General features: G+C 31.7%; 53 protein-coding genes and 1 pseudogene (2 of these 54 running past the window's edge). 12 read left to right on the top strand and 42 right to left on the bottom strand.

The annotated features are described in order from the left end of the window. The 25 genes and pseudogenes from LW133_RS04085 to tig form a co-directional block, all read right to left on the bottom strand. On the bottom strand, positions 1–162 hold the start of the coding sequence (locus LW133_RS04085) for a bactofilin family protein (protein WP_233076909.1). 237 nt of this gene lie to the left of the window's left edge; 162 of the gene's 399 nt are visible here — the first part of the coding sequence; it begins with the start codon at positions 160–162; its stop codon lies beyond the left edge, outside the window. Beyond that, positions 96–1016, bottom strand: coding sequence for a M23 family metallopeptidase (locus LW133_RS04080; protein ID WP_233076908.1), 921 nt, complete (start codon positions 1014–1016; stop codon positions 96–98). The genes LW133_RS04085 and LW133_RS04080 overlap by 67 nt, the downstream gene beginning before the upstream one ends. Next, positions 1006–1917, bottom strand: coding sequence for a M23 family metallopeptidase (locus tag LW133_RS04075; RefSeq protein WP_233076906.1), 912 nt, complete (start codon positions 1915–1917; stop codon positions 1006–1008). The genes LW133_RS04080 and LW133_RS04075 overlap by 11 nt, the downstream gene beginning before the upstream one ends. After that, positions 1910–3040 (bottom strand): Mur ligase family protein, encoded by a 1131-nt coding sequence (locus LW133_RS04070; RefSeq protein WP_233076899.1) that lies wholly within the window; start codon positions 3038–3040, stop codon positions 1910–1912. Before LW133_RS04070 ends, LW133_RS04075 begins: the two co-directional genes overlap by 8 nt. Then, positions 3031–4404, bottom strand: coding sequence for a GGDEF domain-containing protein (locus LW133_RS04065; protein WP_233076890.1), 1374 nt, complete (start codon positions 4402–4404; stop codon positions 3031–3033). Before LW133_RS04065 ends, LW133_RS04070 begins: the two co-directional genes overlap by 10 nt. Beyond that, a complete protein-coding gene (gene lptE, locus LW133_RS04060) occupies positions 4405–4899 on the bottom strand; it encodes an LPS assembly lipoprotein LptE (protein WP_233076888.1) in 495 nt (164 codons plus the stop codon). Continuing rightward, positions 4896–7316: a leucine--tRNA ligase gene (gene leuS / locus LW133_RS04055; RefSeq protein ID WP_233076886.1), complete on the bottom strand. Its 2421-nt coding sequence runs from the start codon at positions 7314–7316 to the stop codon at positions 4896–4898. The genes lptE and leuS overlap by 4 nt, the downstream gene beginning before the upstream one ends. A 9-nt stretch (positions 7317–7325) precedes the next feature. Further along, positions 7326–8297 (bottom strand): protein translocase subunit SecF, encoded by a 972-nt coding sequence (gene secF / locus LW133_RS04050; protein WP_233076876.1) that lies wholly within the window; start codon positions 8295–8297, stop codon positions 7326–7328. Then, positions 8297–9877 (bottom strand): protein translocase subunit SecD, encoded by a 1581-nt coding sequence (secD, locus tag LW133_RS04045; RefSeq protein ID WP_233076868.1) that lies wholly within the window; start codon positions 9875–9877, stop codon positions 8297–8299. The genes secF and secD overlap by 1 nt, the downstream gene beginning before the upstream one ends. A gap of 14 nt (positions 9878–9891) precedes the next feature. Next, positions 9892–10161: pseudogene (gene yajC / locus LW133_RS04040) on the bottom strand (preprotein translocase subunit YajC); the annotation flags it as partial. Positions 10162–10205: 44 nt separating this feature from the next. Then, positions 10206–11495 carry a sodium/proton antiporter NhaA gene (gene nhaA / locus LW133_RS04035; protein WP_233076866.1) on the bottom strand — a complete coding sequence of 430 codons (1290 nt, stop codon included), beginning with the start codon at positions 11493–11495 and terminating at the stop codon, positions 10206–10208. Further along, positions 11473–12948, bottom strand: coding sequence for a Na+/H+ antiporter NhaA (gene nhaA / locus LW133_RS04030; RefSeq protein WP_233076864.1), 1476 nt, complete (start codon positions 12946–12948; stop codon positions 11473–11475). The genes nhaA (LW133_RS04035) and nhaA (LW133_RS04030) overlap by 23 nt, the downstream gene beginning before the upstream one ends. 57 nt (positions 12949–13005) lie before the next feature. After that, positions 13006–13569, bottom strand: coding sequence for an elongation factor P (gene efp, locus LW133_RS04025; protein WP_233076862.1), 564 nt, complete (start codon positions 13567–13569; stop codon positions 13006–13008). 13 nt (positions 13570–13582) lie between these two features. Continuing rightward, a complete protein-coding gene (locus LW133_RS04020; protein ID WP_233076853.1) occupies positions 13583–14506 on the bottom strand; it encodes a class II fructose-bisphosphate aldolase in 924 nt (307 codons plus the stop codon). A gap of 11 nt (positions 14507–14517) precedes the next feature. Further along, positions 14518–15387, bottom strand: coding sequence for a peptidylprolyl isomerase (locus tag LW133_RS04015; protein WP_233076851.1), 870 nt, complete (start codon positions 15385–15387; stop codon positions 14518–14520). A gap of 57 nt (positions 15388–15444) precedes the next feature. Then, positions 15445–15816, bottom strand: coding sequence for a fluoride efflux transporter CrcB (crcB, locus tag LW133_RS04010; protein ID WP_233076849.1), 372 nt, complete (start codon positions 15814–15816; stop codon positions 15445–15447). Between the two features lie 12 nt (positions 15817–15828). Continuing rightward, positions 15829–16506, bottom strand: coding sequence for a uroporphyrinogen-III synthase (locus LW133_RS04005; RefSeq protein ID WP_233076843.1), 678 nt, complete (start codon positions 16504–16506; stop codon positions 15829–15831). After that, complete coding sequence (locus tag LW133_RS04000) at positions 16499–17281, bottom strand: undecaprenyl-diphosphate phosphatase (RefSeq protein ID WP_233076841.1); 783 nt, start codon at positions 17279–17281, stop codon at positions 16499–16501. The genes LW133_RS04005 and LW133_RS04000 overlap by 8 nt, the downstream gene beginning before the upstream one ends. A gap of 180 nt (positions 17282–17461) precedes the next feature. Then, positions 17462–18427, bottom strand: coding sequence for a catalase family peroxidase (locus tag LW133_RS03995; protein WP_233076839.1), 966 nt, complete (start codon positions 18425–18427; stop codon positions 17462–17464). Positions 18428–18487: 60 nt separating this feature from the next. Then, positions 18488–20506 (bottom strand): heavy metal translocating P-type ATPase, encoded by a 2019-nt coding sequence (locus tag LW133_RS03990; protein WP_233076830.1) that lies wholly within the window; start codon positions 20504–20506, stop codon positions 18488–18490. Between the two features lie 41 nt (positions 20507–20547). After that, a complete protein-coding gene (locus tag LW133_RS03985; protein ID WP_233076828.1) occupies positions 20548–22059 on the bottom strand; it encodes a YifB family Mg chelatase-like AAA ATPase in 1512 nt (503 codons plus the stop codon). Positions 22060–22068: 9 nt separating this feature from the next. After that, positions 22069–22584 (bottom strand): peptide deformylase, encoded by a 516-nt coding sequence (gene def / locus LW133_RS03980; protein WP_233076825.1) that lies wholly within the window; start codon positions 22582–22584, stop codon positions 22069–22071. Between the two features lie 6 nt (positions 22585–22590). After that, positions 22591–23664 carry a diguanylate cyclase gene (locus tag LW133_RS03975; protein ID WP_233076823.1) on the bottom strand — a complete coding sequence of 358 codons (1074 nt, stop codon included), beginning with the start codon at positions 23662–23664 and terminating at the stop codon, positions 22591–22593. Between the two features lie 13 nt (positions 23665–23677). Further along, complete coding sequence (clpP, locus tag LW133_RS03970) at positions 23678–24265, bottom strand: ATP-dependent Clp endopeptidase proteolytic subunit ClpP (protein WP_233036540.1); 588 nt, start codon at positions 24263–24265, stop codon at positions 23678–23680. After that, positions 24265–25635 carry a trigger factor gene (tig, locus tag LW133_RS03965; protein ID WP_233076809.1) on the bottom strand — a complete coding sequence of 457 codons (1371 nt, stop codon included), beginning with the start codon at positions 25633–25635 and terminating at the stop codon, positions 24265–24267. Before tig ends, clpP begins: the two co-directional genes overlap by 1 nt. Positions 25636–25720: 85 nt before the next feature. Between tig and fliI the strand changes: the two genes are divergently transcribed. Next, positions 25721–27028, top strand: coding sequence for a flagellar protein export ATPase FliI (fliI, locus tag LW133_RS03960; RefSeq protein WP_233076806.1), 1308 nt, complete (start codon positions 25721–25723; stop codon positions 27026–27028). 3 nt (positions 27029–27031) lie between these two features. Here the strand turns inward: fliI and LW133_RS03955 are convergent, their stop codons facing one another. The 4 genes from LW133_RS03955 to LW133_RS03940 are packed head-to-tail and all read right to left on the bottom strand — an operon-like array spanning position 27032 to position 32835. After that, the gene (locus tag LW133_RS03955; protein WP_233076803.1) at positions 27032–27577 is read right to left on the bottom strand and encodes an outer membrane beta-barrel protein; all 546 of its coding nucleotides are present in this window, start codon (positions 27575–27577) and stop codon (positions 27032–27034) included. Then, positions 27574–30798, bottom strand: coding sequence for an efflux RND transporter permease subunit (locus LW133_RS03950; protein WP_233076801.1), 3225 nt, complete (start codon positions 30796–30798; stop codon positions 27574–27576). The genes LW133_RS03955 and LW133_RS03950 overlap by 4 nt, the downstream gene beginning before the upstream one ends. Continuing rightward, entirely contained in the window at positions 30798–31499 is a 702-nt protein-coding gene (locus LW133_RS03945) for an efflux RND transporter periplasmic adaptor subunit (protein ID WP_233076799.1), read from the bottom strand. The genes LW133_RS03950 and LW133_RS03945 overlap by 1 nt, the downstream gene beginning before the upstream one ends. A 4-nt stretch (positions 31500–31503) precedes the next feature. After that, on the bottom strand, positions 31504–32835 hold the full coding sequence (locus tag LW133_RS03940; protein WP_233076797.1) for a TolC family protein: 1332 nt from the start codon (positions 32833–32835) through the stop codon (positions 31504–31506). A 165-nt stretch (positions 32836–33000) separates the two neighbouring features. On the opposite strand from LW133_RS03940, the gene LW133_RS03935 reads away from it, so the two are divergent. Both LW133_RS03935 and LW133_RS03930 read left to right on the top strand, forming a co-directional pair. Beyond that, positions 33001–34431 (top strand): anthranilate synthase component I family protein, encoded by a 1431-nt coding sequence (locus LW133_RS03935; protein ID WP_233076788.1) that lies wholly within the window; start codon positions 33001–33003, stop codon positions 34429–34431. A 2-nt stretch (positions 34432–34433) separates the two neighbouring features. Then, positions 34434–36026: a bifunctional anthranilate synthase component II/anthranilate phosphoribosyltransferase gene (locus tag LW133_RS03930; protein WP_233076780.1), complete on the top strand. Its 1593-nt coding sequence runs from the start codon at positions 34434–34436 to the stop codon at positions 36024–36026. 41 nt (positions 36027–36067) lie between these two features. Here the strand turns inward: LW133_RS03930 and LW133_RS03925 are convergent, their stop codons facing one another. The 12 genes from LW133_RS03925 to LW133_RS03870 all read right to left on the bottom strand — a co-directional run bounded on the left by LW133_RS03925 (position 36068) and on the right by LW133_RS03870 (position 48578). Next, positions 36068–37369: a hemolysin family protein gene (locus tag LW133_RS03925; protein ID WP_233077012.1), complete on the bottom strand. Its 1302-nt coding sequence runs from the start codon at positions 37367–37369 to the stop codon at positions 36068–36070. A 69-nt stretch (positions 37370–37438) separates the two neighbouring features. Continuing rightward, on the bottom strand, positions 37439–38995 hold the full coding sequence (locus tag LW133_RS03920; RefSeq protein WP_233076778.1) for an inorganic phosphate transporter: 1557 nt from the start codon (positions 38993–38995) through the stop codon (positions 37439–37441). Positions 38996–39006: 11 nt separating this feature from the next. Further along, positions 39007–40227, bottom strand: a complete 1221-nt coding sequence (locus LW133_RS03915; RefSeq protein ID WP_233076776.1) for a hypothetical protein — start codon at positions 40225–40227, stop codon at positions 39007–39009. Further along, positions 40224–40850: a uracil-DNA glycosylase family protein gene (locus tag LW133_RS03910; RefSeq protein WP_233076774.1), complete on the bottom strand. Its 627-nt coding sequence runs from the start codon at positions 40848–40850 to the stop codon at positions 40224–40226. Before LW133_RS03910 ends, LW133_RS03915 begins: the two co-directional genes overlap by 4 nt. Further along, positions 40847–42238 (bottom strand): aspartate ammonia-lyase, encoded by a 1392-nt coding sequence (gene aspA / locus LW133_RS03905; RefSeq protein ID WP_233076772.1) that lies wholly within the window; start codon positions 42236–42238, stop codon positions 40847–40849. The genes LW133_RS03910 and aspA overlap by 4 nt, the downstream gene beginning before the upstream one ends. A 10-nt stretch (positions 42239–42248) precedes the next feature. Next, positions 42249–43514 carry a UDP-N-acetylglucosamine 1-carboxyvinyltransferase gene (murA, locus tag LW133_RS03900; protein ID WP_233076763.1) on the bottom strand — a complete coding sequence of 422 codons (1266 nt, stop codon included), beginning with the start codon at positions 43512–43514 and terminating at the stop codon, positions 42249–42251. 11 nt (positions 43515–43525) lie between these two features. Beyond that, on the bottom strand, positions 43526–43921 hold the full coding sequence (locus LW133_RS03895) for a hypothetical protein (RefSeq protein ID WP_233076754.1): 396 nt from the start codon (positions 43919–43921) through the stop codon (positions 43526–43528). A gap of 15 nt (positions 43922–43936) precedes the next feature. Further along, positions 43937–44755 carry a UTP--glucose-1-phosphate uridylyltransferase GalU gene (gene galU / locus LW133_RS03890; RefSeq protein ID WP_233076752.1) on the bottom strand — a complete coding sequence of 273 codons (819 nt, stop codon included), beginning with the start codon at positions 44753–44755 and terminating at the stop codon, positions 43937–43939. Positions 44756–44767: 12 nt separating this feature from the next. Then, a complete protein-coding gene (locus LW133_RS03885) occupies positions 44768–46396 on the bottom strand; it encodes a lytic transglycosylase domain-containing protein (RefSeq protein ID WP_233076750.1) in 1629 nt (542 codons plus the stop codon). Continuing rightward, a complete protein-coding gene (locus LW133_RS03880; RefSeq protein WP_233076741.1) occupies positions 46393–46644 on the bottom strand; it encodes a YggT family protein in 252 nt (83 codons plus the stop codon). Before LW133_RS03880 ends, LW133_RS03885 begins: the two co-directional genes overlap by 4 nt. Positions 46645–46652: 8 nt before the next feature. Then, positions 46653–47978 carry a glutamate--tRNA ligase gene (gene gltX, locus LW133_RS03875; RefSeq protein WP_233076732.1) on the bottom strand — a complete coding sequence of 442 codons (1326 nt, stop codon included), beginning with the start codon at positions 47976–47978 and terminating at the stop codon, positions 46653–46655. A 48-nt stretch (positions 47979–48026) separates the two neighbouring features. After that, positions 48027–48578 (bottom strand): flagellar FLiS export co-chaperone, encoded by a 552-nt coding sequence (locus LW133_RS03870; protein ID WP_233076730.1) that lies wholly within the window; start codon positions 48576–48578, stop codon positions 48027–48029. Positions 48579–48757: 179 nt separating this feature from the next. On the opposite strand from LW133_RS03870, the gene LW133_RS03865 reads away from it, so the two are divergent. From LW133_RS03865 to LW133_RS03855, 3 genes are all read left to right on the top strand, one after another. After that, positions 48758–50089 (top strand): M99 family carboxypeptidase catalytic domain-containing protein, encoded by a 1332-nt coding sequence (locus tag LW133_RS03865; protein WP_233076728.1) that lies wholly within the window; start codon positions 48758–48760, stop codon positions 50087–50089. Positions 50090–50176: 87 nt separating this feature from the next. After that, complete coding sequence (locus tag LW133_RS03860; RefSeq protein ID WP_233076726.1) at positions 50177–51622, top strand: catalase; 1446 nt, start codon at positions 50177–50179, stop codon at positions 51620–51622. A gap of 45 nt (positions 51623–51667) precedes the next feature. Continuing rightward, entirely contained in the window at positions 51668–52552 is an 885-nt protein-coding gene (locus LW133_RS03855; RefSeq protein WP_233076724.1) for a transglutaminase domain-containing protein, read from the top strand. Positions 52553–52685: 133 nt separating this feature from the next. On the opposite strand, the gene LW133_RS03850 is transcribed toward LW133_RS03855, so the two are convergent. Beyond that, the gene (locus tag LW133_RS03850; protein WP_233076723.1) at positions 52686–52904 is read right to left on the bottom strand and encodes a hypothetical protein; all 219 of its coding nucleotides are present in this window, start codon (positions 52902–52904) and stop codon (positions 52686–52688) included. A 54-nt stretch (positions 52905–52958) separates the two neighbouring features. On the opposite strand from LW133_RS03850, the gene LW133_RS03845 reads away from it, so the two are divergent. The 6 genes in view from LW133_RS03845 to acpS are tightly spaced (at most 6 nt apart) and all read left to right on the top strand, a layout consistent with a single transcriptional unit that may run on beyond the window. Continuing rightward, complete coding sequence (locus LW133_RS03845) at positions 52959–55352, top strand: molybdopterin guanine dinucleotide-containing S/N-oxide reductase (RefSeq protein ID WP_233076721.1); 2394 nt, start codon at positions 52959–52961, stop codon at positions 55350–55352. 2 nt (positions 55353–55354) lie between these two features. After that, complete coding sequence (locus LW133_RS03840) at positions 55355–55894, top strand: hypothetical protein (protein WP_233076712.1); 540 nt, start codon at positions 55355–55357, stop codon at positions 55892–55894. A 6-nt stretch (positions 55895–55900) separates the two neighbouring features. Further along, on the top strand, positions 55901–56281 hold the full coding sequence (locus LW133_RS03835) for a hypothetical protein (RefSeq protein WP_233076710.1): 381 nt from the start codon (positions 55901–55903) through the stop codon (positions 56279–56281). Further along, positions 56271–56873: a 16S rRNA (guanine(966)-N(2))-methyltransferase RsmD gene (gene rsmD / locus LW133_RS03830; protein ID WP_269843734.1), complete on the top strand. Its 603-nt coding sequence runs from the start codon at positions 56271–56273 to the stop codon at positions 56871–56873. Before LW133_RS03835 ends, rsmD begins: the two co-directional genes overlap by 11 nt. 2 nt (positions 56874–56875) lie before the next feature. Further along, the gene (gene fliL, locus LW133_RS03825; RefSeq protein WP_233076699.1) at positions 56876–57397 is read left to right on the top strand and encodes a flagellar basal body-associated protein FliL; all 522 of its coding nucleotides are present in this window, start codon (positions 56876–56878) and stop codon (positions 57395–57397) included. Beyond that, on the top strand, positions 57394–57671 hold the 5' portion of the coding sequence (gene acpS, locus LW133_RS03820) for a holo-ACP synthase (RefSeq protein WP_233076697.1). 76 nt of this gene lie beyond the right edge of the window; only the first 278 of its 354 coding nucleotides appear in the window; the start codon lies at positions 57394–57396; its stop codon lies off the right edge, out of view. The genes fliL and acpS overlap by 4 nt, the downstream gene beginning before the upstream one ends.

The following is a 57671-nucleotide window of genomic DNA, read 5'->3' as shown; positions in this document are numbered from 1 at the left end:
GGTATTTTTAGAATAAATATTACCCTCAAAATCTCCATCAATATGCAAATGACAATCTATATGCATATCGCCTTTAATTTTTGTTCCTTGTGCAATTATTGTTGCTGCACCACCCTTGATGGGAGCATTAGATTGTTGATCAGTGCTAGTAAAGATTGCCATGCTACTATCCTTTCATTATCGAAAATAAAATCAAAATTTTTCATATTCCATTTAGCAAAATTCAAGGCATTTATTGGATTATTTAAAAAACGCACTTCATAATGCAAATGTGGGCCAGTAGAAACACCTGTATTTCCACTATAAGCAATAATTTGCCCTTTTTTGACAAACTGCCCATTACGCGCCACAATGGAATTTAAATGCGCATAATAAGTTTTAAAACCAAAAGAATGCGTAATTTTTACCAAATTTCCATATCCACCATTCCAACCCATTCCTGCAAATTCTACAACACCATCTGCAGTTGCATAAACAGGTGTATTTAAACTTGTACTAAAATCTACTCCTGTATGCTTATGCAAAATATGTAAAATGGGATGCATCCTCGTGCCAAAACCTGCTGAAATTCTTAGATATTTATCTAACGGGAATCCATTAGGAATAAATTTCATAATAAATGCCCTTTGAGCACCTGTAATATTTGCAATATCAATTCTACTCAAAAGACTGCTTTCTATTATAGCATCCTCAGACTTTGAAACCCCTATAATATCCTCCAAATCATCAACTCTATCCCCAGCAATATTTATTTCTTCCATTCTTTGAGTAATCTCATTATTTAACGTGGTATTAATTTTTATAGTTTTTCTAAATTCTTGATTTAAAATATTTTTTTTATTATTTATGTCTTTTATCTCTGTTCGCACAACTCCAATAGAAACTACAATAAAAATAATCAAAGCAAAAATTGCAAGCAAGATATAAAGACTAATTTGTCTTACAAGCATACTAACATTAAAATAAAAGCTTCCTTTATGATCTGTAATCATAAAAACCAAACGTTTATTTTTCATAAACTTTCTCGTAATAGGGATTTTGATAATCTTGAAGTTTTAAAATATCTTGAATAATCCACACAAGACTTTTCCAGTCCACTTTATTTTCATTTAAAATTATTTCATCAAAATTATCCATTCCCCATAATGTAAATTTTTCTGCTGACAAAAGTTTATTTAAAAAAGATATTTCATAATATAAACCATCTCCATAACTTCCTGCATATCCAATCAATTCTCCTTTTTTTACAAATTCTCCACGCTTAACTACAATCTCATCTAAATGTTTATACCAAGAATTAAAACCAAAGAGATGATTAAGCTTAGCTGTATTACCATTACCAAAATTTTTTTTCTGTCCCCTTATAATAGTTTCTACAACACCATCAGAAGCAGCGTAAACTGGAGTTTTTGGATTGATTTTATAAAATATTGCTAAAGCTTCTTTACTTTTATTTTTTTCTTTAGAATAAGTTTTACTTTTACTAAAAAAATCCTTGATAGGATCGCCATTTGGCACGAGATTTAAAATAAGATCTTTTTGTGCATCATCTAAACTCTTGAGATCAACTTCTTCAAACCTATCAATTTGTTGCTTATTTTTTTGCGTATCAATAATATTTTCAAGATCTCCAATCCTTTGATGAATCACATTGAGTTCATTAGTTTTTTTTTGGATTCTCTCTTTTAGCTCTTCATTTTGTTGATAAATATAGCGATACTCTGAAATTGCAATATTTTGCTCCATCGCAACATCTTCAATCGTCTGCATTAAAAATTTCATAAAAAAAAATGCACCAATAATAATAAAAATAAAACCAAAAATTCCCCAAAAAATAATTTTTTTAATATAGCGATGTACTTTAAATTGCTTTGACCCCTTTTCATCTACAATAGTCACAACAAGTTTATTATACATATCCGCCTTTCAAAAAAGTTTCCACAACGCTAAAAGAACCAAAAACCAAATATGTTTCGCTAGTATCAATTTTTTGAAAACTACAAAATGGAATTTCCAATTTCTGAAGAATCTTTATCAATTCTTCTTTTTGAATAATTCTAGGATGATTTACATCTAAAATTTCAATCCTTAAAATATTTTTTCTTAGAATCTCTAAAATTTTTTCAATATTTTTTTGAACATAAGAATTATAAACAAGCACAACTTTTTGATTCCCCAAACATTTCTGAAGCCCATATGCTGCATCTTCATTATGTCCCACATCTATCAAAACATTACTAGCAATTTGTTCAAATCTGCCACACAAATCCAAAACCACAGGCTCTAAAGGAATCTTAAAGCCTAAAAACTCCATTGCTACCATTGCATTTAAAAAATTATCTTGTAAAAATCCTACTTTAATCTTTTCCAACACATTTTGAAATTTTTTTTCATATTCTTGATTAATTTCAATAAGCTTAACATTCTTTTTTATGGCAATTTTTCTTGCAATTTCCCCTACTATTTGACTTTTTTGCTTAGCCAAAATTGCTACTTTTTGCATAGCATTTAATTTCGTAGTAGCAATCTCTTCTAAACTTTGTCCCAAAAGCTCTTGATGATCAATACCTATAGAAGTAAAAATACTTAAATCACTTTCTATACAGCTTGTAGAATCATACTCTCCGCCAAGTCCTGCTTCCATGATAAAAAACTCTACATCTTGAGCTAAAACCAATGCTAAAAATGTCATATATTCAAAATAACTTGCCTCTTGCACACTTGGAAATTGCTGTAAAAACTCATGAGCTTTTTTTAATTCCTCATCGCTAATTAATGCTCCATTTTTATAAAATCTCTCATTAAAATCCAAAAGATGAGGAGAAGTAAAATGTAAAATTTTCTTTTTTTGTTGCAACAAAGACAAAGCAAGATATCTTCCACTGCTACCCTTGCCATTTGTTCCAATAACATGAATTTTATAGCATTGCAAGGAAAGAAAATCTCTAAATGTTTGAAAAATATTTTTCGCCCTATTGGGATCAAAGGGGGCATATTCTGCTCCTTTGCTTTCTAAAAAATCCCTTAAGTCTATTCCCATTGTACTTGATTCCTGCCATTCTTCTTAGCTTTATAAAGAAGTTCATCAGCCTTTCTTAACATTTCCTCTTTTGTCGCAAAATCTTTTCTCTCTACAACACCAATACTTGTGGAGCAATGTAATTTTTCATCATGATAAGTAACTTTTTCTTCAGAAACCGCATTGCAAATTCTAAGAGCTACATCTTTTGCGATTTTCAAATCAGTTTTTGGCATAATAATCAAGAACTCATCTCCACCATAACGCCCTATAATATCTGAAGCCCTAGAGTTGTTTTTCAAAATATCTGCAAAACTACTAAGCAATTCATCTCCAGCTAAATGTCCATAATAATCATTAACTTCTTTAAAACCATCAATATCAAAAAACAATACAGAATAATTATTTTTTTCTTCCATAAATTGTGCTTCACAATTCCATAATAATTCTTCCAAATAACAGCGATTATAAACTTTTGTCAAAGTATCTATTTTTGTTTTTTCTTCCATTTGCTGCAATAAAATTGTAACTTTATACAATTGCTCATTTAAATCTTTAATATGATTTTCTTTTTTATAAATAAACTGGTTCAAAGAACTGATTTTTTCATAAAATCGATTCGCAATATTTAAGAGATTTTCTCCTTTTTGTTGTGCAATAAACTCCTCACCTTGTTCAACAATTTTATTTCTCATTTGATTGAACTCTTCAATTTCTTGCGTGTTTTCATTTAGTGTATCCTGCAAATTCTTAATTGCATCTACAAAACTATTTGCTTTTTCATCATTATAAATTTTTTTCCACTTTTCACCATCATCGCAAATCAATTCCAATTCTTGCAAAACATTATCATCTGAAATATTTTCAGGAACTTCTAATAAAATACTCACCAATCTTTGTACACTGGCTTCATGTTGAAATTTTGTAATATTTATTAATCTAGCAACAATAGAAGCAATACGTCTTTGCACAAAAGAATGTTTTTTTTGATTAGCAATACTTTCCCATTTTTGCCTTAAAATATTAAGACTATATGCATCACCATTGAAATATAAATCAAATAAAATAGGGTCACGATTTTTAATTCTTGGAGCAGCTGTATCACTAAGAATTGATAGCAATGCTTTTAATAAATAATAAAGATCTTCAAAAGTTTCTATCTTTTTTTCTTCACTATAAGTTTTTAGTATTTCTGCAATCTCGGAAAAAAAACTCTTTTCTTCAAAGTTTTGCAACATCTTTTCTTGAGGAGAAATGCATTCTTGTAAATAAATTTTATTTTTGGAAAGCAATTTTAAAAAATACTCTACTTTTTCATCTTGTGTACTAGAATCTATTTTTTTTAATTCTTCAAAAATAAGTTTTAATTTATCTCTTAAAATCATCTATCTTCCTTCATAAGCCATTTGTGCTAAAAATTTATCAATACATTGAATACTCGCCTCCTTAATCGCTTCTAGACGATTTGAATAAGTAATTAAAGGATCTTCAAGAGATACCGCATAATCAGAATATGCTGTGTTTACAAATTCCCCCTTTTTTCCAAAACGATTCTCATAATTAAAAACTATTTCAACATTTACGCGATAAAAAGTTGTAAAACCATTAGTATCTGTAGCAATAGAAGTATCGCTCGCTGTTTTTAAAAATAGATTTATTATAGAATCTGCTTGATCTTTTTCTGCCAACCTTCGTTGAAATCGCGCAACAATCGCTTTGTTTAAATTATCCTTTAACTCCACGGAATTCTCTGTATTTGCTAGATTTATCCTAAGATCTACGTAAACAAGATTCCCTAAAGACTTTTTAGAATAATGCGATACAGGATAGTATCCACACCCCATAAAAAATAAAATCAATGCTAGAAAAAATTTTTTCATTTTACAACAAAATTTACCAACTTATTTGGCACAACAATTTCTTTTATAATTTGTGCACCATCAAGCCACTTTTGTATCCCTTGTTTTGCAACTTCTAAAACCTCTTCTTGTTTTGCATTTGTTGGCACTTCAATTTCTGCACGCTTCTTACCATTCACAGTAACTGCTATCACAACACTATCACTCTCCAGTGCTTTTATATCTATCTCAATAGGTTTAAAATTGCTAAATTGAAAATATTTTTCTGAAATTTCCCAGCATACATGTGGAATAATAGGTTCCAAAACATTACTTAAAATAAAATATCCTTCTGTCCAAACTTCTTTATTATTTTGCACACTTAAAGCATTAAAGGCTTCCATACAAGAAGCAATTAATGTGTTAAGTGTAAACCCTGATTGTTTTTTACTAAAAATATCTTGAGATTTTTGTAAAGTCTCATAAACTTTTTTGCGTGCGTACTTTTCCTCTTTATTTAAAGTATTACCAAAAATTTTTGGTATCTCTGTAACCCTACTAATCATTTCAGTTTTTTCATAAAATTTTCTAATAAAACGATATGCGCCTTCCACACCAGAATCTATCCATTCTAACTCTCTTGATGGTGGTGCAGCAAACAAAACAAATAACCTTGCAGTATCTGCACCATATTTTTCAATAATAGCACTAGGTTCTACAACATTTCCTAAAGACTTGCTCATTTTTCTTCCATCTTTTAAAACCATACCCTGTGTCAAAAGATTAGAAAAAGGCTCACTAAAATCCACATAACCCAAATCTCTTAAAACTTTAGTAAAAAACCTTGCATAAAGCAAATGTAAAATTGCATGCTCAATACCACCAATATATTCATCTACCCCCAACCAATATTCCGCCATAGACTTATTAAAAGGCTCTTTTTTCCATAAAGCACTAGGTGTTGTATATCTCAAAAAATACCAACTAGATTGAAAAAATGTATCCATCGTATCAGTTTCTTTTTTTGCATTCTTTCCACATTTAGGACAAATATCTTCTTGCCATTTTATGTGTTTATCCAGCGGATTCCCCTCACCATTTATCACTACATCATCGGGCAATATCACGGGAAGATTTTCTTCTTTTTGTATTTGTATTCCACAATTCTCACAATGTATAAGTGGAATAGGTGCACCCCAATACCTTTGTCGAGAAATTCCCCAGTCTCTCAATTTAAAATTAACCACTTTTTTACCAAGTTTTTTTTCTTCAAAAAAAGTAATAATCCTCTCTCTTGCTTCTTTTCCTCTTAAACCACTAAATTCTCCGCTATCAATTAATACACCATCTTCACAGTAAGGCAACTCATCACTAATAACCACCTTTTTTATTGCAAGATTATATTTTGTTGCAAAAAGATAATCTCTTTCGTCATGTGCTGGCACACTCATTACAGCACCACTGCCATAATCCATCAAAACAAAATTTGCTGCCCATACAGGGATTTCTTCTTTTGTAATCGGATGAATCACACTTATATCTAAATCCACCCCTTCTTTATCTCCCATCATTCTTGCTCTAGCACTCATTTTACGCATTGCTAAAATCTTATCTTTTTTTTCTTGATTAAGATTTAAAAATGCTTTTTCTACAATGGGATGTTCTGGAGCAACAGCGCAATAAGTAACACCAAAAATCGTATCAGCTCTCGTGGTAAACACTTCTATTTTTTCCAAATCATCATAAGAGCGTTTTAATTTAAAACCAAATTCCAACCCCACAGATTTGCCAATCCAATTTTTTTGCATTGTCAAAACTGCATTAGGCCAATGTCCTTCTAGGGTTTCTAAATCTTTTAAAAGTTCATCTGCATAATCTGTAATCTTAATATAGTATTGATACATTTCTTTTTGAATGATTTCAGTGCCACAACGCCAACACCTCCCCTCATTTACCTGTTCATTTGCTAATACCGTCTTATCATTAGGACACCAATTTAAAAATGCCTTTTTACGATAGACCAATCCTTTATTCCACATATCAATAAAAAATTTTTGTTCCCACTTTGTATATTCTGTATCACAGGTAGCAAACTCCCTATCTTTAGAAAAAGAAAGTCCTAAGGTTTTTAATTCCTTATCCATTGCTTCAATATTTGAATATGTCCAACCCTTAGGATGAATCCCTCGCTTAATCGCTGCATTTTCTGCTGGCATACCAAATGCATCAAAACCAATGGGATGCAATACATTATATCCTTCTTTGCGATAGTGTCTTGCCATCACATCACCGATACAATAATTGCGAACATGTCCCATATGAATTGCCCCACTTGGATAAGGAAACATACTTAAAATGTATTTTTTCTTAAGTTTCATATCCTCTAATGGCTCAAAACTTCCCTCCTTTTCCCAATAATCCTGCCATTTTTTTTCAATACTTTGTGCTTGATACTCCATTATCTATCCTTATACTCTTCCATTTTCATACATCTCTCTTAAACGCTTCTTTTCTTCTCTTTTTTTAGCCTTTTTCATTTCTTTTTCATGATATTCTTGAATATTAAAACCAAATAAAATTGCAAGTTTTGGGGCTACAAACATAGAGCTATAAGTTCCAAACACTACACCTATTAACATTGGCAAAGAAAAACCTATAATATTTTCTCCTCCAAAAAGATAAAGTGTAAGAACCACAAAAAATACCGTTAAAGAAGTTAATAAAGTTCTTGATAAGGTATGTGAAATAGCCTCATTGATCACTTCTATAATATCATTACTCTTATTGCTCAACATTTTTTCTCGAATTCTATCAAAAATAATAATTGTGTCATTAATTGAATAACCTATCAGGGTTAATAGTGCTGCAACCACTTCTAGGTTTAAATCAATATTAAAAATAATCACAAAAGCAGCAGTAATGATTACATCATGCACTAACGCTACAATACTAGCTAATGCAAAACGCCATTCATACCTAAAACTCACATAAAGCATCATAGCAAGTGTTGCTAAAACTAAAGATAAAATCCCTTTTTGCTTTAACTCGTTTCCAACCTTTGGCCCCACGCTATCTAGTTTTCTAATCTCAAATTTTCCTGTATCTTTTAATAAATCCCCTAAAACAACATTAAGATTTTTTCCACTTAAAAGATTGTTATAAGGTATTTTAATCTGCACTTCTTGCTTCGCACCATACTCGCTAACCTGACTCCCCTTAAAACCTTCGGTAGTATCTAAAATCTCCCGAATCTCTATAATTGGTGCAGTTTCTTCATATCGAATTTGTGCGGAACTTCCTCCTGCAAAATCAATTCCTGGTGTAAAACCCTTGAAAAAAAATAAAGCAAAAGCACCAAGAGTTAAAAAAACTGAGACAATGAGACCATATTTCGAATAGGCCACAAAATCAAAAATTTTGACTTTTTTAAAAATTTCCATTAATCTTTCCTTATACCAAACCAAAAATTTAAAGATTTTGTATTAGCAATTTTTGGCAGTATTGCTTGATAAAACCCATAGGTGCCAATAATAGCAGTAATAATAGATGCGATAATCCCAATCCCTGTAGTAATAGCAAAACCTTTTATTGCACCTGTCCCATAAGCATAAAGCAGGACTGATGCAATCAAAGAAGTAATGTTGGAATCAAAAATTGCACGCGATGCATTTGCATAACCTAGCTGGATAGCTCGCATAACATTTTCTCCTGCACGCAATGCTTCTCTAAGACGCTCATTGATAATAATATTTGCATCTACTGCAACACCTACAGTCAAAACAATTCCAGCCATTCCTGGCAGTGTCAAAGTAGCGCCAAAAATAGACATAATGGCAATAATTAAAAATAAATTTACAACTAATGCAAAAGTGGCAATTACCCCTGCCATTGAATAATATACAATCATAAAGCCTACAACAAGAACAAAACCACTAATTAAAGCAATCGCAGATGCCCTAATACTATCTTGTCCAAGACTAGGTCCCACGCTACGCTTTTCGATAACCTCCAAAGGAGCTGGTAACGCCCCACTTCTTAGAGTAATTGCCAAATCGCTTGCCTGTTCAACACTAAATCCTCCACTAATTTGTCCACTACCTCCACCAATACGCTGTCTAATCACAGGTGCAGAATACACCTTCCCATCTAAGACAATAGCCATACGCTTACCGATATTAGCCCCAGAAAAATCTCCAAAAATCTTTGCTCCTTGAGAATCTAAGCTAAAACTCACAACAGGCTGATGATTTTCATCATAAGCTACACGCGCATCTGTTAATTTATCACCATCTAGAATGGGAATTGCTTTTAATAAAATCTTGCCGAAATCTTGACCATCATCTCCAACAAAAGGTAAAATTACATCACCATATTTTTGTGCCTCAAGTGCACTCATAGTATGCACTCTTGCATTATGCTCCTCATCAACAGCCATCATCTGTAGATGTGCAGATTTTGCAATCAAATCCCTTGCCCTATTTTCTTCTTCTGCAGTCTTAATACCAGGAAGTTCTACTAAAATATTACTTTTTCCTTGTTGTGTAACACTTGGTTCTGAAAGTCCAAATTGATCCAAACGATTTCTGATCGTAGAAATTGCTTGAGAAACTGCATTTTTTTCAATTTCTCCAATTTCTTTTTCATCAAAAACAATATTGTAAGAATCTTCTTGTTTTTGCGTGATAATTCCATTAATTTTTGATAAAACCATATCGATAGTTTTTGCATCCTCAGAATCAATAATATCAAACACAACGCCATCTTCTTTTGCACGCAATCTATCCAAAATTACTTGTTTTTGCTTTGCTTCAAAACCAATAGAAGAAGCCAAAGAAGCATATTTTGCTTTAATAGCTTCCTCTGTTTTTACCTCCAAAAGAAGATTTAGTCCACCTTGCAAATCTAATCCTAAGCTAATTCTTGGTCCTTGTGTTTGAAATAATGAAGGAATAGAAAAAGCTATACCAAACAAAGCGGCACATAAAAATACAATTAATCTAAAATTAAAAACTTGCTTCATATTAATCTTTATTACTCTTCAATTTTATAAGCAATATATTCTTTTGTAACTTTTGCTGTAGTTTCCTCATTAATTTTTACACTGATAAACCCCTCTTCTGATTTAACTACCTCGCATATAAAACCACCAGTTGTAACAATTTTATCACCCTTTTTAAGATTCTCAATCATTTCTTTATGTTTTTTTTGTTGCACTCTTTGAGGTCTGATAATAAAAAAATAAAAAATCAAAATCAAAACGATAAAAGGTAGAAGTGAAGATAGAATTTGTTGCATATTTTCCATAATTAAAAGCTCCTTAAAAAATGATTTGTAATTCTAGCAAGTTTTTACTTATTTTTTATTTTATTAAACAAAAACAATAGGCAAGAACCTGTGATGGCAGATAAAAAAGATGCAAGCAAAATTGCAATTTTTGCCAATTCTATAGCCTCTAAATTTTCAAAAGCAAGATTAGATACAAAAATCGACATTGTAAAACCAATACCTGCCAAAACCCCTGCACTAAAAATATGAAACCAAGCAACATCTTGTGGTTTTTTAATAATTCCAAGTTTTTCAAAAACAAAAGTTACTACAAAAATACCTACGGGTTTTCCTATAAACAATCCTAGTAAAACCCCAAAAAAGATATGGTCAATTGTAAAATCAATATTACCACTAATATTTACTCCTGCATTTGCAAAAGCAAAAAGTGGCATAATAAAATATGCACTCCATGGATGCAAAATATGCTCTAATCTCTCTAAAGGACTTTGTGTCGCTATAGATCTTTTATAAAGGGTTTTTACAATCTTTGTTTCATTTTTTAAATCAGTTTTATTATAGATTTTATCTAGCGTTTCCTTAAAAAAATTTACAAAAGCAGCTCTTTTTTCTTTTGGCTGTAAAGGAACACAAAAAGCCAATAATACAGCCGCAATTGTAGCATGAATCCCACTATGATGCACAACTACCCAAAGAAAAACTCCTAAAATTAAATAAGGAATAAGATTTTTAATACCCATTTTATTAAGAAAAATTAATAAGGCAATAATTCCTACTGCAATCAATAAATAATTCCAATAAATTTGTGAAGTATAAAATACTGCAATAACAATAATCGCTCCCAAATCATCAACAACTGCCAAAGTTACCAAAAAGACTTTTAATGCAAAAGGCACACGTTTGCCAAGCATTAAAATCACTCCAAGAGCAAAGGCAATATCTGTTGCCATAGGTATTCCAAAACCAAATACTGAATCTGTCCCTGCATTAAAGGTAAAATATATCAAACCAGGGACAACCATTCCTCCAATTGCAGCAATAACAGGAAATGCTGCTTTTTGAATCCCAGAAAGTTCCCCTAACAAAAACTCTCGTTTAATTTCTAAACCTACCATTAAAAAGAAAAATGACATTAAAACATCATTAATCCATTCATGAATACTAAAGCCAAAAAATTTATCTCCAAAGCCAAAACCAAATTCTTTTTCCCATAGCTCAAAATACCAATCAGATAAATTAGAATTAGCTACAATTAATGCTAAAACCATACTGACAAATAAACACACGCCTCCAAAAGTTTCACTTTTTAAAAAACGTAAAAATAATTTTTCAAGAAATATTTTTTGCCCCATTATTTTCCTTTATTTTTGTGCTAAAAAACAATGCTACAACACCAAAAATTATTGCCAAAGCAGATGCAATTAAAACAGAAAGTTTGGATATGTTTATCATCTCTTGTTCAGTATAAGCAAGTCCAGAAACAAACATAGACATAGTAAAACCAATTCCTGCTAAAAAACCTACTGCCAAAACATGAGGATATCTTAACCCTCTAGGACGAATAGAAATTTTTAAACGCTCGCTAAAATAGGCAAAGATTAAGATTCCTAGTGGCTTTCCTAAAACTAAGCCAAAAATTGTTCCCCACATAATACCACTATTCAAAAAATCAATGCCTTGATCAATTAAAACCCCACCATTTGCAAAAGCAAAAAGAGGAACAATAAAATATGCACAAATAGGTTGCAATGCATGCTCAGTTCTTAAAAGTGGATTTTGCGCCGCATAAGAATAACGCCCAATGCTATCAAGAATATAAATATATTTACTTTCTCGATACATGTCAATTTTTTTTTCTGTACTAGGGTGAATAAAATTTTTAACTCCATCACTTAGTTTCTTAAAAAATCCTCTTTTTTGCGTGTATATATCTTTCATTTGTTGAATTTCATCAAAATCAAGTTTTTGCCATTCTTTCAGCATTTTTTCAAAATAAACAGAAGATACTTTAGTTTTTCCTGGTATACAAAATGCCAAAATTACTGCAGCAACTGTAGGGTGAATACCACTTTTATAAACAGTAATCCACAAGAAGATTCCAAAAACAAAATACAAGAAAATAAATTTTGTATCTTTATAATTAAGATAAATCAATGCCATAATAATAATACAGGACAACATCATCCATAATATTTGTAAATCTTCTGTATAAAAAATAGCAATAACCGTCACTGCACCCAAATCATCCGCAACAGCCAAAGTTACTAAAAAAATTTTTATCACAGAAGGAATTCTTTTACCCATCAACAAAATTACACCCAAAGCAAATGCAGTATCTGTGCTCATTGCTACGCCAAATCCCTTAGATGCATCTGTATTATAATTAAAAAGAATATAAACGATAATTGGGATAATAATTCCACCCAATGCAGCAAAAATAGAAAAACTTACTTTTTTGAATCCTGCCAAATCTCCATATAATACCTCGCGCTTCATCTCAAGCCCGACCATAAGAAAGAATAAGGACATTAAAACATCATTAATGAAATGTAAAATACTCATGGAATAATTTACTTCATTAACACAAAAACCTATTTTTGTTTCCCAAAATTTGAAGTAACTATCAGAAAGAGAAGAGGTATTAGCAATAACCATTGCAACAACGACACAGAAAAATAACAAAATTCCCCCAAAAGATTCGTGTCCAATAAAACTGTACAAAACCCTTTGGAGTCTATCTCTAATATATAAAGATCCCTTTTTTCCAACTGTGTCAGGAACAACAATCTCAACAATATCTTTCATTATTTATTATCCTAATTAAAATCTGTTAGGTTTTTACCTCCCCTATACTAGGAGAGATTATTTTACTTTTTCTACATATTCCTCCGTTTCAGTATTTACGCGAATTACCTCACCTTCTAAAACATGAAAGGGTATTTGTACTACAGCACCGGTTTCTAAGGTTGCAGGTTTTTTACTACCACTTGAAGTATCTCCCTTGAAGTTTGGTGCTGTTTCAATAATTTTTAATTCTACAATTTGTGGTACATCCACTGAAATCGCCTTACCATTATGAAATAAAATCTGCACATTGATTCCATCCAACATCCACTTTGCAACATCACCCACTTGTTCATCACTTAATGCAATTTGCTCATAAGTATCAGTATCCATAAACTGAAACATATCACCATCATGATAAAGATACTGCATGGTTTTTTCAACCAAATTTGGCTCTTCACACTTATCTCCTGCATGAAAAGTTTTTTCAATTACTCTACCATCAAGAAAAGATTTGATTCTCGCGCGCACAAAAGCAGCACCCTTTCCAGGCTTTACATGTTGGTATTCCACAATCCTATAAGGAACTCCATCAATTTCAATCTTTAAACCTTTTTTTAACTCACTCATCCCAATTGCCATTTTATCATCCTCCTTAAATTTTATTGGCTGAACCTAAAATTTGCATACGCTCTATTATTACTTTTTTCATAGCCTCCATTCCTGGTGTAAAGAATTTCCGCAAATCAAATTGTGTTGGATCGTCATTTGCTACTTTTCTTACAGCTGCCATAAAAGCAATACGCAAATCCGTATCTGTATTTACTTTATTAATACCACCTTTTATAGATTCTTGTAAAAATTCAAAAGGAACTCCTCTGCTTCCCTTCAAATCTCCACCAGTTTGCAAAAATGCCTCTCTCACATAATCAGGTATAGCACTTGCACCATGCAAAACAAGAGGAATATTAGTCAATTTTTTAACTTCTTGCAATCTTTTAAAATCAAGTTTTGGTTCACCCTTAAATTTAAATGCTCCATGACTTGTGCCAATTGCGGGTGCAAGATAATCTACCTTTGTCTCCTTGACAAAAATTTCTGCTTCTTGTGGATTTACCAAGACTGCATCTTTCTCATCCACAGAAATATTATCCTCAATCCCCATAAGTCTCCCTAATTCTGCTTCAACACTCACACCATGCGTATGAGCAAAATCTACCACTTGCTTAGTTAAAGATAAATTCTCCTCAAAACAATGATGAGATGCATCAATCATCACAGAAGTAAAACCAGCTTCAATAGCATTTTTACAACTCTCAAAAGTTGTACCGTGATCCAAATGTAAAGCAACAGGAATATGAGGATATCTTTTTTCCATTGTTTTAACCATCCCCACAACCATATCAATCCCCATATACTTGATAGCACCCTCACTTGCTTGTACAATAATAGGAGATTTTGCTTGATGCGCAGCTTCAAAAATACTTTGAAGCATTTCAAAATTAACAAAGTTAAAAGCACCTACACCATAAAATTCTTTATGGGCTTTATGTAAAATTTCATTACCTTGAACTAGCATTTTTTCCCTTATTAATTAATTGTAATCTTAGCATTATTTCTTAGTTCTTGAATTTTCTTCTGTGCTAACTCTTGAAAATTTCTCTCTTTGAACATATTTTCAATTTCAGCCTTTGCATCTGCAAAAGAAATTTTTTTAGATTCACCTTTTTTAATCAAATAAATTACATGATAGCCATAATCTGTTTTTACAGGTGTTTTAGTATATGTTCCTGGTGCAAGAGCAAAAACGGCATCTCCAAACTCTGGTACCATTTGATTTCTCTGAAAGGCGCCTAAATCTCCACCATTTTGAGCCTTTTGACCACCTGGATCAATAGTATTTTTATTTGCAAGTTCAGAAAATCTCTGCTCAATTTTTGACTTTGGTGCCTTATTAAGGTCAGTAATAATTTTTTCTGCTTCTTCTTTAGTTTTTACTAAAATATGTCTTGCCTGCCCCTCTTGTTGAATAAATCTTGCGGGATTCTCATCATAAAATTTTTTTAAATCACTTTCTGGAATTGCAATCTTTTTTGCTTCCTCTGCTATACTATGTTGCCAAGCATTAATAAGCAATTGTTGTTTTATATTTTCTAAAGCTTCTTTAAAATCTTTTGTATTCTCAAGCTTTGCTTTTTTGGCAGCATTTTGTATTAAAATTTCATTAATCTTTTGATTAATTAATCCACTTTTTTGCTCGGCTGTTAATTTATTGAAATCAAAATTTGGTGCCTGTTGTTTTAAAATATCAAAATCCTTTTCTGTAATCACTTGACCATCTACATTTGCCAAATCTTTTGCATACGATACGCCTGCCATTAACATACCTGCTGCTATTACACTAATTACTTTATTGTGAAACATAATTTTAACTCCATCTTGAAAATTTTTCTTTTTCATTCAAATGAAAATAAACGCCCTATTTTACAATGAAAATTTAAATCAAATAAGCCAATGTCAATTATTCAATAATTTTTTAATCAAAACAAAGCCACACCATAAAAAAAATATGACAAAAAAATTCGTTGCTAATAAATAAAAAAAAGCTTTTTGATAATCCAATGTTTTTAAAAAAATAAATAACTCGAGTCCAAAAGAAGAAAAGGTAGTAAACCCCCCTAAAAACCCTACCATAAAAAACAACTTCCAATGCAAATACCATCCTTTTTGCACAAAAATATAAAATGCCATCCCCATCAAAAATGCTCCTAAAATATTTACCAAAAAAGTTGCATAAGGAAAAAAAGTATATTTCTGCAAAAACAAAGAAATAAGATAACGTATTAAACTTCCTAAACCACCGCCACAAAAAACCAAAAAAAATGCCATTATATTCATTAACTACACCAAGCGTTGAGCAACTTCTTTTGCAAATTCTATACACCCCTCAATATTTTGCTTTGGACTAACAAATGCTTTAATTTCCGCATCAAAAACACTAAAAGTTGTCAAACCTATAGCTATAGCAATATAGCTATCATCCCAAGCAAACTGCTGTACAAAAGAAGTATAATGGCTAGGTGCGGTAAAAATTAAAATAGACTTTGGTGAAGGTTTTTCAAGGTTTGTTATATTACTTTTTTTATTTTCATATGCAATAATTTGCTTTACATAAATCTTTGCATGAGATAAAATCTCATCCAAACCTGAAACAATTTTCTTTGCCCTAAAATACAAAACCTTTTTATGTTGCAATAAAGGTATAAGTTCACTAGCAAACCCAATACCATGAGAATCTTTACCAATATACTCTACATTAAATTGATACTTTTCCAAAACTCTCGCACTACTTTCTCCAATCACATATGCAGGAATTATCTTGAGATATTCAAATTGAGGATATTTTTCAATAGCTTTTTGTAATGATTTAATTGCATGTTTAGAAGTAAAAACTAGCGCAGTATAATCTTTTCTTAATTCTTTCAAGGAATCATACATATCCCGATACTCAATTTCATTAAGTATGAGTGTTTGCACCCCATCATAAGGCTTTGAATTTACTAAAATAATGTCACGCATGAACTTGCCAAAAATAAAATAAAAAAATTATACCAATCAAGATTCTATAATATCCAAAAGATATATAACTAAACCTGCTGACAAATCTTAAAAATAATTTAATACTCAATAACGCTGAAATAAAAGCTACTATACCACCTACAAAAAGGATTGCTAAATTTTGAGAATCTAAAATATTTAAATTTTTATAAATATCATAACCCGTAGCTGCAAACATTGTAGGGATAGCAAGCATAAAAGAAAATTCTGCTGCCAAAGTACGAGAAAACCCCATTAATAATCCAGCTATAATAGTTGCTCCACTTCTAGAGGTTCCTGGTATCATCGCAAAACACTGACAAAGTCCAATAACAAAAGCTTCTTTATAAGTAATTTTTGCAATATCATCTTTTTTTATTTTTTGACTTTTTTGCTGTTTATACTCCACTAATAAAAAAATAATTCCTCCAATAATAAGCATCACTGCCACAGTTTGAGATGTAAAAAATTCTCTAATATACTTATAGGCTAAAAACCCAATCAACCCTGTTGGCACGAATCCGACACAAAGTTTTAACCAAATATCCAAACCCCTAAAAAGTTTATGGTAAAGCACAAATAAAACTGCTAAAATCGACCCCAATTGTATGGAAATTTCAAAAGTTTTTACAAAATCACTATCTTGCTCAACTCCCAAAAAATGCCCTGCTAAAATCATATGTCCTGTAGAAGAAATTGGCAAAAACTCTGTCAATCCTTCTACAATCCCTAAAACTATTGCTTGAAAAAAATCCATACAAAAACCCCATACATATACATATTTTTATCAAATTATATCTTTTTAAAATATTTTTAAATACCAAATAATTTTTGTAAATTTATAAAAATAAATTAGTGTAAAAAATAATTTAAAATAAATTTTTAATTTTGGATAATAATATAGAAGAGTTAGTGGCAAAAAGCCACTAACTTAAAATTATTGCCTGCGTCCAAAAGTTACACCATAAGTTTCATTCCTAATTTGAAATAAAGGATCAACTGGTGCACCTACTCCTTGTGGAATATCTGAAGGGAAGAAAACTTCTTGATTACATTCCATGCCTTCATATTTATTGACATTCAATACACCTACCAACACTTCTTCATGCTTTCCACTCCAAATTGCAGTAGTATCATTAGTTGCATCTTGAGGATTTGCCAAAACAAGATACATTTTGTAATTTATAGATTTATTTTTGATTTGTTTATTAAACTCTTGAAGTAAATAGTCTTTACTTTTAGTTTTTTTATCATTTTCACTTAAATATTTTACACCATCTTCAGGCACAAACTTCCATCTTGCCGCAATCATTTTACCACTTTTTGCATCTTTAAAATAAAAAGTATGAACACTATAATAAGGCGTATTTGCTACACTTGCAGTAAATCCAACATTTTTCATGTATTCATCAAATTTTCTAAAAGATTCTACCTCGCTAGTAAGCTTAGCGATCTTAGCTTGATCTACTTTTCCATCTACTGGAATCTTCATAGAAAAAAATTGAAAAAATTCTTCAGGGGTTCTTGCGAAGTTGATTTCAGAATTTAGCATTACCATTGTCCAGGTCTCTTTATCACCCTCAAGTCTCAATGCCAAACCTCTTCCCTTGCTTCTATCATCCATTACTGCTCCACCCAAAGAAAATCTAGCCAATGTCTTAATTTTTTTTTGCTCCAACAAAGGAATATTAATTTTTTTGCTAATATCTTTACTTGGAATAAAAACACCCGAAGCACAAAAACCTTTTGTATGATTAATTTTCATTTTTGGATTCTTAGGATCTCCATTTAATCGATAAAATATATCTGCAATTGCATCAGAGGTTACTTCTTGAGCAACAACGCTTCCTCCAAACATAATTGTAATTGCAAAAATACATAAATAAATATTTTTCATTTTCATAAAAACTCCTTATATTCTCTGCCTTTAAAGCAAAAAAATTTTATTATGTTTACATAAATATTAAATCCTAAAAATTCTCCACGCATTTAATAATGCTAATAAACTTACCCCAACATCTCCAAAAATTGCCTCCCAAATCTCTGCCATCCCAAAGATTCCACACAATACTAAAAGAATCTTAATTCCAAAAATCATACCAATATTTTGCCACAAAATCTTACGCATCTTTTTAGTAATTAAAAAAATCTTTACCACTCCCATCAAATCGTCTCTAAGCAATAAAATATCCGCATTTTGTTTATTGATATCATTTCCTCCAACTCCCATACTCACCCCAACATCTGCCACGCCAATTGCAGGTGCATCATTTAACCCATCTCCCACAAAAAGCACTCGTTTTTCTTTTTGATATTCTTTAATGATTTCATACTTATCTTGTGGTAAAGTCTGTGAAAAAGTCTTACAAGAAAGTGTCTTTGTAATAGATTCTACATTTTTGGCATTGTCTCCACTAATTACGACTACTTCCTGAGACAAATCTTTGAGATTTTTTACCACCTCTTGTGCTTCATCTCTCAAACTATCGTGTAACAAAATATATCCCTGATACTTTTTATTTTTTGCTATATGCACTACCAAACCCACGCGATCAACTTCCTCACAAAATACATTATTTTCTTGCATCAATAATGCATTTCCTGCCAAAATTTCTTCATTTTCACCACAAACCACAACCCCTCTACCCAAAACTTCCTTATAACTTTTAATTTCAAAATTCTTTTTTGGTGGAGCAAAACTTTTAGCAATCAAATGTGTGGATCTCTGCATGGCTAAATTTGCCAAATCAAGTAACTCTTCTTGTTTTATAGCAGGCTGTGGCTTAATTTCTTGAATACTTAATTGACCAGTTGTAAGCGTCCCTGTCTTATCAAAAATCACCATCTGTATGCGCAAAATTTTTTCAAAAATCCGTGCATCTTTAATTAAAATCCCTTCTTTACTTGCCCGACCAATAGCAATAAAATACCCCAAAGGAATTGCCAATACTAAAGCACAAGGACAACTCACCATTAAAACTACCAAGGCACGATAAAACCACTCTTTAAAATCCCCATATCCTAATAAATACGGAATCAAACATACCGCTATTGCAAAAATAAAAACCACCGGTGTATAATATTGTGAAAATTGCGTGATAAAATGTTGCACTCTTGTTTTTTGCATAATGGCATTTTCCAAAAGATCTTGCATTTTTGTCATAAAACTCTTATCATAAGTATGCGTTACACGAATTTTTAAAGAAGTCTCTAATACAAAACTTCCACTCAAAACTTCATCTCCTACTCTACATAAAACAGGAATACTCTCACCATTTATAGCCTGAGTATCAATATAGCCTTCACCTTCAACAATCACCCCATCCAAAGGAATCTGACTTCCTGCACCAACAACTATTATCTCCCCAACACTGACTGCAGAAATTTCTTTCTTTATAATTTTATTTTGCAAATCTAATACTTCAATATTTTTTGATAAAACTCGTGTTAAAATCTTTAAAGAATCTTTAGATTTAAAAACCGCAAAATTTTGCAAATGTTCTCCCAAGGCATAAAAAACAATTATTGCTGTAGCTTCAATATATGCATCTAAAAAACATGCTGCAATACTTGAGCTTAGCATTAAAACATTTTCATCAAAAAATATTCGTGCTTTAATATTCCCTATCGCACTTAACAAAATATTTTTAATCGCGACAAAATATGCCAATGCTAAAAAAATATAACCAAGAATCTTGAAGTCAAAAAATAAAAAAGCAAGTGCAACAAAAAAACTGATCAAAATACAAAAAATCTTATAATGCGATATTTTCTCCTCACCTAGCTCTTCTGTAATCTCTACTTTTGGCTCAAGTTCTACAATCTTTTGTAGTGCTTCTTTTATATTATCACTTTCAATTGTTAAAACATTAACGGGAAAATTAAGTGTAGCAGATTTTGTGCTTTGCAATTCATTTAGTGCATCTAAAATTTTCTCTGCACAATTTGCACAATCAAGATTTTTTAAATAAAATTTTTTCAACTTTATCCTTACAAAGAGATGAAAAATTATACAAAAAACTTTTAAATTCTTCTATAACTTAAGGCTTCTAAAACATGTCTCTTTTCTATGTGTTCCTTTTCCTCTAAATCCGCAATTGTGCGTGCAACTTTTTTTATTTTATTAACACTTCGCATTGATAATCCAAAACGATCTTGAGCTTGCAAAAGTATTTGTTGCGTCTGCTCATCTAGCACACAAAATTTTTCAATTTCTTCATCTGACATTTTTCCATTAAAATTTTCTTGCTTTCTATTTTTTTGCATCACAAATGCCCTAAATACAGATTTTTGCATCTCTAAAGAACTTATAGTTGCTTCCTCTCCCCTATATTCTTCTTCCATTTGCACAAACAAATCAATCCTATCTAAAAAAGGTTCACTTAAACGATTTTTATATTTTGCAATTTCTCTATCACTACAACGACACTCATTTTTAGTACTTAGCAAATTCCCACAAGGACAAGGATTTTGTGCACCAATAAATAAAAATGAAGTAGGATAAGTCACCTTAGAATTTACTCGCGATAACGCCAAAATATTATTCTCTAAAGGTTCTCTTAATGCCTCCAAAACTTCTTTAGAAAAATGTGGCAACTCATCAAAAAACAATACCCCTAAATGTGCCAATGCAATTTCTCCTGGGCGTGGCTCTTTATTTGCTGCAGATCCGATAATGCTTGCCTTTGAGGCACTTTGATGAGGGGATTTAAAATTCCTTTGTGGCACCAATTTAATTTCTTCTTGATTCCAACTATTTATTTTTGCATTGTGTAAAATATCATACAAAGTCAAAGGTGGTAAAATATATTGCACACGCTTTGCAATCATACTTTTTCCACTTCCTGGATTTCCTTCCAAAACAATATTATGAAATCCACTTGCAGCAATCAAGGCTGCTCTTTTTGCGATTCTCTGACCCTTGACTTCCTTAAAATCTAAAGAAAATTTCTCTTGATAATAATATTTTTCTCCAACAATCTCCAAAAAAGGAAAATTCAGTTCTACTTGTTTGGAATCTGGTTTTTGATCTGCCCTTAAAAACTCCAATGCTTCTTGTAAATTTTCTGCATACATGCAATGCAAATTTGGCATAAGTGAAAAATATTTTTCACTTTCTTTTGGCAAAATCATACAAATATCTTTTTCTTGCAATAAAATATCCAGCACAATTCCAAATAGACTATTACTATGTTTTAATGCACCATCTAAACCCAATTCACCAAATGCAAACCATCGATGCTTAAGCTCTTCTTTTTCTTTATACATACCCACCAACAATGCAATCGGCAAATCAAAATGACTTCCATATTTGGGTAAATCCGATGGAGATAGATTAATGATAATTTTTAATGGAGGAAAGGCAAAACCGCAAGAGAGAAGTGCTGAATGTACTCGTTGTTTAGATTCTTGAATTGCATTACTTGCCAAACCAGAAATAACAAAAGCTGGCAATGCTCTATTGAAAGAAACTTCAACCTCTACTATACTTGCATGTAGTCCAAATTTAGTCGCACAATAAATTTTTTGTACCATTGCTTAAGACTAACTTGTTTTTGCTTTTTTTAGCTCTTTCTCAAATTTTTTTCTTTTGAGAATTGAAAGCTTATCTATAAATAAAATTCCTTCTAAATGATCCATTTCATGCTGAAATGCCACTGCCAAAAACCCTTCAGCCTTTAATACCTTCTCATTACCAAATCTATCTTGGTAGCCTAAAGATATATTTTTATATCGCTTAACTTTTTCATAAAAACCCGGGACAGATAAACATCCCTCATCCCAATAAATCTCATCACTTTTGTGCAAAATCACAGGATTAATAATTTCATATAAATCTTCTTTATATTGCTTACCATCCTCCTCTCGAGGAATATTGACTAGCAAAACTCGCTGTAATACACCAACTTGCACTGCAGCAAGCCCTACGCCATCTCGCTGCATCATGGTTTCATACATATCATCTAGCAACATATGAAGTTCAGAATCAAATTTTTCAACCTTACTAGACTTTTTTCTTAAAATATCATTAGGATAAGACAAAACTTCCAAAATAGCCATTTTATCTTACTCTATTTCATCTTGAGGATAAATCTTGAACTCAACTTTTTCATCCAATGCCAAATTCAATGCTATTAAAGAAGATTGGACAATATTTTCTGTAGTTTTTTTAGGAGTAATTTTTGCAACACCAATGGCAAGTTCCAAAACAATATCTCTACCATCAGAAAAAATATTTGTAGATTTTGCTGTTTCTATCAATCTTTCTGCAGCTTTTTTTGCACTCTGTAAATCTGAGTTTTTTAATCCCATAGCAAAAATACCATTACCAAAATAAGCAAGAATATCACTTCGTCTTGAAGTTTTTAACAAAAGCTTAGCGATACTTTTTAACAAAATCAACATAATGGTTTTATTAGCCACATCATTCATGATATTTTTGGATAATGTTAAAGTTAGCATTGTGCTTTCATGATTAAACTCTTCAATTAATTCTTTTTCCTTATCAATCAGTGTTAAAAAATATCGCTTATTATAAACGCCAAATTGAGAATCATAAATTGTGTTTTCATTGATACTACTAATAATCTTTGTCGTATCCTGATAAATATTTTTTAGATTCTCAAGTTCTCCATCTATTTTGTCCTTAATAGAATATAAATCCTTTAGGAACAATTTAACCATATTGTTAAATACCAACTTATTATCAATATTTGCAATATCTTTTACATATTTTTCAGAAACATTTTGTGAAACCTGTAAGTTTTTATAAAGCAGTGCCACAAGTTCTAAAATTTGCTTAATATTTTTAAAGCCGTCTTTAACTGTTTTTTCAAAAAATGCAACTCTATCCTCATTGCTAGATTGTAAATCAATCAAAGCTTGTATCTTTTGACGCGATCCAACATCTTCTTTCTCCAATAAACGCTCAAAATACATTTGATAGTTCGCGGGTAATGGAGGTAAAGATTCTTTACTCATCTCTTTTGCCACATTCTCTGCAATCTTAGTCACCTTATCAATAATCTGATTTTCAAGCTCCTCGACAACATTATCCTCTCCGTCAATATTAATATTTGCACCAATATCTCCAAAATAAGGATTACTACTAAAATCTAATTTATCTTTATTTTTTGACATATTTTCTCTTTAATTACTTTAAGCTCTTTTCTAAAACTTGATCAATCATGCCATATTCTTTAGCTTCCAGAGCACTCATAAAAAAATCCCTCTCGGTATCTTGAGAAATTTTTTTAAGACTTTGTCCAGTATTAGATGCCATAATTTCATTTAAAATCTTTTTTAATCTTAAAATCTCATTGGCCTGTATTTCAATATCTGTAGCTTGACCTTGCGCACCACCTAAAGGTTGATGAATCATAATTCTTGAATTTGGTAAAGAATAACGCTTACCTTTTACTCCAGAACTCAATAAAAAAGCTCCGGCAGATGCAGCCTGTCCAATACATATTGTCGCAACATCAGGACGAATGTAATGCATAGTATCATAAATACTAAAAGCACTTGTAATTACTCCACCAGGAGAATTGATATATAAATAAATATCTTTTTCTGAATCTTCAGCTTCTAAAAACAATAACTGAGCGACGATAGATGATGCTACAGCATCATTAATTTCTCCACTCAAAAGAACAATTCTATCTTTGAGAAGTCGTGAATAAATATCATAACTTCTCTCACCCTTTCCTGTTTTTTCAATCACATAAGGAATGTAATTCATTACTCAACGTCCTTCTTTTTAGTAGTTTTTTTAGACTTTTGCACGGTTTCACTCTTGCTATCAGGTTTTTTTCCAGAATCAATTTTACTATCCAATAAATGATGCAATACTCTATCTTCAATCATAGCCATTTTAATTGCTGGAAAAAGATTATTATTTTTATAATATTCAATTACTTCTTCAGGATTTTTTCCCATCATCATGGCTTCATAGTATAATGTTTGAAATACCTCATTATCTTGGACAACAATTCCTTTTTGCTTGGCAAGGCTATCTACAATAAATGTTACACGTACACTCTTTTGTGCGTCATCTCTAAAACTTTCTCTTTTTTCTCTAGCCTTTTCTACACTCTCTTGAATCGCCTTTAATTCTTCAGCATTAAGTGTTCCTAAAGAGTTTCTAAATAAAAGATCCATTTCTTGTTCTACAATCAGATCAGGAAGGTCAAAAACAAGATTTTTCAAAAAATTTTCTACTAATTTTTCCTTCAACTCTTCATTATAAAGCCTAGTTTTTGCTTCAAATTGTAATTGTTTTTCTACTTCTGCCATAAAATCTTTCAAAGTCGCTTCAGGATTTTGAGGCATAAATTTCTTTGCCAAATCATCATTTAACTCTACTTTATCACGCACCTTAATTGTATGAAGCTTAATTTTAAATACCGCTTCTTTACCAGCTAGATGCTTTGCTTGATAATTTTCCGGAAAAGTTACCTTAATATCTTTTTCTTCACCAGCCTTCATTCCCAACATAGAATCTTCAAATCCTGGAATAAACTGCCCACTTCCAATCACAAGTTCAAAATTTTCTGCCTTACCACCTTCAAATGCTTTATTATCTACAAAGCCTTCAAAGTCAAATACAGCACTATCACCATTCTCAAGTTTTTTTGTCTTTGCTGCATTGATTAACGGAGCTTCACGCTTAGCAATATCTTCTGCTCTTGCATCAATATCTTTTTGTGTAATTTTTGGGAGTTTTACTTCAGGAATGCACTGTTCAATATTATCTAGATTGATTTCTGGTATCAAAGAAATCTTAATTTCCACATCAATATCGTCAGTATTTTCATTAAATTTTGTAATAATAGGATCACCAATTACTTGTTGTGCAGCAATATTTAATTCTTTTAACGCAGCCTGCAACATATCCTGTATCGCTTCACGCTGTGCATCTTGCTTGATATTATCCTGATAACGCGAACGTACCAAAGCCAATGGCACTTTACCTTTTCTAAAACCATCGATTTTGAGCGTTTTACTCAATCTTGTTGCAATTTTAACGATCTTATTTTCCAAATCCTTTAAAGCGATAGTACCACTAGCTATCACATTAGCACTATTTATCTTATTTGTCTTTAAATTCATGACATTCCTTCAGCAAAAATAAAGTATAATTTTGCAGATTCTAGCAAAAAAATTCTTTAATTCAACTAAAAAAGGTGGTGTAAAAATGTCTTTGCAAAAACTTAAAGCCAGATTAAATGATTCTTTACAACTTTCTCCAAAATTTGGTTTAATTACAAAAATTACCCCTACAATCATCTATGCAACAGGTCTAACACCATCTATAGGAGATATTATTCGAGCTTATAAGGACACAGGAGAATATTCTTTAGGTATGGTTACAATTTGTCAAAGCGATTCTTTTGGTTTTACACCCTTTTCTTTCATAGAAGGCTACAAAGCGGGAGATAAGGTTATTTTAGATAAAGAAGGATTAAACATTCCTGTTGGCGATGCACTTTTAGGAAGAGTGATTGACCCACTAGGAAACCCCATTGATGACAAAGGTTCCATTCATACAAATACCCTTGCTCCTGTAATTACTCAACCTATAAAAGCTATGAAAAGAGGGGTGATTAACGAAGTTTTTCCTGTAGGTATTAAGGTAATTGATGGGATTCTCACCTGTGGTAAAGGACAAAAATTAGGGATTTTTGCTGGATCTGGAGTGGGAAAATCTACATTAATGGGCATGATTGTCAAAGGTTCAAAGGCATCTATAAAAGTTATTGCTCTTATTGGAGAAAGAGGCAGAGAGGTGCCAGAGTTTATCCATAAAAACCTTAAAAATAATTTGGAAAATACAGTATTAATCGTGGCCACAAGCGATGATTCTGCTTTAATGCGTAAATATGGTGCATTTTCTGCAATGGCAATTGCAGAATATTTCAAAAATCAAGGTCATGATGTTTTATTTATTATGGATTCTGTAACACGCTTTGCAATGGCACAAAGAGAGATTGGATTAGCATTAGGCGAACCTCCGACAAGCAAAGGATACCCTCCTTCTGTATTAGCACTTTTACCACAACTTATGGAACGTGCAGGAAAAGAAGAAGGTAAGGGCTCTATTACTGCTTTTTTTACTGTTTTGGTAGAAGGCGATGATTTAAGTGATCCTATTGCAGATCAAAGTAGAAGTATTTTAGATGGACATATTGTTTTAAATCGTGAACTTACAGATTATGGTATTTATCCTCCAATCAATATTTTAAATTCTGCTTCTAGGGTAAGTAATGATATTATCACACCTGAACACAAAAATGCAATAAAAAAATTCCGACGATTATATGCGTTATTAAAAGAAAATGAAGTTTTAATTCGTATTGGTTCTTATCAGAAAGGCAACGATAACGAGCTTGATGAAGCAATAGAAAAAAAGACTTTTATGGAAAACTTTATCAAACAAGATGAAAGTCAAATGATGAATTTTGAAGAAATTACACAAGAACTCTATAAAATCCAAATACAATAAACCTTAAAAGCTATAAATATACGCAAGAGTAGTATGAGAAGTGAATTTTATATTGGAAGGAAATTTAATTCCTAACTGCACGCGATTGTTATCATCAATCTTAAACTCTATCCCTACATTAACTAAAAATACAGTATGGAATTTATTATTCATCGGATCGCTAATTACTTTCTGATATTGAGAAAAACCAACCCCAGCACCTGCATATGCACCAAGCGTCATTTCCTTGGAAAAATAAACAATATTTGTCGATACATCGACATTCAAGCTCAAATGATTGGAAATAATTGTTTCAAGACCATTTGGTTGCAAGTCCATCAAAGACTGCAAATATGCCCTGATTCCTAAAACACGCAAAGGTTTATATTCATACCCTCCTACTAACCCCCACGAAGGAGCAAAACTATGACTATAAGTTTTTTTATTCTTGTTTGTATGAATTGTAATATTATCACCAAGACCAAAGCCTATTCCCACAAACATACTATTGCGGTCATAAGCCTTTATAAAATTTAAAAGCAAAAAAACTAGGAGGATTCTATACTTCATTTATCTTTTTTCTTTTCCTTATTTTTCTTTTCCCTTTTAACTTTCTTCTTATCTTCTATCTCTTCTTTATTATCCATATAATCTAATTCTTCATTTTCTACAATCTTTTTTACTACTTTTTTAGCTTTTGTGATTTTTTTGATAACAATATTCCCTTCTTCTCTTTGATATAGTCGCTTAATTTTATCATCAAGAGGTGCAACTAAAACATATAAAATAGGCACAATCAAAAGACTAAGAATCATAGAAATCAACAAACCACCAATCATAGAAATACCGATTGGGGATTTCATTGCATATCCACTACCTGTAGCAATTGCTAATGGTAGCATACCAAAAACCATCGCAATTGTGGTCATCAAAATTGGTCGCAATCGAGATTCTCCAGCAAATTTAATTGCTTCATAAACATCTACTTGAAATTTTTTTCTTCTCTCATTGGCTACATCAATAAGCAAAGTAGCATTTTTACCAACTATACCTATCAATAAAATCAATCCCATAAATGAAAAAATACTAAAAGGCTGATTAACAATTTTTAGTGCAAAAAATGCTCCTGCAAAACTAAGAGGCATGGTAATCATAATAATTAGAGGTTCAATTAAAGATTCATACAATGCCGCCAAAATAAGATAAATAAGAATAAAAGCTGTAATTACTGCTACACCAAAAGACACAACAGATTCTGACATATTATCAGATTGACCACCAAAAGCATACCCTACACCGTCCTCTAGCAATGTTTGCATATTTTCAGGTTTTGAAACTTCAGCGATTATATCACCCAAAGAAATTCCAGAATTTTGCAAAGGTGCTGCATATACAGTTACGCTTCTTTGTCTGCTATAGCGACTAATAAGCGATGGGGATTGTGACTGCTTAATTTCCACTAATCCATCCAAAAACATCAATTCACCATTAGCATTTTGTACTTGAATCTTTTTAATATCATCCGGTGATATTCTTTTACTATCTGGGACACGCATGGTAATCTTATACTCTTTTCCATTTTCTTTAAAATATGCAGCTTGATTTGTCCCTGAAAAAGCAGCATTAATAGCATTTCCAATAGTTTGTGCACTCACACCATATTTATCGGCATTTTGTCGCAGTATTGTAATTCTATATTCAGGCTGTATATCAGAAGTACTAGTATGATAATTTCCAATCTTTCCTTTAAAAGTCTCACTCTCTAATAAAAAGTTACGCAACTTCTCAACACTTTTATCCACCATCTCCTGTGTAGCACCATAAATAGTCATTTGAAATGCTGTATTATCTCCTCCACCTAATGTAGGAACCTCAGAGGCAAAAATATTCAACCCTTGCGCCAAGGGAGATGTGCGTAGTTCTTTTTGCACAATATCCATAAGTTCAAATTGACTTACACTTCTCTCTTGCACAGGTTTTAATTTAACATAAATCTTAGATTTAAATACACTTTGAATCGTGCCATATCCCACTTGTATTGTAGTATACATAATCTCATCATGTTTTTTCAAAAGTTCTTGTAAACCAATTGTTTTTTTCTTCATCTCATGAATGCTAATTCCTGGTTTTGTCTCCATCCAAACATAAAATTCTGACTTATCCTCTTGAAGCATAAATTCTCCGCCCAAAGACTTTGCTAAATAAAGTGAGAATCCAAAAATCAAAAAAATCAATACAATAAAAATTGTTTTTTGCTTTAACACAAAACTTAAAAGAGCAGCATAAAAGGATTGCAATCGATTAAAAAATGGCTCTGTAAAATAATAAAATTTAGATTGTTTTGAACTTACAATCAATGAACTCACCATTGGAATAATTGTAATTACAACAATATATGAAATAATAACTGCCAAAGCAACCGTAACTCCAAAACTCTCAAAGAATCTTCCCATAACCCCTGACATATTTCCTATTGGAATAAAAACAGAAAGTAACATTGCAGAAATTGCAATAATTGCAAATGCAATTTCTCGCACCCCTTCATATGCCGCCTCTTTTTTTGACATTCCTTTTTCAAGTTTTTTATGAATATTTTCGATCACAACAATCGCATCATCTATAATAATCCCAATAGCAAGAGTTAGTGCCATCATTGTAAGCATATTTAATGTATATCCCATCATCTGTATAAGCGCAAAAGTTCCCAAAATAGAAACTGGTAAACTAATGGCTGCAACCAATGTAATTGTTATACTACGCAAGAAGAAAAATACAATCAAAACTGCCAAAATACCGCCTAAAATTAAATCAAATTCAACATCTTTAATAGAATGTCTAATATATTCTGTAGTATCCAAAAATGGTCGAATTTCATAATCTTGACTTACTGCTTGAATCTGTGGTAGAACTTTATAAACTCCATCTGCAATATCAATTTCATTTGCACCCGAAACTTTTTGTACTTCAAAAATTACTCCAGGTTCATTTTGATACGCTGCGTAGGTCGTTTCTTCTTCAAGCCCATCTTCAATTACTGCAATATCACTAAGTCTAGTATTTTGCCCCACACGAATATTGCCTATTTCTTCAATACTGTACCCATTTGCATCTATAGTAATTGTAAAATCTTTTGTGGAATTTTCAATGCGCCCACCATTAACTTCAATATTTTCCTGTCCAAGAAGTGAAAATAAAGAATTATAAGTAAGATTATATTTATTCATCAAAGTAGGATCTACATAAACACGCATTTGTCTTTCACGATATCCATTAAGTTGCACACCACCAACACCAGAAATTTTTTGCAGCATTGGTTTAACTACCAAATCTGCCTGCTTCATCAATTCTGATGCGCTTTTATTTTGACTTGTCATAAAAAGAGAAATGATTGCTTGTCCGCTTGTATCAAATTTCTGAATCGAAGGTTGCTGAATATTTGCATCACCAAATTTGATAGAAGAAATTTTTCCAATCACATCATTCATTGCCTCTTGAATCGGTTTTTCAAGTTGGAATTCCACAATTACAATACTAATATTTCTTGCACTGTTAGATTTTACACTCTTAATCCCATCAATCCCCATTACCGCTTCTTCAATTTTATCGGTTACCTTGCTTTCAATAATCTCTGGGCTTCCTCCAGGATATGCAGTAGAAACCACAATAATAGGAAAATCAACATTAGGAAATAAAGAAATAGGTATCTTTTTTAATCCCAAAACACCGAAGAACATCACGGCAAGAGCAAACATTAAAGTCGTAATAGGTCGTTGTATTGCAAACTTATACATTATTTTGTCCTTATAAATCCATCACCAAAAGTGCCTGCTACCATATTTGTATCTGCTACAGCTTCTGCACTAATTTTTCTTGTACTATCATTAATAGTAGGATAAATTTTTGTAATCACTACCGCCTTTTTATCTGCACCACCATCAATAGAATAATAAAAAGTATCTCCAACTTTTACATGATTAATATATTTAGAATCAAATTCAATAACAAACTTTTTACTATGACTCACAAGTCTAAAAAGTGTTGTATTTGTAGATCCTACACCATCACCCAACTCAATATTTTTTTCCGCAATTACACCATCAAATGGTGCTTTTAAAATTGTCTTGTGTACCATAGATTGATAATATTTATAATCTGATTCCAGTTTTTTATAATTTGAATAATATTGCTCCAAAGTATTTTTATCCACTGCTCCACCAGTTTTTTGATAACGCTGATATTGATTTTTTGCAAAAATATATTGTTGTTCCACAGAAGTTGATTGTGCGACTTTATCTTGATTAGCAAGTCCCAACAAAACATCTCCCTTTTTTACTACACTACCCACATCAACCTTAATAACTTCTACAATTCCTGAAGTATCAAGTGCTAGCTTAGAATCTTGTACAGCTTTAATATTAAACACTGCATAAACATCTAAGGCTAAAGCCATATTAACACTGCATAATGCAGCCAATAAAAATCTTGCTTTCATAAAGTTACTCCTTTATATAATCTCTAATTTTTTGTCCACTATGAAAAATATAGTTTGCTTTTTGAAATTCAAAGTTATTTACGCTTTGATTAAAAGTTGATTCAGCATCAAACTTTGTACTCAATGCCTGCAGATAATCTGTAAAAGTAATCAGATTTGCCTCATATTTTTTCTTTTTGTTAGCATAAGCAATATTAGCTGATTTTAAATTATCTCGAGCCGATTGAATTTGTTTTTGTGCAATTTCTAAAGTTTTTTTATAAAGTTCCACATCTTTTTTTTGCTCTAGTTTTTTGTATGCCAAAAGTTTTTCATTAGATAATTGTGCAATTTTTAAAGATTGTTTTTGAAAACTCAAACCCACATCATCTAAAATTTTTAGACTTATAGTAAAACCTATTGTATTTTGAATATCGGGATAAATACTTGCCAAACTACCCTTTGCAAAAGAAGGTTTTTGAATATTGTAAGTAAAGGTGTCCGTCAAATCAACAACGGGATAATAATTCAACTGCTTATTTTTAAAAATTTGCATATTAATCTGCTCTTGTAATGCAGTCAAGTCTCCACGTTCTTGAATTTGAAGTTGTGGCATTTGAATTCTAGTAAACAACAAACCTTCTACTTTTAAATTTGTTAGATATTCTAACATAAGTTTATTTTGCTCTACAGATAAGCGTGCATCTGCGATTTGATATTCACTTAATGATGCTTGTGCTTTAAGAGATTCTAAATCATCAATTGGTGCCAACCCTTGCAAATAAAGCTGTTGTACTCTTTTTACATCTTCTTTAATTTGTTGTAATTTTTTTTGTAAAGAAACTAATCTAGAAACGTTATCAAAATAACCATAATAATTTTGCGTTACCTGTAAATAAACACTTTCTTTTGTATATTTTTCATCAGCCACATTAGCCAAATAATTTGCATTTTTTTCTCTAATGGTATTATAATCTGCCAAACCATTAAAAACATTGTATTTAAAAGTAGCATTTGCAGTTTGCGTATTATACACAGAGTTCATTTGTGTGTTACGTGCATTATTATTAAAACTATAGCTCGCATCAAGCCTTGGCATTGCTGCTGCAAGCTTTGCAATTGTTACATCTTTTTTACTTTGCAATGTAGCTAAAGCCTTAGCCTGCAAGGAATAATTCGTATCTGCCGCCTTAATTAATTCTTGCAAAGTATATTTTTTTACTGCTTGTTTTTGAAACTCTTTAATATCTGCAAGGATATTAGTATCTCCAAGACTATTCGCATTAGCAGCCAAAAGCATAGTGCTACATAAAGCAACTCCAATTACTTTTGAAAAAGCTCTTCCTGCCTTTCGCATAAAAACTCCTAAAAATTTTAGTTTTTGTAAATCTGTATTATAGCCAAAAAAAATAATAGTTGCATTAACAACTAATTGAATTCCTACTACTCCTATTAAGGTTTAAAGTATTTTATTATAATTTCTCCCCCTCATAAAAATTAAATAAAATATAAGGTCCTGGTAATGTTTTTTGATTTTACACTTCAAACTCCTGCACAAATAGAAATTTTAAAAATTGCCTCTCACAGCATTACTCCAATGATGGTTTTAGAAAATCTCTCTACAAAAGCTCTTCTAGAATCTGCGTATCAAGAAACTGGAAAAGGTCGTTACTCTCTTTTATTGCTTTCTTTATCCTTTTGTCTCACTAAAGAAAATAATACTTATTACCTTCTTGATGATAAAGAAAAAATCACTCTCAATCCTCTTGATGAAACTAAAGACTTTTTAGATTGGGCAGAAACCTTTAAAAATCTAGCTCCCACAACACTACAAGAAGATATCCCATTACCCTTAGGTGGCATAGGATATCTTGGTTTTGAATTTTTCGAAGAAATAGAAACTCTTAAAAATCATAAACCCAAAAAACTAGACACTTATGATTGTGCTTTGATGTTTGGTAGAGACTTTCTTATTTTTGATCATCTTTATGACTGTGCATTTTTAATAAGCATCAACTATGCCAAAGAGACACATCCACTTAATCTCAAAGAACATATCCAAAATCTTGCTACCAAAATCAAGCAACTCACACCCAAACCCCTCCCTCAAGAAAATTATAATTTTACTATCCTTCCTTCTGATCAAGAAGAATATTTTATAACAATGGTAGAAACCATCAAAAAAGAAATCTATCAAGGAAATCTTTTGCAATGCGTACCCTCACAAACTCTGCAAATTCAAAGCAATCTACCCCCTATTCAAGCCTACAAACGCCTGCGTCAAAATAACCCTAGTCCTTACATGTTCTATTTTGATTTTGAAAATTTTCAAATTCTAGGTACAAGCCCTGAAATGATGATTAAAATAGAAAATGAAAGCATTACTATACGCCCTATTGCTGGCACTAGAAAACGTGGCAAAACAATAGCTCAAGATTTACAACTTGAACAAGAATTAAAAGAAGATGAAAAAGAAAATGCTGAACATCTCATGTTGGTTGATTTAGCAAGAAATGATATTGGTAAAGTAGCAAAAATTGGTAGCATTAAAATAGAAAAGTTTAAAATTATCGAGCGTTATTCAAAAGTTATGCATATTGTTTCAGAAGTAAAAGGAGAGTTTGACCAAAAAAAGAAAAGTTGTAAAGATGCGATTTTTGCAACATTTCCTGCAGGCACTGTGAGTGGAGCACCAAAAATTCAAGCTATCAAAACCCTTTATACTCTTGAAAAATATCAAAGAGGAATTTATGGAGGGCTTATTGGATATTTTGATACTAAAGGAAATTTTGATAGTGCGATTGCCATAAGAACTGCAATCTATCAAAATCAAACCTATCATTTGCAAGCAGGTGCAGGAGTTGTACAAGATTCTCTACCAGAATTTGAACTCAAAGAAACAAAAAACAAAATGCTTGCTCTACTTAGTGCAATTACAGAATCTAAGGAATAATCATGCTGTTACTTATAGATAATTATGACTCTTTTACTTACAATATCTATCAAGCTTTCTGTAATCTTCATCAGGAAGTAAAAGTTGTACGTAGTGACAAAATCACACTTCAAGAAATTTCTCTTTTACATCCTGATTATATTGTCATAGGACCAGGGCCAAAAACACCAAAAGAAGCGGGAATTTCTTTACAAATTATTCAAAAATTTCAAGGAAAAATCCCTATTTTAGGAATCTGTTTAGGGCATCAAGCAATTATGGCAAGTTTTGGAGTACCTATTGTCAATGCCAAAAACACTATTCATGGCAAAGTCCAACCTATCACTCATAATCAAAAAGGACTTTTCCGAGGCATACCACAAAATACTCAAGTCACAAGATATCATTCATTAGTAGGTAAAAAAGAAGACTTGCCTCCTTGTCTAGAAATCACTGCAACAAGTATTGATAATGAAATTATGGCTATTGAACACAAAGAATACAAACTCATGGGTGTACAATTCCATCCAGAATCTTTAGGAACACCAGATGGAATCAAAATGCTAAGAAACTTTTTACACTACAAGCGCGAAGAAACCCCTATACATATTTATCTTAAAAAAGCACTTCAACAACAAAATTTTACTTATCAAGAAGCCTATGATATTATGGATGAAATCACAGAGGGCAATCTTTCTGAAGGACAAATTGGATCTCTACTCACAAGTCTTGAGATCAAAGGCATAAATGCGCAAGAACTCGCTGGTTTTAGTACACTTCTACGTAGCAAATCTCTAAGTTTTCCAAAACCATTTGCAGGTGAAAAGCGTCTTGATATTGTCGGCACAGGTGGTAGTGTGCAGAAAACCTTCAATGTTTCTACAATCTCTAGTATTATTTTAGCAAGTATGGGTGTAAATGTATTAAAGCATGGAAATCGTGCTGTTACAAGCCAATGTGGTTCTGCTGATCTTATTCAAGGACTTGGTATCAATCTGAATATGAATATCAAAACTTCCTTGCAATGTTATCAAAAAACTCACTTCACATTTTTATTTGCACAAAAATTTCATCACACCCTAAAAAATCTCTCCAATGTAAGAAAAACACTAGGTTTTAAAACTCTTTTTAATCTCATAGGACCACTGATTAATCCATCAAATAATACTCATCAAGTTTTGGGTGTTTTTGATAAAAAATATACAGAGATAATGGCACAAACCTTACAAATTTTAGGAATTCAACACGCCTTAGTTGTAAGTGGATTTGATGGTTATGATGAAATATCTCTTTCATCTCCCACACAAATCACAGAACTTTTTAACAACAAAATCAAAACCTATACTTTTACACCTCAAGAAGTAGGATTGGGATATGTAGACTATCAAATATTAAAAGGTGGGGACACCTTACTAAACACTAAAATCGCACTAGATATATTTAATAATATTCCTTCACCGCGTCTAGAATTAGTAGCGATCAATGCGGGTGCGGCCCTCTATGTTTATGGCAATGTCTCCTCTATCAAAGAAGGCTATTTGGCTATCAAAAAACATTTGAAAACAAAAAAAGTTTTACAAACCCTGCAAGAAATACAAACTCTAAGCAAGAATTAAAATTCCTACTACTCAAACCTCTTTTTTATTAAAAAGGAGGTTTATTCGCCCTGTCCTTCTTCTTGAAGTATTTTTTTTAATTTTAATTTCTTAATTCTTGCACCATCAACCTCACAAACCCTAAACTCACAAACACCATCATCAATCACATCTCCTACCACTGGCAATCTCCCTAACAAGCCAAAAACATAACCTCCAATTGTCACCTGTTCGCAAGATTCATCAAAATTAATACCACAAATTTCTTCAATACTTTCCAAATCCATCATCCCATTAAATATAAAAGTATTTTCATCAACTATATAATCCTGTTCAACTTTTTTATCATGTTCATCGGAAATATCCCCCATAATTTCCTCAATAATATCCTCCATAGTTAGCAAACCAGCGGTCCCACCATACTCATCAATCACTAAAGCTGTATGTTTTTGCTCCTTATTCATCTTTAACAAAATTTGAGCAATAGAAGCACCCTCAGGTACTATAATCATTTCTCGCAAAATATTTTTTAGATCCATTTCATCATGTGTAAGGGTATTTTTTAGCAAATCTCTAATATGTATCATTCCCAAAATATTATCCTTACTTCCCTCATAGTAAGGATATCGTGTATGATGTGTCTCCACAACAATTTGTATATTTTCTGCATAACTCTTATCAGCACTTAAACAAATCATATCTTTACGCGGCGTCATAATCTCTTTAGCAATTGTATCGGAAAAATCAACTGCATTCTTAATAATTTCCCCCTCAATAGAATCAATCAATCCTCCTTTTAAACTCTCTCCAACAATGATTTTCAACTCTTCTTCAGAATGAATACTTTCTTGCTCTTTTGCAGGCTCAATTCCAAAACGCTTCAAAAAAAATGCTGCTAATCTATCAAAAAGCCAAATCACAGGATAAAAGATTAACCAAAAATAATACAAAGGGCGTACAACAATCAACACACAACGCTCTGCTTTAGCAATAGCAATTGATTTTGGCACAATTTCACCCAAAACAACATGAAAAAGAGTAATTAGTGTAAAAGCAACAATAAAACTCACGGTATGTAACAAAAGATTATTTTGCAAAAAAAAATCTTCAAATATGACATAAAGGATTTTTGCAACGGCAGGTTCACCAACCCATCCCAATCCTAAAGAAGAAAGTGTAATTCCTAGCTGCGTAGCACTTAAATAAGTATCTAAATGCCCAGTAACTTTTAATGCAAGATTTGCATTCATCGCCCCGGATTTTGATAATTCTTCTAATCGTGTTCTCCTAACCTTAACAATCGCAAATTCTGAAAGAACAAAAAAACCATTTAATAAAACCAAAATTAATGTCAAAAATAACATCAAAACCGAGTGGTAGGGGTCCAAAAATACTCCTTAAAAACATAAAATAATATATTTTATCACAGAATCTTAAAAAGCAAATATACTTGCTTGTAAAATCCAAAATACACAGGCTGAAAGTAATGCAGAAACTGGTACTGTAATCAACCATGATGCAACAATTTTTACAATAGCATTGCGTCTTACCAATTCTTGCTTATACGCTTTTTTTAAAATCTTTTTCTCTTTTTTTGCCAATAAAATCTCTTTTTGACGACTCTTTTTCAAGTTTTCCAGCATAATTTTCTTGCGTTTAACACTTGCATTATGAAATTTTTGAATAAAATTTTCAAGTTCGTTGGGAGTTTTTTGAGCATTTTCAATTGTTTGAATCATATTGCTATAACGCTTTTTTAAATATTCCCTCAAAAATCCCACTCCAAAAATTGCCCCAATTGCAATATGTGTAGAACTTACAGGTAGACCCAATGCAGAAGCAACTAAAACAGTGATTGCGGCAGACATTGCCACACAAAATGCCCTTATCTTATTAAGTTCAGTAATTTCACATCCCACAGTTTTAATCAATCTGGGACCATACAATGCAAGCCCTAATGCAATTCCAATTCCACCAATCAACATAATCCAATAAGGAATATTTGCCTGAGAATCTATATTGCTCAAATCTCCTAACATCTGATTGATTGCTGCTAATGGACCAATTGCATTTGCCACATCATTTGCTCCATGTGCAAAACTCAAAAATGCCGCTGCAATAACTAAGGGCAAAGCAAAGAGTGCATTAATTGCTTCTTTTGTGTTTTCAAGCCGATTTGCTAAATGCGAAATCACAGGTCGTGTAATAAAATAAAAAATCAATGCAATAACAAAGCTAATGATCAATGCATTTTGCATCTCTATTTTTATAACATTTTTTAAACCCTTAGAAATCAAATAAAGTCCAAAAGAAAATACCATAATGAAAATTAAGAAAGGTACAATTTTTTTGGCTGCTATTTTCTTATCTTGTTTATAGGTAATAGTTTTTTTAATAAAAAATAAAAATAAAGCTGCAATCAGTCCACCCAAGACTGGGGATATAATCCAACTCCCTACAATTTCAATCAAAACCTTCCATCGCGCTACATCAAGACCACCACCCGCAATTCCTGCCCCCAAGATTCCTCCAACAATAGAATGTGTTGTAGAAACAGGTGCTTTAATTACTGTGGCAAGATGTAGCCACAATGCCCCAGACACTAAAGCTGAAAGCATTACCATAATAAAAATTTTTGTATCACTGAAGGCTAAGGGATTGATAATTCCAGATTTTACAGTATTTACAACATCAGCACCTGCTAAAATTGCTCCAGCTGCCTCACAAATTGCAGCAATTACAATAGCACCAAACATGCTAATAGACTTTGATCCTACAGCAGGTCCCATATTATTTGCTACATCATTTGCACCAATATTCATTGCCATATATGCCCCCACAACACAAGCAAATATAAGCAAAAAAGGATGATGGGTGACATTACCAAAATTACCCCCCAAAAATGCAACCACCAATATAAACAACACAACCAAAGTGCCTCTTTGTATTTCTTTTTGTGTTTTTTTTCTTTTTTTTAATTTAGAACTCAATTTAACTCCTTTTATTTAACTTCTCTAAAACTATTTTTGTATGTTCTATAAATTTTATTAGTATATTGTATCTGCCCATCTTCCAAAGTTTCTGAAAAAAATTTACTGATTTTTTCACCACGATTTAAAAAGAAAATTTCTACACCAATACCAATAGAATAACTCACCCAATCATACTGAAAGTCACTTCCTAACAACAATCCATAACCCAATAAATAATTATTCGTCCTACCAATTGCATTTACAATAAAAAATTGTGCACGATCTTTAGGTTTTACAAGCATCAACAAAGAAGGATTATAGTTAATTTGTGTAGATAAAAATCTTTTAGGTTTTTCTTCTAAAAATCCAATTTGAGGTAAAATTAATCCTGTTTTAATCACGGGGATATTTAACAAAACATCTTGATTGGCTAAAATCTCCTCCTGGGTTTTTAAATCTTGTGAAAATTTTGCTGCTCGTTCATTAGTAATAGATTCTCCAAAAATTACATTAAAGCCCACTTTTTGACTCAAACTTTTTAACCAATTTCCAATATTACTTGCATCATCATATTCTACAATTTCCTCTGTTTTTGCAAAATCATAAAGTATTTTGATTTGCTCTTCATAATCTATTCCACCAAAAAATAATTTTTCAGGAATATTTTTACTCATCACTTGTTTTTTATTAACTGTTGGCACATAAGTTGGTAACGTAATCTCAGTATCCTCAAGTAATTTTTCTACTCCATTTTGTGTCAACATTGCCACTACGCAATCAAATTTTTTTTGTTTTATTTCTTCATAAGTTTGATGTAATGTTTCAAGTTCTTCATTTTTACTATCAAAAACTTCAAATAAGTATGTTACATCACGACTTGTAAGATATGCAAGAATTGCATTGATTCCAATCGCAGAATAGCGCCCTACCACATCTCTTGGAACCAAAAGTGCAATTTTAATTTTTTTACTATTTTGAATATTTTCAAAAAAACTTTCACTCATAAATAAGTTAAGTTCACTCAAAATACCTGTAAGCTTAGCACGTAAATCCTGATCTTTTAACTTTGAATCAAATTTTGCAACAAAAGAAAAATATTCTTGTTGTTCATAAAATTTCTGGAGGCATTGGATATTACAATCCTGATTTACAATATCCAAAACCTCTTGACGTGGCGTAGGCAATGGCGATATAATGTAACTTTTTCCCCACAAAAAATACAAAGACAAAAAATACAAAAAGATTCTCATAAAACCTCTTTTAATAAAATAAAATGTCGCATTGCTTCTTTTTTCAATGAGGGGTTTTTTAAAAGCTCGCCCAAAGAATAAGTTACCAAAAGTCTTCTACCTCTAAAATTTATAATCTTGCCAAAACAATTCTTGTTTAACTCAAAAAATTCCAAAGCCTCATTCCCACCAAAGCACAAAATTACCCCCTGCATACTTAGATTAATTTGCTCAAAAAAATATGGCTTACAACAATCAACTTCTTCGCTCTTTATAGGAGTATCTGCACATTTAAGCAAAGACAAGATACTATATTCACTCGGAGCAAAACGAAAAACATTTTTAATAATATCTTGTAAAATTTTTACACTACGAATTGGCAAAAATTGTCCTCTAGAATTCATCACTGGCAATAATGTTGCAAAAATCACCTTTGCATTTTGTTGCATATTTCCAAAAACCGCCTCCCCCATTTTACTTCTTGCACACAATTTACAATGTAAAATTTTATTTTTAATATCTGTATCATTGCTGCAAGAAATTTTAGACTGCAAAACCTGATGCTCCACATAGCACTCACCAAGTCCTCTTAAAGTATAGAGTTCTTTTAGTTTTTGCAGTATTGCTAGTCTATTTACTATCATTTAGGATAGACCAAATTTTCCAAAGATAAAATTTCATCCAACTGTTCTTTTGCTAACAATCCTCTCTCTAGAACAATTTCATATACACTTTTACCCGTATTTAAAGATTCTTTTGCAATAGATGCAGAATTTTCATAACCAATATAAGGATTAAGTGCGGTTACAATCCCTATACTTCCTAAAACAAAATTTTTACACACTTCTTTATTTGCAGTAATTCCATCCACACATTTTCTTGCTAAAGTCTCCATTGCGCGATTAAGCATAATAATAGATTCAAAAAGTTTATATGCTATTACAGGCTCAAAAACATTAAGCTGTAATTGTCCACCCTCAGCTGCCATAGTAATTGTAATATCATTTCCAATCACAGAATAACATACCTGATTAACCACCTCAGGAATCACAGGATTTACTTTCCCTGGCATAATAGAACTACCAGGCTGCATTTTAGGAAGATTAATTTCATTAAGTCCTGCTCTAGGCCCAGAATTTAACAATCTTAAATCATTACAAATTTTAGAAAGCTTTACTGCTACGCGTTTCAACACACCACTTACTTGTACATATGCTGCAGTACTTTGTGTAGCCTCAATCAAATCTTGTGCAGTAACAAAAGGATGTCCTGTAATTTCTTGAATCTTTTTTTCAACAATATTTTTATAATCTGGATGTGCATTAATCCCTGTCCCAATAGCCGTTCCTCCTAAATTAATCACTCTTATAAGATTTCTTGCCTCTAAGATTCTCTCGATATCTTTTTCTACCATAAGTTCAAAAGTCTTAAACTCTTGTCCCAAAGTCATTGGTACTGCATCTTGAAGTTGTGTTCTACCCATTTTGACCACATCTTGAAATTCTTCACTTTTTTTAGCAAAAGATTCCCTAAGAATTTCCATATATTTTGTCATATTATTCAAACGCTCATAAAGTGCAATTCTTAACGCTGTAGGATAAGCATCATTTGTAGATTGAGAAAGATTTACATGGTCATTAGGATGACAATATTGATACTCTCCTTTTTGATGCCCCATAATCTCTAATGCTAAATTTGCAATAACCTCATTAGCATTCATATTTGTACTTGTACCTGCGCCACCTTGTATCATATCTACCACAAATTGATCGTGATATTCACCATCAATAATCTTATCACAAGCCTTACAAATTGCATTACAAAGCTTATCTTCCAATAACCCTAGCTCTTTATTTGCTAAAGCAGCAGCTTTTTTAACTTTCGCCAATGCAGCCACAAAAATAGGATATTCACCAAGCTTTCTATTAGTAATACAAAAATTCTCTAAAGCTCTAAAGGTTTGAATACCATAATAAACATCACCACTAATCTCCATTTCACCAATAAAATCATGTTCTTTTCTTAATTGCATTTCAGATCCTTCAATCCTTTAATCTCTCTATTTTTATCCCGATTTTTTGTAATTTTTCCTCAATTTTTTCATAACCACGATCGAGATGATAAATTCTATGAATTTGTGTATAACCTTTAGCAACAATTGCTGCTAAAATTAAAGCCGAGGATGCTCTTAAATCTGTTGCCATTACATCAGCACCATTTAAAGGTGTCTGACCATAAACCTGTGCAATATTACCTTTTAAAGAAATGTGTGCTCCTAATCTTTGCAATTCACTAACATGCATAAAACGATTTTCAAACAATCTCTCTTCAATAATACTTGTCCCTTCACATTGGGTAGCTAAAGCCATAAATTGTGCTTGCATATCTGTTGGAAATCCTGGGTATTCTGATGTAACAAGCTCAAAAGCATTATATTTTTTTGCTGGTAAAATACTCAATTCATTATCCAAAGTCTCGATCCCAAAGCCAATTTCTTCTAGTTTGTCGCTAACGCTTTCTAAATGTCTAGAATCTACATTTTTTAATGTAAGTTTAGTATTTAAAATTGCGCCAACACACATATAAGTACCTGCTTCAATTCTATCAGGAATAACGCTAATTTTTTGAGATTTTAACGCCTCGCCATCTCTACCATGCACCACCAAAGTGTCTGTACCAATCCCCTCAATCTCCACACCACTTTGTTGCAATAATTCACAAAGTTGCACAATTTCTGGCTCTTTAGCTGCATTAATAATTTGTGTTTTTCCCTTTGCTAGTCCTGCTGCCATTAAAACATTTTCTGTGCCTGTAACTGTGATTTTATCAAAAGTAATATGTGCCCCTTTTAACCCATTTGGTGCCTTTGCAGTAATATAACCATTTTCAATTGTAATTTCAGCACCCATTTTTTCCATAGCCTTGATATGTAAATCCACAGGTCTTGCACCAATTGCACAACCACCAGGTAAACTTACTTCACACTTTCTAAAACGCGCCAACAAAGGCCCTAAAATCAAAATTGATGCGCGCATTTTTCTTACAATATCATAAGTTGCTTTTGTATGTACCAATTTTTTTGCATCAATTCTTAGACTATGTGCATCTTTCCACAAAATTCCACAGCCTAGATATTCCAATAAACGCACTAAAGTTTTTACATCCACAACATCAGGTAAATTTGAAACCTCTAATCCATCTTCAAACAACAAAGAACTAGCCAGTAAAGGCAAAGCAGCATTTTTTGCTCCACTAATCAAAACAGAACCTTGAATGTCTTGTCGACCTAATATTTTTAAATAATCCATCAACACTCCTTTTATTTCTTTTTCATTTTTAAAAGATTTGCAATCATTGCACTAATTTCTTTTTGCTTTTCCGGGTTTGCTCTCTCAATTTCTTCTTGAAATTTGATAATATTTTCAATATTTGCCACAGAGATTGAAACTAAATTTTCAAGTGTTTGCATCCACACTTTAGCTTTTTCCTCCTCTTTTGGAGTTTTTAAAAAATATTGAGAAAATAAACTATAAATTTGTGTAGCATCTTCATCACTTTTTGCAGCCTTAGCTTGCGCATTAAGGGAATCTAAACTTGGCGCTTCTGGTTTTTTTGGTGCCTGTAACCATAAAGTTACAAAAACTATTATCATTACAGGAATAAAAACAAATAAACAAATACCAAAAAATAAAAGATAAAAATGCAAATTATACAAGTCTAAAATATCTCCTTATTGCATTTTTGCATACAATGCATTTGTAGCTTTTACAAAACCATCAATACTACCACAGTCATAGCGCATGCCCTCAAATTTATATGCTAAAACCTTACCATTTTTTGCCTGCTCCATCAAAGCATCTGTGATTTGTATTTCCCCCTTTTTTCCTGGTTTTGTAACACGCAAAATATCAAAAATATCTGGAGTTAAAATATAGCGCCCAATAACTGCGAGATTACTAGGCGCTTTATCAACCCTTGGTTTTTCCTCCATAAAATTTACGCGATAGACATTTTCTTCAATCATATCCCCCGCAATAACTCCATATTTATCCACTTCTTTAGGATCTACTTCCTCAATCGCTACAATACTACACTTATAGCGTTTATAAAGTTCGATCATTTGTGACAAAACTCCACGATTATTATTCACACACAAATCATCTGCCAAAATTACTGCAAAAGCTTCATTGCCAATCAAACTCTCACCTGTCAAAATCGCATGCCCCAAACCAAGCATTTTATTCTGTCGTGTATAAGAAAAAGTGCATTCTCTCATCACTTGACGCAACTCTTTGAGATATTCTTCTTTATCTGTACCTTGAATCTGATGCTCTAATTCATAGCTAATATCAAAATGATCCTCAATACTTCTTTTCCCTCTACCTGTTACAATCGCCATAGTTGTGCACCCTGCCTCTAGCGCCTCTTCAACACCATATTGAATCAAAGGTTTATTGACAATAGGAAGCATTTCTTTTGGCATTGCCTTTGTTGCAGGCAAAAATCTTGTACCATATCCTGCGGCTGGAAATAAACATTTTTTTATCATTTCAATTCCTTTCTAAAATTGCAAAGTTTGATCAAGTAGCTCTTTAATATTAATTTTTTTATTCAATATTTCTGCATAAATTATATAATTTGCTAAAACTTTCATTCCATAAAATCTAGATTCTTCATACGGTAATAATTCTAGAGAAATCCATGGCTCATATTTTCGATTTTTTAAAAAAAGTTGTTTTTTTGCTAATGTGCGACGCAAAAATCCTGGTCCTCCATTATACGCATATGCCACAAACAAAGGATGTTTAAACTCTTCTCTTAATTCATCTAAATAAAAAGTACCAAATTTTAATGCAATTTTTGGGTCAAACATATCAAATAAGGTGATATTTTTCATTTTCAATGCTTCGGCAAAAGGCTTAACATTAAAAGGCATAATCTGCATAATCCCTAAAGCATAAGAACTTGAAACAAGGGCGGGAAGTAATTGACTTTCTTGACGTGCCACTGCATAAGTCATCGCCTTTTCCTCGTCATTTTTCCACATTCTAGGATTATCATAGGCAAATAAAAAATAATTGCGACCATAACGATATTGACGATTTAAAAAATAAATCAAATGAGGGATTGTGTCTTGATGATAAAATGCTTTCAAACTTTTTATATAATCTTCACCATTTAACTCTGTAATTTTTGAACGTTGATTCTGCCAGACAAAAGGATTTGTAATATCCATGCCTGATTTTTTAGTAGAAATATTATCCAATGAGGTCACCACTTCATATTGTGGTGTTGTACCTAGTTTTTGATTTGCATAAATAGAAAAAATATCCACAAAACCACTTTTTGCAAGCTGCTCTAAAAATTTTTTATCCTCAGAAATAAGATATTGCCAAAACAATGCTCTATCCTGCATAAAAGGATCAATAGCCACTTTTTGAGATTTTTCAAAATATCGTAATGCTTTAGAAATATTTGGAGTTTTTAACATTAATTCATTAATTCCGAGTAAGAAAAAAGTATTAGTATCAGAAGATTTTACCTCTATTTTACCTAAAGCTTCTTTGACAAAATAAAACCTAGAATCTAATATTATTGTAGTAATAACACGATTAAATGCAGCAAAATTTTCATCCAATAATTTTAATAAAGCCTTATGGTCAATTTTTTTACTATCCAAAAGTACAATTTTTTGCGCATAACTCAAACTATTGAAAATATTTGCAAAATTTTCTGGTGTTGTATTTAAAAGAGCATACAATACATTTTTATCTCTTAGAATCTTAATTTGCTCATAAAGTTTTGGTTGCGTATCTTTTAGTGTTACTAACAATTGTGCAGCATCATTGTCTGAAAGCGTCGCTACCATACTAAGCTTCAAACCATACGCAATACATTGTGCATCTTCTTGTTTTAATAAATCAAAATCAAGTTTTTTACAATAAATATCACGAGGCATTTCATGAATAATCCCTTTTTTTTCCATTGCTTTTTCTATGCGAGGAGTTTTTCTAAACACAAGTTCGTAGGCCTGTTTGGCTTCATTAATACTAGTTTTATCTTGATCAATAAAATACCAAATATAAAAATCTCTAACTACTCCCCTTGGTTGCTTTTGTAAAAAATCCAATGTAACGCTTTTTGCAAAAATCCCACCAATAAAACAAAGTAATAAAATAATTTTTTTCATGATAATGTCATTAAAAATTGTATAAATTCTCTAATTAAAAATAAAATAATTATTAAAACAAGAGAAGAAAAATCCATTCCCTGATATTGCAAAGGAAAATGAGAGCGAAGAAAATTTAATACAGGATGAGTAATCTGATACACAAATCTGACAAAAATATTTTTGCTATCTAATTTTAACCACTCAAAAAGGCCTGAAATTACGACCACCCAACCATAAATACTAATCAAAAAAAGCAAAATACCCACCTATTCTCCTATTCAACAATCATCACAATCTTTTGCAAATGCATACGAATAAACACAAATAGCATATCAAGCTCCAAACCATGAGAATCTCCTGTAAGTAAAATTCTCAAAGGTTTAAAAAACATTTTTCCCTTCAAACCACTTTGCTCCATCGCATCTTTTTTAAATTCCTCATAATCACTTTTTGCATAATCTTTATTTGCAAGCATAGTTTTTAAGGTTGCAAAAAGCATCTGACATTCTTTAGAAAAATCTTGATTTTCATAAAGTTTATAGATATCTTTTGGTGAAAAAATCAAATCAATTTTTGTACGAATTTCATTTAATGTGCTAGCTTCCTGCAAAAATAATTTTGCCAACCCCCCAATACTTAAATCTGTCGTTCCAAGCAAAAGAGCAAAATCACTTTCATTTAAACGCTTAAAATGTTCTCTATTTAAATATCTTAATCTTTTAAGATCAAATTTTACTGGCGATTTTGCAATGTGCGTAATATCAAACCATTCTATAGCTTCTTTGAGATCAAAAACTTCTGTTGGCGTTTTATTCCCCATACCAATGAGATAATTAAGTATTGCTTGAGGAAGAAATCCTTCTGATAAAAGATATTGTACTGATGAACTTGCATCACGCTTACTCATTTTTTTACCATCTTCACCTAAAATAATCGGTAAATGTGCGTATTTTATTTCTTTGTGATAATCTAGATATTTTTGAATCATCATTTGTTTAGGAGTATTACTAACATGATCCTCGCCACGTACAATAAAAGATATATCATAAAGCATATCATCAATCGCACATGCAAAATTATATGTAGGTATTCCATCGTCTCGTAAAATTACAAAACTATCCAATTCATTAGATTCAAATTCTATATGCCCTTTGATTTCATCATCAAAAGACACTTTTTTTTCTTGACATTTAAGACGCACTACGGGCTTAGGATTTTGCTCTTTTTGCAATTCTGCCCAAGAATCATCATATCTAAAAGGAATTTTTTTTTCTATAGCTTCTTGCTTTTTTGATTCTAAAAATTCTTTTGTACAATAGCAATAAAATGCTCTGCCCTTTTTGATAAGAAAATTAGCAAACTGCTGATGTTTAGAGAAGTTATTACTTTGATATACAAGATCATCCCACAAAAGTCCAAAAAGATTCAGAATACTTAATATCTCTTTATCCTTATCAGCAATATTTCTTGCAAAATCCGTATCTTCAATACGAATAAGAAATTTTTCTTTTTTTTGTTTGGCGATAATATAATTAAAAACCGCTGCACGCAAGTTTCCAATATGCATATCACCTGTAGGAGATGGGGCAAATCGCAACATAAAAAACCTTTAGTTGTTTGGTGTTTTTATGAGATTCTACCAAAAACATTAAATATTTTTAAACATTTTTGCAAAATCTTTAGCACTAAAAGAATTAAAAGAATCTACTATTTCTTCCTCATCATTATCTCCAGAAATCCTCTTGCTAATTAAACTTAATTTACTCTTAATCTCCTCCCTCTTATCCTGCAAATATATTTTTAAACTCTCAAAATCTTTTTGTAAAACAAATACCATAGGGGAAGAAATATCAAAAGAAATCATACTGCCCCCAAATTCTGTACTCATCACAACATCAAAAAGCCCCATTCCCATAAAACTACATTTATCAACTAATTGGCCAATGTTATAACTCACTTTGTTGTATTGCATTGTATTTTCTTCAAAATCCTCATCAATATTTTGTGCTTCCATAAGAATTTTTTTTAGCGTAATATCCATTACTTGCAGTGCACCTATTAATTCATTTGCACTTTTAATATCCTCGCCAAATTTAACATTTTTCATTTTAGATCGCTCTATACCTCTGGTTTCAAAATTTGCTCCATCTATATCCTTCAAATGCTTTTTAAACATTTCCAACATATCTTCATTAGCCATTATTTCACTCCTTGAAAACAAAACTATCTCAATACAAGCACTTTTTATTCCATAAACACTTTAGATTTATACAAGTATTTTTTGCTATAATCCCAAAAATTTATAATTTATGATTTTTCAAACAAAATTACAAACCTATCCCAAATCAATCGTTATTTTGATTATTTAAGGAATAAAAATTGAAATCTACACTTTTTTTTCTCACACTCCTCTTTTTTTTCAATTTTCTTAATGCCAAACAACCTAACAAAAACTTCGTATTAGATTTTGATGTTGTTAAAAAAGAAACTCACACTTCACCTACTTTATTGCTTATTGGTGGAATACAAGGCGATGAACCCGGAGGATTTAATGCTACAAATATTTTTTTAATGCACTATAAGATTCTTACAGGCAATGTTTGGGTAGTGCCCGTACTAAATAAACATTCTATGCTTCATAATCACAGAGGAATTTATGGAGACATGAATAGAAAATTTGACACTCTTAAAAAAGATGATCCAGAATATAAAATTATCCAAGAAATTAAAACTTTAATTACAAACCCACAAGTAGATGCGATTTTACATCTCCATGATGGCAGTGGATTTTATAATCCTACTTATATCAACAATATCACAAATCCTAATAGATGGGGAGCATGCTGCATTGTGGATCAAAATTTTTTAGAAGAATCTAGATTTCCAGAGCTCGGAAAAATTGCTGATAATATGATTATATATATCAATAAACATATTCTTAAACCAGAACATAAATATCATAAAAGAAATACAAAAACTGCAAAAGGTGATGTAGAAATGGAAAAAGCCCTCACCTATTTTGCTATCAAAAATAAAAAAACTGCTATTGCCAATGAAGCTTCAAAAAATCTTTCTCTAGAAGAACGTGTATATTATCATTTACTTGCATTAGAAGGATTAATGCATCAATTAGGCATTAAATTTGAAAGAAATTTTAACCTTACACCAAATAAGCTTTATTATCTTATTAATAATACAGACCTAACATTAAAAATAGAAAATCTTATTACTCTACCACTTTATGGTCTTAGAGAAAATATTAATTTTTTTCCATTGCCTCAAAAAGACCTCTATCAGTTAAAATCAGAATCCAAAGCACATATTGTCAGTTTTTTAAAGAAAGATAAGCAAATAGTTTTAAAATATGGCAATAAAGCAATGACAAAGATTCGCCCAGAATATATGGATTTTGATTACAGCATACAGAGTGCACAAGTCAAAGTAGATGGTATCACAAAAGAATTTGCAATGGGAAGTATTGTTGATGTAAAGAAATCTTTTGAAATCATCGGATCAAAAGAATACCGCGTAAACATTATCGGTTATATAATTCCTAACGACAAATCCCTAAAACCCAATGAGACAGATATTAATATCTCTCTAAAAGACTGCATATCAAAATTTTCACTAGACAAAAAAGGTAAAATCTATCGCGCAGAATTTTATAAAGGAGAAAAGTTTAGCGGCATGCTTCTTCTAAGATTTCTCTAACCTTACCTAAAGAATAATTTTTATCATCTATTTACTATTTTCAAATATCATTCAAGAACATTTAAATCAAATTAACAAGGAAAAAACATGAAAAATTTTGTTTTGACTAATGATGCTGGTGCACCAATAGGTAACAATCAAGATTCTCAAAGTGTAGGTCCAAGAGGCCCGTTACTTTTACAAAATACTTGGTTTTTGGAAAAACTTGCTCACTTTGATAGAGAAAGAATTCCTGAAAGAGTAGTACATGCTAAAGGTAGCGGTGCTTATGGTGTTTTCACAGTTACAAATGATATTACAAAATATACAAAAGCAAAAATTTTTAGCAAAGTAGGTAAAAAAACACCTTGCTTCTTTAGATTTTCAACAGTTGCTGGTGAAAAAGGTGCAGCTGATGCAGAAAGAGATCCGAGAGGATTTGCAATGAAATACTACACTGAAGAAGGAAACTGGGATCTAGTGGGTAACAATACACCTATTTTCTTCATCAGAGATCCTTTAAAATTCCCTGATTTTATTCATACGCAAAAAAGAAATCCAAGAAGTAATCTTAGAGATATGACAGCTGCTTGGGATTTTTGGAGTCAATGCCCTGAATCATTACATCAAGTGACTATTCTTATGAGCGATAGAGGTATTCCTAAGACTTACCGTCACATGCATGGATACGGAAGTCATACTTTCAGTTTTATTAATGCAAAAAATGAAAGGTTCTGGGTTAAATTCCATATGAAATCTATGCAAGGCATCCAAAATCTTACAAACAAAGAAGCTGCTGATATTATTGCAAATGATAGAGAATCTCACCAAAGAGATCTTTATGAGTCAATTGAAAAAGGTGACTTCCCTAAATGGAGAATGTGTGTTCAAATCATGCCAGAAAAAGATGCAAAAAACTATAGATTCCACCCATTCGATCTTACTAAAATCTGGAGTCAAAAAGATTATCCACTTATCGAAGTTGGTATCGTAGAACTCAATAAAAACCCAGAAAACTACTTTGCAGAAGTAGAACAATCAGCTTTCGATCCCGCAAATATTGTTCCTGGAATTGGCTATAGTCCGGATAGAATGCTTCAGGGTAGATTATTTGCTTATGGTGACACAGCAAGATATAGACTTGGAATCAACCATGGTCAACTTCCTGTAAATATGCCAAAAGTTCCTGTACACAATACCCATAGAGATGGTTATATGCAAAATGGTAACTATGGTGGCTATATGAACTACAATCCAAGTTCAATACCAGGATATCAAGAAGATCCAAAAGCAAGAGAACCAAAGTTAAATCCTGCAGTAATCCAAAAAGAGATAGATATCTATGACTATGATTATAGAGCAGAAGATGCTGATTATTATACACAAGCAGGAGATCTCTACAGACTTCTTAAACCTGAAGAACGCGAAAGACTCTGCCAAAATATCAAAGATGCAATGCAGGGTGTTCCAGCTGAAATTAAAAAACGCCAAATCGAGCACTTCAAAAAAGCAGATCCTGCATATGGCAAGCGCGTAGAAGAATTGGTAATGTAATACAAAGATGCTAGTTTTCTAGCATCTCAATTTTAAGGATTAATTATGGAAAGAAGAGATTTTTTAAAAACAAGTGTTTTAGCAACAGGTGCCATAGCAAGTTCAAATCTTTTTGCATCTCAAAAGGATTTTAAAACTTTTACAATTAGTATGAATTATAATGCTGATTTTAAATCTGCTAAGGAAATCAAGCTTTACACACCATTACCACTGCTTAACAACTATCAAAAAATGAGTAATTTTAAGCTAGAAGGTAATTTTAGTTCTCATAAAATTGTTACTATAGGAGACTCTCCACTACTTTTTACAGAATATCAAAATGAAGCAATTAAACTTAAACAATTAACCTTGTCATTTGACCTTCAACTTTATCCTTATCAAGAAAAAAAGGATACAAAGATAAGTGAGGAATTTTTAAAACAAACACGTTATGTGAGAACTGATGGTAAAATACAAGAAATTGCAAATTTAGCAAAAAACTTATCTCAAGCAGAAAAAGTAGAATTTTTTGAATCATATATTAAAAATAATATCCCTATAGGACAGAGAGGTTTTTCAAATAAAATCAAAACTATTAGAGATAATACAAATAATTTTGTTTTATCTGGTGAAAGCATTAGTGCCAACTCTATTTTAGTAGCATTATGTAGAGCTTCTAATATACCAGCAAGAGAAGTTTTTGGTTTCAATATAATGCAAAATCAATTAATATCAGACAATAAAGCAGAAATTTTTATCAATAAATCTTGGAAACGCATAGATATCGATCATGAAAATTATGACTTTATAGCACTTAACCACTTAAGAGATACCCATATTGGCGATATTTATACTGCTAGTATGCACCAAACATTAGGTAGTATAGATGGAAATAATCTTAAATACTACAAAGATTTTTCTGAAAAAATCACATTCCAACAAATTGCTTAATTTAAAAATTTAATTAATATTTTATATTAAGTTATAAAAAATTGGTTGAAAATTTTTTATATATTTTTCAACCAAAAATGTCAAATATCCTAAGATAGACTTCCAGAAAATATTAAACTGTGATTTTATAGTTTTATTGTTTTTGATATAAGATCTTACAAGCCCCATTATCCCCATACAAACACTTTTTTTGCAATAACTCAAAATCTTTAAATTTTTGCTGTTCTCTTTGTTCTATTTTATAATTTTGATATTTATTTACGCCCCACATTGCAACACAAACAAATATTACCCAAATAACATCATATTTTTTTATTTTTGGACAAAATCTACAGGCCATATTTTCTCTCATTATTTTCTGCTATAATGCTACTATTATAACAAAATATAACAAAAAGGATTAATTATGGCATTTTCAAGAAGAACTGTCTTAAAAGCAACAGCAGGCAGTGCTCTAGCGCTGCAAATGCAACCTCTTCAGGCTGTTGGTGTATTTAAGAAAATTGAAAAAATACCACATGCAACGCATTTTGGACCTTTTTATGCTCAAGTTGAAGATGGGATTCTCAAAGGTATCGAGTCGCATAAAACAGATGCAAATCCTTCAATAATGATTCAAGGATTAATTGATAGAACTTATTCTAATACAAGAGTAAAATATCCTTGTATAAGAAAAAGTTATCTTGAAGGAAAACCAAACCATAAAGAGCTTCGCGGAAAAGAAGAGTTCGTAAGGGTAAGCTGGGAAACTGCTTTAGATCTTCTTGCTAAAAAAATCAAAGAAACTCCAAGAGAAAATATATACAATGGTAGTTATGGTGGTTGGGGGCATGTAGGAAGACTACATAATTCTAATATTGTGGCTGGAAGATTTTTTAATACTGTTTTAGGAGGAGCAGTTGGTACTGACGGAGAATATAGCAATGGTGCTGCTGGGCGTGTTAACCCTGGAGTGGTTGGAGACATGGAAGTTTATTCTCTACAAACTACCCACGAAGAAATGATTGCAAATTGCAAAGTTTATGTAATGTGGGGGACAGATCTTTTTAAATGTAATCGTATTGATTATGTCGTCCCCAATCATATAAATGATACTTACTACCCTAAATATAAAAAATCTGGTATGAAATTTATTTCTATTGATCCTATTTACACAGAAACCGCGCAAATGTTTGATGCTGAATGGATTAAAATTCGACCAAATACCGATGTTGCACTTATGCTTGGTATGATGTATCATCTCTATCGTACAAAAAAATACGATAAAGGTTTTATTACAAAATATACTCACGGATTTGAAAAGTTTCTTCCTTATTTACTTGGTAAAACTGATAAAACCCCAAAAACTCCCGAATGGGCAGAAAAAATCACAGAAGTACCTGCCAAAAAAATTAAAGAATTGGCAGAGCTTTTTGTATCCACACGAACTTTCTTAGCCGGAAACTGGGCAATGCAAAGAGCACATCATGGTGAACAAGCAGACTGGGCATTAATCGCATTAGCAAGCATGATCGGTCAAATTGGATTACCTGGTGGTGGCTTTGGGTTCTCTATGCACTATGCAGGTGGCGGGCAAGCAAACTCAGGATACAGAACAACCCCAGGTCTTGCACAAGGGAGAAATCGTGTAAAATATACAATTCCTGCTTCGAGAGTCTCAGAAGCAATCCTTAATCCAGGAAAAGAAGTAGATTTTAAAGGAAAAAAAATTACTTATCCAAAAATTGATATGGTTTATGTATGTGGTGCATCACTCATAGGACACCATCCCGATACAAATGAACTTATTAAAGCCTTGAGAAGTGTTGATACTGTTGTTATCCATGAACCATGGTGGACACCATCAGCAAAAATGGCTGATATTGTATTACCTTCTACAACTACCCTAGAAAGAGATGATATTAGTTCTGGTGGTTCATATTCTAGAAATGTAATTTATGCGATGAAAAAAGTTATTGAACCTTATTTTGAATCAAAAGATGATTTTGAAATATTCAGACTTTTAGCACAAAAAATTGGGGGTGATCAACTAGCAAAAAGATATAGTGGCGGAAAAACCTACCTACAATGGATTCAAAGTTTCTATGAAAAAAGTGATGGTCCATCATTTAAAGAATTTGACCAATTCTGGAAAGATGGTTATGTGGAATTTGATATTCCAAAAGATGCTTATACATATGTAAGACATTCAGATTTTAGAAAAGATCCTATAAACAATAAACTTGCTACTGAAAGTGGAAAGATTCAAATTTTTTCAGAAAAGTTCGAATCCTACAACCTTCCAGATTTCAAAGGACATATCATTTGGTTTGAACCTGCAGAATGGTTAGGTAGTAAAGATACAAAAAAATTCCCCTTTCACCTACTATCTCCGCATCCACGATATAGGGTGCATTCTCAGCTTGACAATACTTGGATTAGAGATATTTACAAAATCCAGGGTAGAGAACCAGTTATGATCAATACTAATGATGCAAAAAAACTTAATATTAAACATGGTGAAATAGTAGAAGTTTATAATGAACGCGGAAGAATCCTAGCAGGTGCCTATGTAACAGATAATATTAGAGAAAATGTAGTGGCAATTCAAGAGGGTGCTTGGTATGATCCTGAAAATCCAACAGAAGAAAATCCACGCTGTAACTCAGGACATGTAAATGTCCTTACTTCCTCGCGACCTACAAGCAAAATGGCACAAGCAACTTCTGTTAATACCACACTTGTAAATATCAAAAAACTTGAAAATGAAGTTATCAAACCTTATAAATCAATCTTACCACCAAGCATTATAGGAGCTTAACTATGAAAAAATTTCTTACTATTCTTACAAGCTTTACACTTTTTGCATCAGCACAAATATTTTATGTAATTGATGACAAAGTAGAGGTTTTTGATCCTATAGCAAATAAAAAAATAGGAATTATATCAAGAGGAACATTTGGCGAGAAAGTCAAAGAGGATAATGAAAGAATTATCCTCAAAGTACAGGGTTTTCTTAAAAATAAAGATACAAAAACACTTTATGCAACAAAAAACACTATGCTGCCACTTATTATCTTTGATGATGATAACAATAAAAATTCTTTAGAAATTGCTATTGCAAAAAACAAAGTATCAGAAGATCAAGCAAATGCATGGGCAGATGCAGAAATTCTTTATTATGATACCTGTTCTATGTGTCATGCTGCACACGCTCCGAAAGAACATACCATGCTAGAGTGGGAAGGTATTTTTACAACTATGAGGGCATTCGCAATGCCTACAGATAGTGAAGCAGATGTTATTATCCAATATCTTAGAGCACATGCTATAGACGGTTATGCAACAGATGATGATGAGTAAAACACAATGAAAATCTGTATCATGTGCGAATCTACACTTCTGCAAAGTGCTCTTGAGTATTATCTCCAAGAATATCTTTGCAGTTATCAAGATGCAGAGCTAATTATTTCTGATATTGCATTAAATATTACAAAACCTCTTTGTAGCATCAATAGTTCAATTCAAGCTGATATTATTAAGCCATTTACCCCTGCGAGTCTCTTTAGGGATTTACAAGAGTTCTATCACACGAAAGTAAAAAAAACAACATTAACTTCTAACTCTATCATTCCCAAAGAATTACTAAATATTAAAGATCCACAAATCCAAGCAAAAATAGATTCTATTTTGCAAGAATTTTCTAAAAAAATTTATCAAACTCTACATACTAATAAAAATGAACAATAAAAGTACCATACGAGTTATCGGCGGCTTATTAAAAGGCCATTCTATTTTGATGTCCAAAACACAAACCACAAGATCTAGTAAGGCTATTTTAAAAGAATCTCTTTTTAATACTTTAAATCATGACCTATCAAGTCATCATTTTATTGAAGTTTTTGCAGGCACAGGTTCTATTGCAATTGAAGCACTAAGCAGAGGTGCACAAAGTGCTATTTGTATCGAGAAAAACAAACAAGCTTTTGAAATACTTAAGCAAAATGCACAGAATATTAAAGAAAAATTTCCTTATTTTAATATGGATATTTTTTTTGGGGATAGTTTTATTCTGCTCCCACAAATTGTAAAAAATTTAATAGAAAAAAAATTAATTTTATTTTTCGATCCTCCCTTTCCTATTAGGAAAAATTTTCAAAAAATATATGAAGAATGCTTCTTGCTTCTAAAAAAGATACAAACAAACCAGGAATTAATAATAATCTTTGAACATTTTAGTGATTATAAAATGCCACAAATGATTGAAGATTTTAGTATAATAAAGTCAAAAAAATTTGGAAAAAGTAGTCTAAGCTACTACACCAACACCATTAAGGAGTAAAAATGGCTGAAGAAGAAGTAAGTCAAGAAAAGGGTAAAAGCAAAGTTTTGCTTTTTGCAATTATAGGGGTTCTTGTTTTTCTCATTTTAATCACTGTGCTTGTAGTTGTTTTATTGGTAGGTGGAGATAAAAAAGGAGAAGGAGATGCTGAAGAAAAAATGCTACAAGCAAAACAAACCACACCTTCTCCGAGTCCAAAAGACACTAGTCTTCTTAATATAGGACCACTCTACCCTATGCCTAAACCTATTGTTGTTAATCTTATCACACAGAGTGGTAGACGCTACCTCAAGGTCTCTGTTACTTTCGAGCTAAGTAATTCAAAAATGCAACAAGAAGTAGATCAAAAAATAACAATTATACAGGATATAGTGATTGATATTCTGTCTTCTAAGTCTATAGAAGAAGTTGTTAGCCCTAAAGGAAAGGAAAAAATAAAAGATGAAATTTTACAACGTGTCAATCCTATTTTCCTTGATGGCCCAATGAAGAATATCTTTTTTACAGATTTCGTAGTACAATGATAAAAATAGGGATTGATATTGTTACTATTACAAGAATCCAAAAAATATACAATAAACATTCACAAAAATTTCTGGAGCGTTTCTTATCACAGGAAGAAATCCTTCTTACCCACAACAATATCCAAACCATTGCTGGTTTTTGGGCTGCAAAAGAAGCATGTTCCAAAGCCATTGGAACTGGCATAGGTGCAGAATTGGGATTTTTGGATATGCATATTAGTAAAAACCATAAAAATGCTCCCATAATCCATCTTCAAAAAGATAAAAAATTAGC

It is taken from the genome of Helicobacter anatolicus (assembly GCF_021300615.1).
Classification (GTDB): Bacteria; Campylobacterota; Campylobacteria; order Campylobacterales; family Helicobacteraceae; genus Helicobacter_H; species Helicobacter_H anatolicus.
Note: the sequence above shows the minus strand (reverse complement) of the source record. Positions and strands in the feature narration are given on the sequence as shown.

Excerpts from the sequence above, each read along its gene's own strand:
- LW133_RS04080 (WP_233076908.1), bottom strand. The coding sequence starts at position 1,016 with ATGAAAAATAAACGTTTGGTTTTTATGATTACAGATCATAAAGGAAGC.
- LW133_RS04075 (WP_233076906.1), bottom strand. The coding sequence starts at position 1,917 with ATGTATAATAAACTTGTTGTGACTATTGTAGATGAAAAGGGGTCAAAG.
- LW133_RS04070 (WP_233076899.1), bottom strand. The coding sequence starts at position 3,040 with ATGGGAATAGACTTAAGGGATTTTTTAGAAAGCAAAGGAGCAGAATAT.
- LW133_RS04065 (WP_233076890.1), bottom strand. The coding sequence starts at position 4,404 with ATGATTTTAAGAGATAAATTAAAACTTATTTTTGAAGAATTAAAAAAA.
- lptE (WP_233076888.1), bottom strand. The coding sequence starts at position 4,899 with ATGAAAAAATTTTTTCTAGCATTGATTTTATTTTTTATGGGGTGTGGA.
- leuS (WP_233076886.1), bottom strand. The coding sequence starts at position 7,316 with ATGGAGTATCAAGCACAAAGTATTGAAAAAAAATGGCAGGATTATTGG.
- secF (WP_233076876.1), bottom strand. The coding sequence starts at position 8,297 with ATGGAAATTTTTAAAAAAGTCAAAATTTTTGATTTTGTGGCCTATTCG.
- secD (WP_233076868.1), bottom strand. The coding sequence starts at position 9,877 with ATGAAGCAAGTTTTTAATTTTAGATTAATTGTATTTTTATGTGCCGCT.
- nhaA (WP_233076866.1), bottom strand. The coding sequence starts at position 11,495 with ATGGGGCAAAAAATATTTCTTGAAAAATTATTTTTACGTTTTTTAAAA.
- nhaA (WP_233076864.1), bottom strand. The coding sequence starts at position 12,948 with ATGAAAGATATTGTTGAGATTGTTGTTCCTGACACAGTTGGAAAAAAG.
- efp (WP_233076862.1), bottom strand. The coding sequence starts at position 13,569 with ATGGCAATTGGGATGAGTGAGTTAAAAAAAGGTTTAAAGATTGAAATT.
- LW133_RS04020 (WP_233076853.1), bottom strand. The coding sequence starts at position 14,506 with ATGCTAGTTCAAGGTAATGAAATTTTACATAAAGCCCATAAAGAATTT.
- LW133_RS04015 (WP_233076851.1), bottom strand. The coding sequence starts at position 15,387 with ATGAAAAAGAAAAATTTTCAAGATGGAGTTAAAATTATGTTTCACAAT.
- crcB (WP_233076849.1), bottom strand. The coding sequence starts at position 15,816 with ATGGCATTTTTTTTGGTTTTTTGTGGCGGTGGTTTAGGAAGTTTAATA.
- LW133_RS04005 (WP_233076843.1), bottom strand. The coding sequence starts at position 16,506 with ATGCGTGACATTATTTTAGTAAATTCAAAGCCTTATGATGGGGTGCAA.
- LW133_RS04000 (WP_233076841.1), bottom strand. The coding sequence starts at position 17,281 with ATGGATTTTTTTCAAGCAATAGTTTTAGGGATTGTAGAAGGATTGACA.
- LW133_RS03995 (WP_233076839.1), bottom strand. The coding sequence starts at position 18,427 with ATGAAAATGAAAAATATTTATTTATGTATTTTTGCAATTACAATTATG.
- LW133_RS03985 (WP_233076828.1), bottom strand. The coding sequence starts at position 22,059 with ATGGTACAAAAAATTTATTGTGCGACTAAATTTGGACTACATGCAAGT.
- def (WP_233076825.1), bottom strand. The coding sequence starts at position 22,584 with ATGGCTATTTTGGAAGTTTTGTCTTATCCTAATGATATTTTAAGAAAA.
- LW133_RS03975 (WP_233076823.1), bottom strand. The coding sequence starts at position 23,664 with ATGTCAAAAAATAAAGATAAATTAGATTTTAGTAGTAATCCTTATTTT.
- clpP (WP_233036540.1), bottom strand. The coding sequence starts at position 24,265 with ATGAATTACATTCCTTATGTGATTGAAAAAACAGGAAAGGGTGAGAGA.
- tig (WP_233076809.1), bottom strand. The coding sequence starts at position 25,635 with ATGAATTTAAAGACAAATAAGATAAATAGTGCTAATGTGATAGCTAGT.
- fliI (WP_233076806.1), top strand. The coding sequence starts at position 25,721 with ATGTCTTTGCAAAAACTTAAAGCCAGATTAAATGATTCTTTACAACTT.
- LW133_RS03955 (WP_233076803.1), bottom strand. The coding sequence starts at position 27,577 with ATGAAGTATAGAATCCTCCTAGTTTTTTTGCTTTTAAATTTTATAAAG.
- LW133_RS03950 (WP_233076801.1), bottom strand. The coding sequence starts at position 30,798 with ATGTATAAGTTTGCAATACAACGACCTATTACGACTTTAATGTTTGCT.
- LW133_RS03945 (WP_233076799.1), bottom strand. The coding sequence starts at position 31,499 with ATGAAAGCAAGATTTTTATTGGCTGCATTATGCAGTGTTAATATGGCT.
- LW133_RS03940 (WP_233076797.1), bottom strand. The coding sequence starts at position 32,835 with ATGCGAAAGGCAGGAAGAGCTTTTTCAAAAGTAATTGGAGTTGCTTTA.
- LW133_RS03935 (WP_233076788.1), top strand. The coding sequence starts at position 33,001 with ATGTTTTTTGATTTTACACTTCAAACTCCTGCACAAATAGAAATTTTA.
- LW133_RS03930 (WP_233076780.1), top strand. The coding sequence starts at position 34,434 with ATGCTGTTACTTATAGATAATTATGACTCTTTTACTTACAATATCTAT.
- LW133_RS03925 (WP_233077012.1), bottom strand. The coding sequence starts at position 37,369 with ATGTTATTTTTGACATTAATTTTGGTTTTATTAAATGGTTTTTTTGTT.
- LW133_RS03915 (WP_233076776.1), bottom strand. The coding sequence starts at position 40,227 with ATGAGAATCTTTTTGTATTTTTTGTCTTTGTATTTTTTGTGGGGAAAA.
- LW133_RS03910 (WP_233076774.1), bottom strand. The coding sequence starts at position 40,850 with ATGATAGTAAATAGACTAGCAATACTGCAAAAACTAAAAGAACTCTAT.
- aspA (WP_233076772.1), bottom strand. The coding sequence starts at position 42,238 with ATGCAATTAAGAAAAGAACATGATTTTATTGGTGAAATGGAGATTAGT.
- murA (WP_233076763.1), bottom strand. The coding sequence starts at position 43,514 with ATGGATTATTTAAAAATATTAGGTCGACAAGACATTCAAGGTTCTGTT.
- galU (WP_233076752.1), bottom strand. The coding sequence starts at position 44,755 with ATGATAAAAAAATGTTTATTTCCAGCCGCAGGATATGGTACAAGATTT.
- LW133_RS03885 (WP_233076750.1), bottom strand. The coding sequence starts at position 46,396 with ATGAAAAAAATTATTTTATTACTTTGTTTTATTGGTGGGATTTTTGCA.
- gltX (WP_233076732.1), bottom strand. The coding sequence starts at position 47,978 with ATGTTGCGATTTGCCCCATCTCCTACAGGTGATATGCATATTGGAAAC.
- LW133_RS03870 (WP_233076730.1), bottom strand. The coding sequence starts at position 48,578 with ATGGCTAATGAAGATATGTTGGAAATGTTTAAAAAGCATTTGAAGGAT.
- LW133_RS03860 (WP_233076726.1), top strand. The coding sequence starts at position 50,177 with ATGAAAAATTTTGTTTTGACTAATGATGCTGGTGCACCAATAGGTAAC.
- LW133_RS03855 (WP_233076724.1), top strand. The coding sequence starts at position 51,668 with ATGGAAAGAAGAGATTTTTTAAAAACAAGTGTTTTAGCAACAGGTGCC.
- LW133_RS03850 (WP_233076723.1), bottom strand. The coding sequence starts at position 52,904 with ATGAGAGAAAATATGGCCTGTAGATTTTGTCCAAAAATAAAAAAATAT.
- LW133_RS03845 (WP_233076721.1), top strand. The coding sequence starts at position 52,959 with ATGGCATTTTCAAGAAGAACTGTCTTAAAAGCAACAGCAGGCAGTGCT.
- LW133_RS03840 (WP_233076712.1), top strand. The coding sequence starts at position 55,355 with ATGAAAAAATTTCTTACTATTCTTACAAGCTTTACACTTTTTGCATCA.
- LW133_RS03835 (WP_233076710.1), top strand. The coding sequence starts at position 55,901 with ATGAAAATCTGTATCATGTGCGAATCTACACTTCTGCAAAGTGCTCTT.
- rsmD (WP_269843734.1), top strand. The coding sequence starts at position 56,271 with ATGAACAATAAAAGTACCATACGAGTTATCGGCGGCTTATTAAAAGGC.
- fliL (WP_233076699.1), top strand. The coding sequence starts at position 56,876 with ATGGCTGAAGAAGAAGTAAGTCAAGAAAAGGGTAAAAGCAAAGTTTTG.